Here is a 56,719-nt window from a genome sequence, read left to right as displayed (position 1 = left end):
TACGCCTTGCTGACAGCATGCCCGCAGGTTCGCCGCCCCGCAGCGCTGGGAAGAGTCACCGAGGGCCGGTCGGGCCGCCGAGATCCGGGGGTTGCGCATGCAGCGGAGCAGTGGAAGACGTACAGCGCCTGCGATGGCCGCGGTGCTGGTGGTGGCCGCACTCGCGGTGGGCTGCCGCCCGGTGCAGGTCACCGGGACCGCCTCACCGGACAGCGGGGGCATCCGCTACGCCCCCACCACTCCCGCTCCCCCGCCCCTCGGCCATCCGGCGCCACCCGCCCCGGCCAAGCACACCACCGCGCCGCGCCCCCACCGCACCGCCCACCACGCACCACCGGCCGCCCGGCCGCTCATGGCGGCCGGCTCACGCGGTGCGCAGGTCCGCGAACTCCAGGCGCGACTGGCCCAGCTGGGCCTTTTCGACCGCGCCCCGACGGGCTACTACGCCTCGATGACCGCCGCCTCGGTCCGCGCCTTCCAGAAACGACAGGGCCTGCCCCGTACGGGCGCCCTACAGCCCACGGCCTGGCGGGCGCTGAAGTCCCAGACCCGCCACCCGTCACACCAGCAGCTCTACCCGCCCACGACGAGGCCCGTCGGCGTCCCCGATCCGCGCTGTATGCGGGGCAGGGTGATCTGCATCAGCAAGCGGAGCAACACCCTCACCTGGATGGTCGACGGCGAGATCGTCTCGGCGATGGATGTCCGCTTCGGCGCGCAGTACACCCCCACCCGCGAGGGCGCCTTCGCCCTCACCTTCAAGAGCCGCCACCACGTCTCGACGATCTACCACACGGCCATGCCGTACGCGATGTTCTTCAGCGGCGGCCAGGCCGTCCACTACTCCGCGGACTTCGCCGCCCGCGGCTACAGCGGCGCCTCCCACGGCTGCGTCAACGTCCGCGACAAGAACAAGATCGCCGCCCTCTTCCACACCGTGAAGCGGGGAACCAAGGTCGTCGTCTACCACTAGCCACAGAGACCACAGAGACGACACATCAGCAGCACATCCCAAGAGCCCAACCGCATATCTCTGACCGAAGCGAAAATTGAGCAACCCCCACCCGGAGCAACCACATCCGCGAGAGCGGCGCCAGCTTAGGCGCAAAGAGTAGGGGCGCGGGCAGGGCCGGGGGAACGTGCCCCGCCCGCGCCAGTTGCGCTGAGCCGTAGGTACGGGGGGAACCCCGGCTCGTCGCGCAGCCGATGACCAGTCGGCTCACTCATTACTGCGTCACGGCTTCAAAAAACGTCACACCGGGCCGTCAGCGGTTCCACTGGGTGTGGCATCTCCGGGGTCCGGAGCGGTTGCCGAGGGGCCGGGGGCCGGGGTGGACGTGCCGGTGCCCGGGCTCGCGCCGGGTGGCCGGGGCGGGTGGCTTTCGTCGTCCTCGTCACCGCCCGAGCCGCCGCCGCTCTCGCCGGTGCCGCCGCCGAAGCCGTCATCGCCGCCCGAGCCGCCGCCGTTCTGGTACCGCGCCAGGTAGGCGCGGCAGAAGACGTGCACCTTCTCGGGTCCGCCGGCCTTGCGTTCGAGGCGCCGCAGCGTGTCGCGGTCCATGCCGTCCCGCTTGCCGGACTCGTAGCTCTGGCACAGGCCGAGCAGGAAGTTCTTCGTGTCCCCGTGGCCGGGCCCGGTCTCTTTGCCGTCGCTGCCGCCGGGCTTGTCGCTGCCGCGTCCCGTTCCGCCGCTCGGGGTGCCGCTGCCGGGCTTCTTACTGGCGCCGGGGCTGCTGCCGGGTCTGGGGCTCTCGGGGGGTTCGGAGCTCTTCGGATCGGGGGTGGCGTCGGGGGTCTGCCCCGTGGTGCCGTCGGTCTGGGCGCCGGGCTCGCCGGTGCGGAACGGTCCGGGGGTTTCGACGGCGGAGACGCTGGAGGCCGGTGCGGGGTCGCCGCCGCCCCGGAACGGGGTGGGCAGGACGCCGGTGCCGGCCGCGACGGCGACGCCGCCGATGGCGCAGGCGGCGAGGGCGACGGCGAAGCCGCGCCGGACGGGGCGGCCGAGCCGGGTGCGTTCGGCGAGGTCCGCGGTGCGCGCGCCCGTGGCCGGTGCGCCTGCGGTGCGGTTGCGGGCGCCGGAGCCGTGGCGGACGGCCTGGCGGAATGCGGCGACGGCCGCCTCTTCGCCGGGCAGCTCGACGGCTTCGGGCGTCCTGGCGGCGACCGCGGCGGCGGCTTCCAGGAGCTGTTCGAGTTCGCGTGCGCCGTCGCCGTTCCGGGCACTGACCTGTTCACCGCGCAGCAGTTGCTCCGCGGTGTCCTTGTCGAGCCAGTCGTACCGGTCGTCGGCCATCACATGTCCCTCTGCGTCCGTGCGGCCGTTTCCGTCACACCTGGTACGTACGATTCCGCCACGCCGTCGCGACGCCTTCTGCCCTGTACGGGCACCCCGCTCACCGTTCCGCCACCGCCGTGCGGGCCCTGTACGGGCGCTCCGGAGGAGGCTCCTCCACCCTGGCCGGCGCCGCCTTCGCCACCGGCCCCACTGCTGTCCTGACTCCTGTCCTGACTGCCGTCCGGCTCCTCGCCGATCAGCTCGGCGAGCCGCCGCAGCCCGCGGTGTGCGGCGGTGCGCACCGCGCCGGGCCTTTTGCCGAGCACCTGCGCGGCGTTCTTGGCGTCGAGCCCGACCACCACCCGGAGCACCACGGCCTCGGCCTGGTCCTGCGGCAGCCGGGCTATCAGCCGCATGGTGCTGCCGGTGCCCAGGGCTTCGAGTGCCTCGCCCGCGGTGTCGGACGCGCCGGGGGTGTCGGCCAGTTCGCTCTCGTCGCCGCCGATCGCCGGGCGGCGGCCGCGCATCCTGATGTGGTCGAGGGCCCGGTTGCGGGCGATACGGGCGGCCCAGCCGCGGAAGCGGTCGGCGTCGCCGCTGAAGCGCGCGAGGTCGCGGGTGATCTGGAGCCAGGCCTCGGAGGCGACATCCTCCACGTCCGGTTCGCTCACCAAGGTCCGTACATATCCCAACAGCCGGGGATGTACGGCGCGGTAGACGGTACGGAACGCCGCCTCGTCACCGTCCTGTGCCGCCTGCACGGCCACCGTCAGCCGACGGTCGTCCGGCTGAATGTCGTCCCCTCGCACGGGTCCATCCTGTCGCACGCGGAATGTCCGCCGCCCGGTCCTTGCTGCATTGCTGCTTCTCTCGGCCGCGCCTTCGGCCTCGCTTCTCCGTTCCCGGCGTCGTTGGGGCGGGCAGCGCCCCTCCGCACGGCCGGAGCCGGGCCGGCTACCGCGAGCCGCCGGCCGCGGACGGCCGGAAACCGCCGGTAACCCGGATGTTCCCGCAGACCGTATCCCGTGTGGGCAAACGATCCGAACCCGGGAGGGAGGCACCGCCCGATGCGGCGGAGCCGGAAGAAAGGGGGCGCCGAGCGGCCGGCGCTTCGGCGAGGTGCCCGCACGGATCCATCTGGAACTCCCGGGAAGGACGGCTTCTCCCGCCGCGGCAGGCGGCCTGAACAGTGCGCCGACCGGCGCGGATCCGCACGTTACGGGCCTGTCCGGGCCCCCGTCCAGAGCACGGGCCGTGCGCCCGTCCGTACCCCGTGTGACGCTTTCGCGCCGTCTGGCGCTGTACCGGGTAGGGGGCCGTCACAGGCCCTTCGCGAACGACGGCCGGGGCCTCTCCTGTGGGGGGTGGCGGCCCCGGCCGTCCTCGTTCTCTCACCCGTTTCTTACCGGGTCCGGCTCCCGGGTCCCGCTCACACCCGGTTGGCCAGCGCCTTGAAGTCCGTCCAGGACAGGGCGGGCGTCCCCGGGTCCCAGGTCTTCTGCGCCAGCGCCGCCAGCGGCAGCCGGATCCCGGCGGCCACCTGCGCCGCCGTCTGCGCCTGGGCCAGGTCGCACCAGATCGCGAAGCGCGCCCCGGGAATGCGGTCCGGGCCCGTCATGCTCGCGGGCACCGCCACCGGCTGGGTACCGCGGATCACCCGCGGGGTCCAGCTCTGGTAGATCCGCTGGCCGGTCGGATAGACGAACTGGTTGGGCTCGCCGAGCACGTAGTAGAGGAACTCGTCGTTGAAGTTCATGACGTTGCGGCCCTCGCGCAGGAATTCCGCGGGGTCGCGCTTGCCGGCCTCCTTGCCGGTCCAGTAGTCGACCATCCGGTTCTTGTCCGCGGTCACGACCCCGCCGGCGAAGAATCCGTCGTTCCAGGCCTCGACCCGGTTCTTGCCCTTGGCCTCCACGGTCTTCTGCCGGTCGTTGAGCCAGCCGGTCGTCAGGTCCTCGATGGTGGCGCCGGACCCGTACTTCTGCCGCGCGGCCTTCGCGAGCTGCGGGTACTTGGTGGCGGGAGAGGACGACATCAGCGCCTGGTACTCGTCGCCGCCCAGATGCCAGTACGCCGGGGCGCCCTTGGGGTTGGTGAACAGCTCGCTCATTTCCTTCAGCAGCGAGTCGATCAGCGGGGCGGACTTGGGGTTGGAGATGTCGATCGCCCCGGGGATCACCCGGCCCTGGACGTTGCGCAGCTGGAGAGCGGGATAGTGGTCCAGCACGGCGCCCAGGTGGCCGGGCGAGTCCAGCTCCGGGACGACGGAGATGTGCAGGGTGCGCGCGAGCGCGATGATCTGGCGGACCTGGGCCTTGGTCAGATGGTCGGCGGAGACGATCTCGGGGTGGGTGTCGCTCTGGATGCGGAAGCCCTGGTCGTCGGAGAAGTGCAGCTGGAACTGGTTGAGCTTGAGGTCGGCGATCTCCCTCAGCCGCGCCTCGATCCAGTTCTGGGTGAACGGCTTGCGGGCGTTGTCCAGCGACAATCCGCGCTGCGGGCGGTCGGGCCGGTCCTGGATGGTGCCCTCGGGGAGTCCGCCGGCGGCGCGTACGGCCTGCTTGACGGTGCGGGTGCCGTAGAAGATTCCGGCGTCGGTGGGGGCCGTGAGAGTGAGCCTGGTGCCGTCGGCCGTGAGGGTGTAGGCCTCGTCGGCGGAGCCCCGGACGGGGACGTTGTTGTCGCTGTTCTTGCCCGTCAGCTTCACCTCGATGTCGCCGGGCCGTACGGTCTGGTCGCCGTAGACGATGCCGAGGCCGAGGTCGTTGGCCATCCGCTGGGCCTCGTCGGCGACATTGCTCTTCTCGCCGGCCGGTACGACCACACGGGCCCCCTTGGACGGGCGCCAGCCGCGTCCCTCGGCCCGGCGGAAGTCGCGGACGGCGGGGATGACCTGCGGTGTTCCGGTCACCGGCGCCCACGTCGGGGTGGCGTCGGCCGAGGGGTTCATCTTGGCGCTGGTGCTCCCGGGCGGCTCGGTGTCCGCGGCGCCGGAGCAGCCGGCGAGCAGCAGGGCACCGGCGAGGGCCGCGGCCGGGAGGGCGGACCGGGCCGCCGGGCCCGGGCGCGTCCCCGGCCTCGTCGGGAGGCGCAGGGAGGCCGAGGGCCGCGGGGCGCGCGGCGGCCGCATCGGATTCGACATCGTGCAATCCTCACTTTTCGGGGCGAAGGTATTGCCAGGTGTGCGGAGCCGGTCGTCCACCGAACGCACGAAAGCTCTCTCATCCGGGTGAAATTCGCGCATCCTTCGGACAGCGGACGACAAGCGTCGTTAGCGTGGCGGTTCCATTGGTCACCCCCTTCACAGGGCTCTCCTGGAGCCGCCGGATACCACCGGGGTGGCGTGGCACACGCACCATCACACCCGCCGCCGCTTCGTACGCGGCCCGGTTCCGGTCCGCTCCCCCCAGCTTCCTTCAGCCGCCCGTCCCGCACCCGTCGAATCGACTCATTCGCATCCGTCCGAGGAGCCCACGCTGTCCGGTGACACCCCGGCCGCCCGGCCGACGACGCTGCACCCTCCGCAGCCCCCGTGGTGCGGCATATCCGCCCGGACCCTTGGCGGCGCCCTGCCCCACCCCCGTCGTGAGGGGATCGGGCTCGGCCGCTTCAACGCCCTCACCCGGGACGACACGCTGGCCGTGCTGCTGAGCTGCTGCGGCAGCCACCGCTGGGCCGAGCGGGTGGCCGCGCACCGTCCGTACCCGGATCCGGATTCGCTGCTCGCCGCCGCCGACGAGGCCTGTTACGACCTCACGCCGGGCGAGCTGGACGAGGCGCTCGCCGAGGAGTCCCTCTCGTCGCAGCCGCTGGTCGGTGCCCGCGGGCCCGGCACGCTCGCCGCCCACACCGCGCTGCGGGCCGCCCATGCCGAGTACGAGCGGCGCTTTCGCCATGTCTTCGTCATCTGCCTGGACGGTTACCGCGACGAGGAGCTGCTCGACCAGGTGCTGTCCGGCATCCGCACCCGGCTGGGCAACGAACCGGACGAGGAGCGGGCGGTCGCCGCGGAGGAACTCCGCCGGCTGGCCCGCGGCCGGCTGACGCGGCTGATGAGCTCCGGGCCGTAGCGGAGCGCCGGATCGCCGCTTATCACCGGTACTTCCGTTTCGTCCTTGTGTGATAGCCCGTTGGTGCCTGTTTGATCACACCTAAGGACCCCGGCGCAAGGAACCGACAGCACGTCGCTACGATGGCCAGGGCCGGTGGACCGTACCCGGCCGGGCCCGACCGACAGAGAAGCCGGCTGGCCCCAATCCCCGCTCCCGGAGGGTTTTTCCGTGCCGGCTGGAACGCTGTACCGCGGCCGGGAAGGCATGTGGTCCTGGGTGGCTCATCGAGTCACCGGCGTCCTCATCTTCTTCTTCCTGTTCGTACACGTCCTCGACACCGCTCTCGTACGCGTCTCCCCCGAGGCGTACGACAACGTCGTTGCGACTTACAAGACCCCGATCGTCAATGTGATGGAGTACGGCCTGGTGGCCGCCATCCTCTTCCACGCGCTCAACGGCCTGCGGGTCATCGCCGTGGACTTCTGGTCGAAGGGCCCGAAGTACCAGAAGCAGATGCTGTGGACCGTCGTCGGTGTCTGGGTCGTGCTGATGGCCGGTGCCTTCTACCCCGTGTTGCAGCACACCCTGCGCACGCTGTTCGGGAGCTGACGCGAGATGTCTGCTGAAACCACCTCCGCAGGTGCCACCGCGGCGGGCGCGTCCGACGGCGTCTCGCTCTATGACGTGGACCACCCGGCCCCGGTCATCGAGGCGCCGCGCAAGCGCACGAAGAAGACCGGGCGCGCGTCCCGGGGCAACTTCGAGCTCCAGGCCTGGCTGTTCATGCGGCTGTCCGGCATCGTGCTGGTCGTCCTGGTCCTGGGCCACCTGCTGATCCAGCTCGTCCTGGACGGCGGCGTCTCCAAGATCGGCTTCGCGTTCGTGGCCGGCCGCTGGGCCTCGCCGTTCTGGCAGGTCTGGGATCTGCTGATGCTGTGGCTCGCCATGCTGCACGGCGCCAACGGCCTGCGTACGGTCATCAACGACTACGCGCAGCGGGACAACACCCGCTTCTGGCTGAAGATGCTGCTGTACACCGCGACGGTGTTCACCGTCCTTCTGGGCACGCTGGTGATCTTCACCTTCGACCCGAACATCTCCTAAGGCCGGGGCTGACTGGAACCATGAAGATCCACAAGTACGACACCGTCATCGTCGGCGCCGGTGGCGCGGGCATGCGTGCGGCCATCGAGTCGACCAAGCGCAGCCGCACCGCGGTCCTGACGAAGCTCTACCCGACCCGCTCCCACACCGGCGCCGCCCAGGGCGGTATGGCTGCCGCCCTCGCGAACGTCGAGGAAGACAACTGGGAGTGGCACACCTTCGACACGATCAAGGGCGGCGACTACCTGGTCGACCAGGACGCCGCCGAGATCCTGGCGAAGGAGGCCATCGACTCGGTCCTGGACCTCGAGAAGATGGGCCTGCCGTTCAACCGCACGCCGGACGGCACCATCGACCAGCGCCGCTTCGGCGGTCACTCCCGTAACCACGGTGAGGCCCCGGTCCGCCGGTCCTGCTACGCCTCGGACCGCACCGGCCACATGATCCTCCAGACGCTGTACCAGAACTGCGTCAAGGAGGGCGTGGAGTTCTTCAACGAGTTCTACGTGCTCGACCTGCTGCTCCAGGACGTCGACGGCGTCAAGAAGTCCGCGGGTGTCGTCGCGTACGAGCTGGCCACCGGCGAGATCCACGTCTTCCAGGCGAAGTCGATCATCTTCGCGTCCGGCGGCACCGGCAAGTTCTTCAAGGTGACCTCCAACGCGCACACCCTGACCGGTGACGGCCAGGCCGCGGCCTACCGCCGCGGGCTGCCGCTGGAGGACATGGAGTTCTTCCAGTTCCACCCGACGGGCATCTGGCGCATGGGCATCCTGCTGACGGAGGGCGCCCGTGGTGAGGGCGGCATCCTCCGCAACAAGGACGGCGAGCGCTTCATGGAGAAGTACGCGCCCGTCATGAAGGACCTCGCCTCGCGTGACGTCGTCTCGCGCTCCATCTACACGGAGATCCGCGAGGGCCGCGGCTGCGGACCGGAGGGCGACCACGTCTTCCTGGACCTGACGCACCTGCCGCCGGAGCAGCTGGACGCCAAGCTCCCGGACATCACCGAGTTCGCGCGTACCTACCTCGGTATCGAGCCCTACACGGACCCGATCCCGATCCAGCCGACCGCGCACTACGCCATGGGCGGCATCCCGACGAACGTCGAGGGCGAGGTCCTGGCGGACAACTCCACCGTCGTGCCGGGCCTGTACGCGGCCGGCGAGGTGGCCTGTGTCTCCGTGCACGGCGCCAACCGCCTGGGCACCAACTCGCTCCTGGACATCAATGTCTTCGGGCGCCGGGCCGGTATCGCCGCCGCCGAGTACTCCGCGGACGCCGACTTCGTCGAGCTCCCCGAGAACCCGGCGCAGCTGGTCATCGACCAGGTCGAGCGGCTGCGCAACTCCACCGGCAGCGAGCGGGTCACCGAGATCCGCCGGGAGCTCCAGGAGTGCATGGACGCCAATGTGATGGTGTTCCGCACCGAGCAGACGATCAAGACCGCGGTCGAGAAGATCGGCGAGCTGCGCGAGCGCTACCTGAACGTGTCCATCCAGGACAAGGGCAAGCGGTTCAACACCGACCTGCTGGAGGCCGTCGAGCTGGGCAACCTGCTCGACCTGGCCGAGGTCATGGCGGTGTCCGCGCTGGCCCGCAAGGAGTCCCGCGGCGGTCACTACCGCGAGGACTTCCCCAACCGCGACGACGTCAACTTCATGCGGCACACCATGGCGTACCGCGAGGTCGGCGCAGACGGCACCGAGTCGATCCGCCTCGACTACAAGCCGGTCGTACAGACCCGCTACCAGCCGATGGAGCGTAAGTACTGATGAGCACCCCGACTCTCGACAAGCACTCCGCGGCGCTGGACGCGGCCGAGGACGGCGCTTCGCACCTGATCACGGTCACCTTCCGGATCCGCCGGTTCAACCCGGAGATCTCGGAGGACGCCAGCTGGGAGGACTTCCAGCTGGAGATCGACCCCAAGGAGCGCGTCCTGGACGCCCTCCACAAGATCAAGTGGGAGCTGGACGGGTCGCTGACCTTCCGTCGTTCCTGCGCCCACGGCATCTGCGGCTCGGACGCCATGCGCATCAACGGCCGCAACCGTCTCGCCTGCAAGACGCTGATCAAGGACATAAACCCGGAGAAGCCGATCACGGTCGAGGCCATCAAGGGCCTGACCGTGCTGAAGGACCTTGTCGTCGACATGGAGCCCTTCTTCCAGGCGTACCGCGATGTGATGCCGTTCCTGATCACGACCGGCAACGAGCCGACCCGTGAGCGGCGCCAGTCCGCCGAGGACCGCGAGCGCTTCGACGACACCACCAAGTGCATCCTGTGCGCCGCCTGCACGTCCTCGTGCCCGGTGTTCTGGAACGACGGCCAGTACTTCGGCCCGGCGGCGATCGTCAACGCGCACCGCTTCATCTTCGACTCGCGCGACGAGGGCGGCGAGCAGCGGCTCGAAATCCTCAACGACAAGGACGGCGTCTGGCGCTGCCGGACGACCTTCAACTGCACGGACGCCTGCCCGCGCGGTATCGAGGTCACCAAGGCCATCCAGGAAGTCAAGCGGGCACTGATCACCCGGCGCTTCTGACCGACCGCAGGCGCGTGGCTCCCCGTAGGGGAAACGTCCTAGGGGGTGTCTCTCCGATCTCCGTGGATCAGCCTGCGGCGTCTGGTGCCGTGCATCGCAAGGCGGAGGATCGTCCCCGTACTGGGCGTACGGGGACGATCCGACAACGCGGCGAGGTGCGGTGCCTGGGGGCACCTCCCAGCGTTAGCTGGGGGAGCGTCGCAGGCCCACGGAGATCGGGGAGACGCCCCCTAGCGCCTGGCGGCGGTCCGGGTTCCGGCCCGGCCGCCGAGCAGAACCGGCACGTCCCGAAGGGCCCCGCCTCCGAATTCCCGGAGGCGGGGCCCTTCGGCACGGGCGTCCGCCGTCTCCCGTGCCGCGTACACGAGCACCGGCGGCAGCGCTTCGTCCACCAGCGCCAGCGGGTGGTCACAGCAGAAGTACGAGGGGACGAAGACCAGGCCCCGCCCCTGGAGGTGCAGCTCGCGCTCCACCGGATAGTCGACCTCCAGCACCGGCGGCCGCCAGCGCATCGGCGCCCCGAACGTCCGCAGCATCGCCTCCACCCCGGACTGGACCTGCGCATGCTTGCGCAACTCCCGGTCCGCACCGACCCGTCGGGCGATCCGCGGCCAGGCCGGCGCCACCGCCAGATGGTGATACGTCCGCAGGCTGCGCGCGAGCTGCCGCAGCGCGGCCGGCTCGCCCTCGCCGATGCCGCGCGCCCATCCCGGCAGCGCCCGGTGCCCCGACAGCCGCGTCAGCTCGGTCCGCAGCCGCTGCCGCGGGGTGCTCATCACGGCCTCCAGACCGGACTCGACCCCGTACTGGGACGCGGACGGCGTGAGGAAGTCCGGGAAGTACCCGTAGGGCGGGACCAGCGCGAACAGCGTCCGCAGCGGCTCCGTCCCGTACCGCACGGCGTGCTGCCGCCAGGCCGCCAGCGCCGGATCGGTCCGGTTCTCCCGCAGGCTGTGCAGGCTCAGCACCGTCTCCCAGAGCGGGTCGGCCCCGTCGGCCACCCGCGTACGCGCCAGATCCTGCGCGGTGAAGTGCACACGTAGCACGTCGTCCCCCTGCTTCTGCGCCGCTCCCCTCACGGCGTGGACACGAGGATCTGTCCGACGGACAGGTGGTGGCAAGCGGAACCGGCGGGTAGCATCCCGCCCTCCTCGCCGCGGGCTCCCCCACCACCGTCGGGGCGACGGCGCCACCCCTCCCGCCGGCGCCTCGCTCCCGCCACGCCCCCGCCGCGCACTCTCGCGTGACCTGCGCCTTCGCGCCGAGGGCGGTCTGATGCCGCGCCAACTACGGGCTTTGGGGGTCCAGTTGTGCCGACCCGAAGCGGATCGGTGCCGCCGGACATTCCAGCGGCGGCAACAGCGCGGCAACCGCCATGGCGGCCGACCGCCGTATCCGCGCGGCCGCTCCTGCCTTGCTCCGGTCTGCTGCCCCCGACGGTCCGCCCGTCGCCCGACGGTCTGCTAGCGCTCGCCCTCCAGCACCTTGTCCAGGAAGACATCCAGGTTCCGCACGGTGCGAGCGATCCGCTCCTCCAGGGGCAGCGTCTCCTCGTGCCGGCCGGCGAGCTGGGACTGCTTGCGTCCCCGGACGTAGAGGGAGCAGGCGAGGTCGGCGCACAGATACGTCCCGACGGTGTTCCCCTGCCGTCCCGAGGGGCCGGCACGGCGTGCGGCGAGCAGGCTGACACCGGAACCCGGGTGGCCGGTCACGCAGACCGAACACACCGTCGTCTTCGTGAAACTCCGCCGCACTCCCTGCGGGACCCGCAGGGTCACGCCGATGAGCCCGTCGCCCCGGGGCGCGACCAGATAGCTCCGGTCCGGCGCCCCCGGATCGCGCCATCCCAGGAAGTCCAGGTCACCCCACGGGAGTTCGGCCAGCCCCACGGGCAGATGGGCTCTGCTCGCCTCGCCCTTCGAGCAATTGACGAAGGAGGCACGTATCGCTTTTTCACCTACGGGGTCCATGGGCTGGGAAGTTAACAGCGCGCCGGGGCCATGTCGCCTGAATTTCCCGATGGTGGGGGTGGTGGCCCGGGGCCTCCGTTACCCGCCCGGCTTCATCATCCTCGACCTGGTCGTCCTGACAGCGAGCCCCGCCCGTTCCGCCTTCGCGATGCGTTCGGCGTCGGCCTGCTCGCGTTGCGGAGCCGGCTTTCCCCCGTTCACGGGTCTCATGAAAAGCATCGCCTTGCTGCCGGGAGTCACCACGACTCCGCCGAAGCGCAGGTCGCCCGCGACCCGTGCGCCGTGGAATTCGAGAAGGTAATGGGCTCAGTACCCGCGCACACTGGGCGACACAGGTCCCATAGGACTTGTGTCGCCGCTCCCGGCGAAGACCGCAATGCGCAAGGCCAACGAGCCGCCTCCGGCATAACACGGACAGCCGCTCGTTGTGGGGTTCCTCCCCGTAGAGGGTGGGGCAGTGACGCTCAGCCCCAGGCCTGGTGACCGGAATTGTTACGACGGCGGACGGCGACCACGACGCCAATGACGATGCCTGCGACGAGGAGTACGCCGAGCCCGATACCGCCGTAGAGCATGATCGCTTGCTTGCCGCCCATGGGCGGGTTGGGGTCAAAGCCCTTGCCGGCGGCATCCTGGGAGGACGCCTTGTCGTCCGGCATCGGCAGCGGGCCCTGTGCCGAGCCTGCCGGGATGGTACGCCGCAGGGCCGGCCCGGGCTGGATGAAGCCGTAGCCGTAGTGGGCGTCGGGCAGCTTGAGGTGCTCGTCCTTTTCGGCCTTCGCCAGTCCGGCGGTCTTCACGAGACGGTTCGCGATCTGGCCTGGAGTGAGGTCAGGGAACTTCTGCTTGAGGAGGGCCGCGGCGGCGGAGACATACGCGGAGGCGGCCGAGCTGCCGTCTGCGGATGTGCGGTAATCGGAGTCGCTCTTGCCCATCGCCACGGGAACCTTTACTCCGGGCGCGAGCAGATCCATGTCCGAGTTGTAGTTGTTGTCGTCGGATGCCTCGCCGTACTCGTTGACCGAGCCGACGCCGATCGCACCCTTGCAGCCCACCGGATAGCTCTTTTGGGACCAGCCGTTGTTGCCCACGGCTGCCACGACCACGGCACCCTTCTTCAAGGCGTACTGGATGGACTCGCACATATCGCCCTCCATATCCCCGCCATAGGACATGTTGATGACGTCCGCACCGTGGTCCACGGCCCATCGGGTGCCCTGTCCGCTGTTCTTGTACTCCGGGACGGGCAGAATCTTCGCGTCCGGTGCCAGCCCCTTGACGCCCTGGGAACCTTTCGGGCCGTGTCCGTGCCCCGCGATGATTCCGGCCATGGCGGTGCCGTGGTCCCGGATGTCCTCCTGGGCGGAAAGGTGCTTGGCGCCCTCGGCTTCCGTTGCCTTCCCGAAGTCCGGCCCGGGAAGGAACTGGCCCTTCAGGTCCTGATGCGTCTCCCGGAATCCACTGTCGAGCACAGCTACCGTCATGCCCTTGCCGGTGGCTTCCTTCCAGAGCTGCTGGGCCCCGAATGCCTCCAACGGCCACAGATCCTTGCGCACTTGATCTGCGGAGGCGGTCCCGCCCGCGGCCAGCAGCAGCGCTCCGGTCAGCGCGGCACCCACCGTCACGCGCAGTGTTCGGGTGACCCTCATCCTTCGCTCCTTCTTGCTGTGCTGTCCGGGCGGCATTGTTCCGCCTGAGGAAAAGCCCCGCACACCCGGGTGCGGGGCCATGCCTCACTGGGCCGCAGGCGACGCTATCGCCGGCTCACTCGATGACGCGAGGGGCCACATTACGTTGCGGGGTCCAGGTCTCCTCGTCCTCGACGAGGTAGTCGGGACGCTGCCCGGTCGTGCGCTCCTTCTCGCCCTGGCCCTTGCCCTTGGCACCGGCCGCGCCCGCCATGCCCGCCTGGTTGCCGCCGCGACTGCGGTGCAGCCCGGCGCCGCCCTGCTTGGCACCACCCGCCGGGCCGCCCGGCCTGCCGGCCGTCCCGCCACGGGTACGTGCCTGCGGACCGCCGCGGCCGGCCGCGCCCGCGGCACCCGCCTTGCCGCCGACCCCGGCACCGGCGCCCGGCATACCGCCACCGCGCATCCCGCCGGCGCCGCCCCGGGCCCCGCCGGAACCCATGCCGCCCGGCATACCGATGACACCGACCGGGATCGCTCCGCCGGGGAAGCCGCCCGTGCCGCCGGACACCCCGTGACTGCCGCCCGTCATCCCGCCGTTGATGGCACCGCCACCCGTCGACGGGGCGAGGGTGCCGCCCTGCACGCTGTCGAGTCCGGTGGTCACCGGCAGTTCGGGCCGGGAGACCTTGGGCCCGTCGAAGCCCGGCGGGACGGCGTGGCCGCCCGCGCCGTTGGGCGTGTCCGACGACGACTCCTTCGGGTGGGTGCCGCCGACCACGGGCATCCGCACCGGAGGTGGCGGCGGGGTCGAGGACGGGGGCTTCGGCCAGTCGTCCCCGGGGCCGCCCGGCTCGATCCCGTCGTTGAGCCGCTTGCCCTGCCCCTCATAATGCGCCGCCAGCTCATCCATCACGACGACCGCCTCGACCTGGCGCTCCTTGCTCAGGGACAGGCTGTCCCGGTTGAGCTCCAGCGCCATGCGGGCATCCATCTTCGGGTTCTGCATGTCCCGCTTGAACTGACTGTCGTCGCCGCTGTCGTCCTTGGCCCGGTCCACGAGGCCCGGGTCATGGATCTTGGACATGGTCCGCTTGGCCTCGCGCAGGTTGTGTGCGACGCCGACCTCCGGCCCTGAGGAGCGCGAACCGATGAGCGTGGACTCCACGTTGCGGGAGTGCTGGTAGGTCCGGTCGATCTTCTCCAGGACCTTGCCGGCCTCCCTGCGGAAAGCCTGGGCCGCCGAGCCCTCCCAGTGCGCCGTGGCGTGATCGACAGCATCCATGAAGGCCTTGCGGATACCGCCCTGGCCGTCCTGGCCGCCGAGGCGGTCAGCGGAGGCGCGCCAGTGATAGCCGGAGGTCTCGATCGCTTCGGGGTTGGCGTTGGCGATCATTGCGCGGAGTGCGTTGATGCCGTGGTGATGGAAGTCAGACGGGGAACGGGGGGTCAGATGCTGACCCTTGAACGACTTCAGCCGCTCCTCCCGCTCGTGGTTCTTGCGCTGCTGCTCCATCGCCTTGGCGGTGTCGTACTCCTGCTTGGCGTCAACCATGCAGGCCCCCCTTCATCTCCGGCTCCGTCTCTCGTCCGTACATCCCGCAGCCTGCTCAGCCGTTCATCGACGTCTTGGTCTCGTGTTCCTGGTCCTCGTACGCGCCCCGGCTGGCTTCCGTCTTCTCGCCGAACCGGTGGATGAGGTCCTGGAGCGCATTAACGACCTGTGACATGTACTCCTGCATGCCGTCATGGGCCTTGGCGAGTTCCCCCGCCTCCAGGAAATCGATACCGAATGCCGACGTCGGAATCGTCGTGCTGTATTTCACCTTCTGGCTGGGTTCATCCATATCCGCCCGAAGATGCCTGAGCTGGCGTACGACGCTGTCCAGTTCGTCGAGATCGACCTTGAACCGCTCGCTCATGTCCTGCTCTCCCCGTTTCCCTGCACCCCGTTCGTCCCCCTCGCGCCGCCGTGTGAAGCCGGGACGGTAAGGACTCCGTAAAGTCAATAAATTCTAGGGAGTTGAGGCCTGCCGGTGCAAGATCGAAAGTCATGATCTGTCCGATTTGGCGCAGGATGGCTCCGCACTTTGTAGGGGGGTTGTTATCTACGCGGCGCAATCCCTCCGAATTCCGATCACGCGCGCAGTGAGGCGAGTTCGACCACCGTCACGTCCGGCGGTGCCCCCAGCCGTACCGGCGGCCCCCAGGCGCCCGCGCCGCGGGTGACGTAGAGCTGGGTGTCGCCGTAGCGCTCCAGGCCCGCGACGGTGGGGTTGGTGGCGGCGGCGACGTAGGTGAAGGGCCACATCTGGCCACCGTGGGTGTGGCCGGAGAGCTGGAGGTCCACGCCGAACCGGACGGTGTCGTGGATGGTGACCGGCTGATGGGCCATCAGGACGACGGCACGGGACGGGTCCCGGCCGCCCAGCGCCAGGTCGTAGTCCGGGCCCGCGTGTTCGGTCTGGCCCGTGACGTCGTTGACGCCGGCGAGGTCGAAGCCGGGGAGTTCGGTGCGGGCGTTCTCCAGCGGGTGGATGCCCAACCCTCTGATGTGGTCGACCCAGGGGGCGGCGCCCGAGTAGTACTCGTGGTTGCCGGTGACGAAGTACGCGCCGTGCCGGGAGCGCAGACCCCGCAGCGGTTCGGCGGCCGGGGCGAGGTCGGCGACGCTGCCGTCCACCAGGTCGCCGACGATGGCCACCAGGTCGGGGTCGGTGCGGTTGATGGTCTCGACGACCCGTCGGGTGTGCGCGCGGCCGAGGATCGGGCCCAGGTGGATATCGCTGACGACGGCGATCCGGAAGCCGTGGGCGGCGCGCGGCAGTTTGGCCAGGGGGACGGTGACGCGCTTCACCGCCGGTCCGCGGAGGGTGGTCGCGGTGCCGTAGCCGACGGCGGCCGTGGCGGCGAGGGAGGCGCCGGCGGCGACCGCGCGGGCGAGGAAGAGGCGGCGGGGCGGGACGGCGAGCGGCGGCAGGGCGGGGGTGCGGGGCGGGAGGAGGGTGGGGGCCGAGGAGGGGGACGGGGCGCGGGGCGGGTCAGCCGACGGGGCGGGGGACGCGGTGCGGGGCGGGTCGGGGGCCGGTGCGGGGGCCGGGGCGGCGGCCGAGGGAGCGGCCGAGGGGGCCTCGTCGGCCGGCTCGCGGTCGCGGAGCGCCCGTAGTCCCACCGCGCGGACCACCTCCCCCACCAGCAGCGCCAGTGTGAGATAGAGCACCAGGGCCAGCCAGAGATAGCCGGGCCAGGCCAGTGCCTGCTGGAGGGGGAAGGGCGCGCCGGCGCGTTCGGCCGGCAGGGCGGCGAGGGTGGTCAGGGGGAGGACGAAGGCGGCGGCGGTGCCCGTACGGCGGAGCCGGCTGCCCGGTGTGGTGGTGTCGCGGACGAGCCGGCACCACAGATAGCGGTGCACGCCCACGAACAGTCCGAGGACCGGTACCACGATCAGGGCGAAGATCACGGCGTCTCCCCGTGGCCGTGGTTCAGGAAGCGGACGAGGAGGGGGTGGTGGGCCGGTCGGGCGTGCTCTGTGCGGCCTCGCGGCGCAGGGCCCGTACGCCGCGGAACCCGATCACGCCAATCGCCGTCCCCAAGAGAAAGGAAGCCACCGCGAGCAGCAGATGGACCCAGAAGTAGGCGGTCGGGTCACCCGCAGCGTCGAAGGCGAGACCGCTCCCGTCCTTCCAGAGGTTTTTGACGAAAGTGATCCAGATGAACCAGCTCCACACCCCGAAGGCGAGCAGGAACCAGGACACGGGGCGAGAGAGCTTCATGAGGTCCAGTATGGGCAGCGGCTCCATCCGGCGGGCGGGAGGGGCACTCTTCCGTGGGGTGCTGTCGGCTTCCCGGGCAAAGGCGGGTACGTTCACCGACGTGCCGACGACCTTCCGCGCTTCCACGGCTCCCACCGATCCGACCGCCTCGGCTGCCCCGGCCGCACCCGGCAGTGCCGGGCGCGCGGCGCGCAACGGCTTCCCCCTGCGCACCGCCGCCGCGCTGGCCGCCTCCGGACTGCTCGCCTCCCCGTTGCTGGCCGGCACCGCGCATGCCGACCCCAAGGCTCCCGCGCCGCCGACGAAGATGTCGCAGATCGGCGGGGACCGGCTGGGCACGCCCGGTGTCCAGGTGGCGCCGGGGCCCGGCGCCCCCAAGCTGCCGGGTCCGGACACGCTGACGGCCCGTTCGTGGATCGTGTCCGACGCCGAGTCCGGCAAGGTGCTGGCCGCCAAGAACCCGCACTGGCGGCTCGCGCCGGCCAGCACGCTGAAGATGCTGTTCGCCGACACGGTGCTGCCGAAGTTCCCCAAGAACGAGAAGCACACGGTCAGGCCCGCCGACCTGGCGGGGATGGGCGTCGGCAGCAGCCTCGTCGGGATAAAGGAGAACCTGAGCTATACGGTCCACGACCTGTGGCTGGGCGTCTTCCTGCGGTCCGGCAACGACGCGGTGCACACCCTGTCGGCGATGAACGGCGGCACGAAGGCCACGGTCACGCAGATGCAGCAGCACGCCAAGGACCTCAACGCCCACGACACCCATGTCGTGACCCCGGACGGCTATGACGCGCCGGGCCAGGTCTCCAGCGCGTACGACCTGAGCCTGTTCGCCCGCTCCGGGCTCCAGAACCCGGACTTCCGCGAGTACTGCTCGACGGCCAGTGCGCAGTTCCCCGGCGACAAGGGCAAGGACGGCAAGCGGGGGACGTTCGGCATCCAGAACACCAACCGGCTGCTGAGCGGCGATTACGACATGAAGCCGTACCCGGGGATCGCGGGGGTGAAGAACGGCTCCACCACCAACGCGGGGTCGACCTTCACCGGCTTCGCCCACCGCGGCGACCGCAAGCTCCTCGTCACGGTCATGAACCCGGAGAAGAAGGAGCACAACGAGGCCTACCGGGAGGCCGCCCAGCTGTTCGACTGGGGTTTCGCGGCGGCCGACAAGGTGGAGCCGGTCGGCCGGCTCGTCGGCCCGAGGAGCGAGGACGACGGCATGGGCGCCGTGGGTGCCAAGGGCAAGGGCAAGGGCGCGCACGAGAGCACCCAGGCCGCGCTGAACGGCACCGGCAGCGCGGGCGGCGCCTGGACCGCGGTGGGCATCACCAGCGGTGTGCTGGCGCTGCTGGCCGTCGTGGCGTTCGCCGTGCACCGGCGCCGTCCGCTGCCGGAGCTGCTGCGGGGCCGCGGGCCCCGGAAGTGACCGGAAGCGGCCGGTGACGCTCGGGAGTGTCCGGGCGCCCGGAAGTGGCCCGGGGTGAACCGGAGTTGATACGGGGCTGAGGCGGGATGAGACGGGGCTGGGCCGAGACGGGCTGGGCCGAGACGGGCTGGGCCGACGGAGGCCGGGGCGGGCTGAGACGGAGGTCGGGCGGAGCGGCGGCCGCGACGCCCGCCGCCGGCGGAAGCCCAGGGCGGCCGACGTCACGCCGCCCGGGGCGGCCGCTCCTGTCCCTCAGGCCGCTCCGGCCCGTCCGGCACCTCGCGCCCTTCCCTCCGCTCTGTCCCCTCTGTCCCCTTCGGCCCGTCCGGCACCTTGAGCTCCTCGTCCTCCCCGCGCTGCTCCCCCTCCGTGGCCGTCCAGGAAGCGCAGTACACCAGCAGCTTCGCGGTGAAGTTGATCCACAGCAGCAGCGCGATCGGGGTGCCGAAGGCGCCGTACATGCTCCGGGAGGCGACGCCCTGGAGATAGCCGCTGAGCAGCAGCTTCAGCAGTTCAAAGCCGATCGCGCCGAGCAGGCCGGCGATCACGACGGCGCGGCGCGGCGGGTGGACACCGGGGAGCCTGGTCAGTATGTAGGCGAGCAGCAGGAAGTCCGCGAGGACGGCGATGACGAAGCCGGCGACCGAGAGCAGGACGCTGCCGATGCCGCCCTCCGGCAGGCCGGTCACCTCGGCCACCTTGCCCACCGCGGCGGACGCGAAGGTCGAGCAGGCGAGGGAGAGCACGGCGACACCGCCGACGCCGAGCAGCAGGACGCCGTCCCGGAGCTTGCCGCGGAAGAAATTGGTCCGCTCGTTGTCCTTCTCCCACACGGCACGCAGGCAGTCCCGCAGTGACTCGACCCAGCCGATGCCGGTGAGCAGCAGCGCGCCACCGGCGACCAGGCCGATGGTGGTGGCGTTGTCGACGAGTGCGGAGATGTGCAGCTGTGCCGAGATGCCGGGGAGCTGCTCGGCGATCTTGCCTTCCAGCTTGTGCAGCTGGCCGTCGCTGAGCAGCGCGGCGCCGATCGCCGCGGCGACGGTGAGCAGCGGGAAGAGCGCGACGAAGCTGGTGAAGGTGATCGCGGCGGCGAGCCTGGTCCAGTGCACCCGGAGCATCCGCTCGTAGGCGCGCCAGAGGTGAGTGGTCATCAGCCGGCCGGCGGCCGGTCCGATCACCGGCAGTGTGCGCAACCAGTCCATGGCGTTCCCCTCGTACGGTCCGAGGCGTTCGTTCGCCTCGTGCCCCTTGTGCCCGCCGGCCTGTGCAGGATGTTACGGCGGCTGCTCGGGCCGGTCGGGAACGCCGGGGCGCGTCGTCCGGATCATGGCGGGCGCGCGGCGGGGTCAGCCGTCGCGGCGGGGTGAGGGGGTGTCCTGCGCCGGGAGGGCGGCGGTCAGCAGGAGGGTGCCGACGGCCGGGAGAGATCGGCGGCCTGGCGCGGGACGCCGGCCGACTGCGGCCCGAAGGGGTACTCCCGCTCCAGGCGCCACACCTCGTCCTGGCCCTGCTCGTAGAGCGCGAAGCCGCCGATCGTCCACGTCGCGCAGAAGTCCCTGAGCCCGTTCTGGGCGCGGTCCATGGCCTCTTCGCCGATGCCGTGGGCGACGGTCACATGCGGGTGGTACGGGAACTGGAGCTCGCGTGCGCAGGGGCCGGAGGCGGCGCGAATACGGGCCTGGAGGGCGGTGCAGCCGGCCACGCCCTCGGCGACCTTGACGAAGACCACCGGGGAGAGCGGCCGGAAGGTGCCGGTGCCTTCCAGGCGCAGCGGGAAGGGGCGGAAGCCGGCCGCGACCTCGGCGAGGTGGCGCTCGATGGCGGGCAGCGCGTCGGCACGGACCTGCGTCGGCGGGAGGAGGGTGATGTGCGTGGGGATGCCGGGTGCGGCGGGATCCCCGAAGCCCTCGCGCTTCCTCTGGAGGAAGCTTCCGTATGGCTCCGGGACCGCGATCGAAACGCCCAGCGTTACGGTCCCCACTGTGTTCTCCCTCCTGACGCCTGTGCGGCGCGCTTGCGCACCCTCTTAGTGTGCCGGGTACGCGCCCTTCTCGGGGAGCGTCCTCGGTCCTCTTGTGAGCAGACAGATGAGCCCCCACGGGTGGGGGCCCTTGCTCCGTGCGGTCCGCGCGGCCGGTACCGGCCCGCCGGGCGGGCGCTCCCGACCGTGCGCGGACGGTCCCGTCAGTGCTTGGCCGGCAGCAATCCGAGCCGGTCATAGGTGGTGGCGAGGGTCTCCGCCGCCACCGCACGGGCCTTCTCCGCACCCTTGGCCAGGATCGAGTCCAGCGTCTCGGGATCGTCCAGATATTCCTGCGTACGGTCCCGGAACGGTGTGACGAAATCGACCATCACCTCGGCGAGATCCGTCTTGAGAGCGCCGTACATCTTGCCCTCGTACTTCTGCTCCAGCTCCGCGATCGTGGTGCCGGTGAGGGTGGAGTAGATGGTGAGGAGGTTGGAGACGCCGGGCTTGTTCTCGGCGTCGTAGCGGATCACGGTGTCGGTGTCCGTGACCGCGCTCTTGACCTTCTTCGCGGAGACCTTCGGCTCGTCGAGGAGGTTGATCAGGCCCTTGGGGCTGGCGGCCGACTTGCTCATCTTGGCCGACGGGTCCTGGAGGTCGTAGATCTTGGCCGTCTCCTTGAGGATGTACGGCGCCGGCATCGTGAACGTCTCGCCGTAGCGGCCGTTGAAGCGCTCGGCGAGGTCGCGGGTCAGCTCGATGTGCTGGCGCTGGTCCTCGCCGACCGGGACCTGGTGGGCCTGGTAGAGCAGGATGTCGGCGATCTGGAGGATCGGGTACGTGAACAGGCCGACGGAGGTGCGGTCGGCGCCCTGCTTGGCGGACTTGTCCTTGAACTGGGTCATCCGGGACGCCTCGCCGAAGCCGGTGAGGCAGTTCATGACCCAGCCGAGCTGGGCGTGCTCGGGCACATGGCTCTGGATGAAGAGCGTGCAGCGCTCCGGGTCGAGGCCGGCGGCCAGCAGCTGGGCGGCCGCGATCCGGGTGTTGTTGCGCAGTTCCGCCGGGTCCTGCGGCACGGTGATCGCGTGGAGGTCGACCACCATGTAGAAGGCGTCGTGGGACTCCTGGAGGGCCACCCACTGGCGCACCGCGCCGAGGTAATTGCCGAGGTGGAAGGAGCCGGCGGTGGGCTGAATGCCGGAGAGCACACGCGGACGTTCGAGAGCCATGCCATCGATTGTCTCAGGTCCGCAAGGGGCACCGGCGCACGGTGGCGGCAGACGGGGAAGGGGCCGCGTTCCGGCGGCGCGTGGGGCGCGGGTACGGACGGAGCCCGGGGCCCGGCGGCGGCCTGTTCGGGGCGGCCGGGAGCTGGAATCGTGGCCCCAGTGGCTCCGTGCGGACCAGGCGGCGGGGGCGTACGGAGCGCGCACCGGCCGTGCGGGTGCCCCGCGGGCGTGGTCCGCGCGCTGAGGGCCCGTGTACCGCACCGGATCTCTGCCCCCGATCTGTGAGGACCGCCGATGACCGACGCCCGCCGTCCCGCGCCCCCGAGCGGCACCGCCGCTCCCGCCCCCGCCGACCGGGCGCCGCGGCCGCTCGCCCCCGGCGGCGCCGGCCGGGCCGCTGCCGACGCGCTGCTGCGGGAGGCCGGGGCGGTGGTCCCCGTACTGCTGCCCGGGGAGGTGCCCGCGGTCGCCGTCACCCGCCACGAGGTGCTGCGCGAGGTCCTCGCGCACCCCGAAGTCGCCAAGAACGCCTGCCACTTCGCCGCTCTGCACGACGGCACCGTGCCACCGGGCTGGCCGCTCACCACCTTCGCCACCGTCGACGGCATGACGACCGCCGACGGGGCCGACCACCGGCGGCTGCGCGGCCTGGTGACCAAGGTGTTCACCGCGCGGCGGGTGGCGGCGCTGCGGCCCCGGGTGGTGGAGCTGACGGCCGGGCTGCTGGACGGGCTGCCGGACGCCGCGGCGGCGGACGGCACGGTGGATCTGCGGCGGCACTTCGCCTATCCCCTGCCGATGAGCGTGATCTGCGAACTGCTGGGCGTGGACGCGGCGTTGCGCGACCGGCTGCACGAGCTGTCGAACCTGATCGTGAGCACGACCGGCACGGCGGACGAGGCGGGGGCCGCCAACCGGGAGATCATCGCCGTCCTCACCCAGGTCGCCGAGGCCCGGCGGGCGGACCCGGGCGACGATCTGACCAGCGCGCTGCTCGCCGCCCAGGAGGAGGACGGCGACCGGCTGAGCGCACGGGAGCTGGTCGGCACCCTGCTGCTGATGATCATCGCGGGGCACGAGACCACGCTCAATCTGATCACCAACGCGGTCCGCGCCCTGTGCACCGACCGCGCACAGCTGGAGCTGGTGCGGAACGGGCGGGCCACCTGGGACGACGTGGTCGAGGAGACGCTGCGCTACGACAGCCCCGTCGCCCACTTCCCGTTCCGCTATCCGGTCCGGGACCTGGAGATCGGCGGCACGCTCGTCCCCCGCGGCACCGCGATGCTGGCCTCCTACTCCGCGGCCGGCCGGGACCCGGAGGCGTACGGCCCCGACGCGGACCGGTTCGACGTCACCCGGCGGCCCGCCGCCCGGCACCTCTCCTTCGGCCACGGGCCGCACTACTGCCTGGGCGCGCCGCTGGCCCGGCTGGAGGCGACCGTCGCCCTGGAGGCGCTCTTCGCCCGCTATCCGGCGCTGGATCTCGCCGTCCCGGACGCGGAGCTGCCGTCCCACCCGAGCTTCATCGGCAACAGCACCCACGTGCTACCGGTCCGGCTCACCGTCTGAGAAACGGCGGGCAAGCTCACCGGCTGAGAAACGGCCGGTCCGGCTCACCGGCTGAGAAACGGCCGGTGAGCCGGGTTCCCGGGAGCCCGGGAGCCCGGGAGCCCCGGACCTCAGTCCGTCGGCAGCCCCGGTGCCGGGTAGCCGGCCATCAGTTCCGCGACCTCGCCGCGGATCGCCGCCAGCGCCTCCTCGTCCCCCTTCGCCGCGGCCTGGACGCTGCGGTCGATCCACTCGGCGACCTGCGGCATCCGGTCCGTGCCCAGTCCGCGGGAGGTGAGGGACGGGGTGCCGATGCGGATGCCGGAGGGGTCGAAGGGCTTACGCGGGTCGAAGGGGACGGTGTTGTAGTTGACGACGATGCCGGCCCGGTCCAGCGCCTTCGCGGCGACCTTGCCCGGGACGCCCTTCGAGGTGAGGTCGATCAGCACCAGGTGGTTGTCGGTGCCGCCGGAGACCAGGTCGTAGCCGCGGGCCAGCAACGCCTCGGCGAGCGCCTTGGCATTGGCGACGACGGCGTGCGCGTAGTCGCGGAAGGACGGGGCGGCCGCCTCGTGCAGGGCGACGGCGATGGCGGCGGTGGTGTGGTTGTGCGGGCCGCCCTGGAGACCGGGGAAGACGGCCTTGTCGACGGCCTTGGCGTGGCTCGCCCGGGACATCAGCATGGCGCCGCGCGGGCCGCGCAGGGTCTTGTGGGTGGTGGTGGAGATGACGTCCGCGTGCGGCACGGGCGAGGGGTGGGCGCCACCCGCGATCAGACCGGCGATATGGGCGATGTCGGCGACGAGCACGGCGTCGACCTCGCGGGCGATCTCGCCGAAGGCGGCGAAGTCGATGGTGCGCGGGACGGCGGTACCGCCACAGAAAATGATCTTCGGGCGTTCCTTGCGGGCGAGGTCGCGCACCTCGTCGAAGTCGATCAGCGCGCTGTCCGGGCGTACGCCGTACTGCACACCGCGGAACCACGTACCGGTCGCCGAGACGCCCCAGCCGTGTGTGAGGTGGCCGCCCATCGGCAGCGCCATGCCCAGCACGGTGTCGCCGGGCTCGGCGAAGGCGAGGTAGGCGGCGAGGTTGGCGGGCGAGCCGGAGTACGGCTGGACGTTGGCGTGCTCCACGCCGAAGACGGCCTTGGCACGCTCGACCGCCAGCGTCTCGACGCGGTCGATGTTCTGCTGGCCTTCGTAGTAGCGACGGCCCGCGTACCCCTCGCTGTACTTGTTCTGGAGGACGGTGCCGGTGGCTTCCAGGACGGCGGCGGAGACGTAGTTCTCGCTGGGGATCAGTCGCAGCGTGTCGGCCTGGAGCTGCTCCTCGGCGCCGACCAGGGCGGCCAGTTCGGGGTCGGCGGCGCTCAGCGCGGGATGGGAAAGGGGCAGTGACATGGCGTTCCTCCGGGGCGGTCGATCGGTTCTTCCGGTCGGTCCCGGGGTGCCCAGGCGGGGCGGCACCTCGTGGTGGTTGCCGCACACCGCTTCCTCGAGGTTGCTTCCCCGTACGCCAGTCGCGGTGCGCACCGCAGAGTCTAGGACACCGTGCTCCCTGTCCGGCGGATCTTCGCAGGCCCGCGCCCCGGAGCGAGCGCAACAATGGAGGGGGACGCGGCACCGTCCGCGCCCCGACGGCCTACCGAACGGAGTCACCGGTGACGTCCACGGAACGCGGCATCGCCGCCGCCGAAGCCCACAGCGCGCACAACTACCACCCGCTGCCCGTCGTCGTGGCCACCGCCGAGGGTGCCTGGGTGACGGACGTGGAGGGCCGTCGCTATCTGGACATGCTCGCCGGGTACTCCGCGCTGAACTTCGGGCACGGCAACCGCCGGCTGCTCGACGCGGCCAAGGCCCAGCTGGAACGGGTCACCCTCACCTCGCGTGCCTTCCACCACGACCGGTTCGCCGACTTCTGCACCCAGCTGGCCGCGCTGTGCGGGATGGAGCTGGTGCTCCCGATGAACACCGGCGCCGAGGCGGTCGAGACGGCGGTGAAGACGGCCCGTAAATGGGGCTACAAGGTCAAGGGCGTCCCCGACGGCCGGGCGAAGATCATCGTCGCGGACAACAACTTCCACGGCCGGACGACCACGATCGTCTCCTTCTCCACCGACCCCGAGGCCCGCGCCGACTTCGGCCCGTACACCCCCGGTTTCGAGATCGTCCCGTACGGCGATCTGGCCGCGATGGAGGCCGCCGTCGACGCCGACACGGTCGCGGTGCTGCTGGAGCCGATCCAGGGCGAGGCGGGGGTGCTGGTGCCGCCGCCGGGCTATCTGGCGGGCGTGCGGGAGCTGACCCGCAGCCGGAACGTGCTGTTCATCGCCGACGAGATCCAGTCGGGGCTGGGCCGTACGGGGCGGACCTTCGCCTGCGAGCACGAGGACGTGGTGCCCGACATGTACGTGCTGGGCAAGGCATTGGGCGGCGGTGTGGTGCCGGTGTCCGCGGTGGTGTCCTCCCGTGAGGTGCTGGGCGTGTACGCGCCGGGCGAGCACGGCTCGACCTTCGGCGGGAACCCGCTCGCCTGCGCGGTGGCGCTGGAGGTGCTGGCGATGCTGCGGACCGGCGAGTTCCAGCAGCAGGCCGTGGAGCTGGGCGAGCATCTGCACAGCGAGCTGGGGCTGCTGGTGGGCGGCGGCGCGGTGGACGCGGTGCGCGGCCGCGGCCTGTGGGCGGGTGTGGACATCAACCCGTCACGCGGCACCGGGCGGGAGATCTCCGAGCAGCTGATGGCGCGCGGGGTGCTGGCCAAGGACACCCACGGCGCCACGATCCGGCTCGCGCCGCCGCTGGTGATCAGCAAGGAGGACCTGGACTGGGGGCTCGATCAACTGCGGGGCGTGCTGGAGGGGTGAGGCGGGCGGTGCGGGTGGTACGTCCGCAGGTCTGGCTCCGCACCTGATCGCCCGGACACGTCCCCGTTGCGCCCATCGATCGGCCTGCTGGTAGCGTCGCGCTCTTCGCCGGTGTCGGCCGCGCGGAGTCCCCTGGTAGGTCCCCGGCATGTCCGAGCCCCCTGCACTCCCCACGTACACGCTGTGGCGCGACGCGCTCGCCGAGGTGGACGAGGTCTTCGCCTCTCCACCTGGGCTCGACGGTCCGGTCGACGGATGCACCTACTGCACTCCGGAGTCGGAGCTGCGCGTTCTCGGCGGTGACCCTGCCGATGTACCGGACGATCTCCTTGAGCACTTCATGCGTGAGGTCGCCGGCCACTGGGACGAACACCAATACTCCGTCCTGTGGCGCCGCTTCCTCCCTCGTGCGCTGCGCCGCTGGGGACCGGACGGGGACGGCACTGACCCGTCGGAGGTGATGGGGCGCCTTGGCCGTCGCGGAGCCCAGCTCGCGGACTGGCCCGTGGCCGAGCGCGCCGCGGTCGAGCGGGCCTTCCGGGCGCTGCTGCACGTCGCCGTGACCGACGGCCGGCCGTACTGGGAGATCACCGGTCTGATGGAGGGAATCGCTCATGCAACGGGTTCCCTGGAGCCGTGGCTGGACCACATCGCCAGGCTCACCGGTCCCGAAGCGGACGCCGGCGTGGTCCGCCTCGCCTTCGGCTGGGCCACCGAACTCCTATGGGAAGAGCTGAAGTTCACCTGGTGGTACGACGGCGACCCGCAGCTCATCGCCGCCTGGCTGCCTACCCTGCGCGCCCGCATCGCGGCCTTTGCCGTGCAGCACCCGGGCTGCAAGAACGCATCCGACGCGCTGACAGCGATCGACGCGCTCGAGGCCGGCACCTGGGGCCCCTGGCTCTACCCCTACGACATGCGGACGCTCGGCGGCCCTGTACTCATCCATCAGGGCTGAGGCCGGCGTCACGCGTCGAAGCCGTACTCCAGGTCGGGCTCGGCGAGGCGAGCGTACGATCCGCCTGGGCCGTGTCCTCCTGGGCCAGGAGTGCGGCCGGGGCGACGAGCCGGGCACGTTCGTGGAGTTCCCGGGCGGCGTGGTTCTTGAGGTGGGGGCGGATGAGCTTGAACATTGTTTGCATGCGCTGATCTGCCCGCCCCGAGTGCACCAAAGGGTAATCATCCAAGGCGAGATGCCATGTCGTGCATGCTGCTTCTAGGTGGCCGATTTCCAGTTGACGTTCGGCCAAGGTGGCTCGGTGGCGTACGCGAGCGCGACGGTAGACGCTGTAACGCACCTTGTCCGATTCCTGCATGGCTTTGATGGAGCCGGGAACATCGCCAAGTTCGTACCGGACCTGGCTGATGTGGTAATTCAGGGCTGCCGGATCGTATGAGCCGAACGCTTTCCCTCTGGATTCAGCCCTCTCCATGGCCACCTCGGCCTCTCGTAGATACATCAGCGCATTGCCATGGTCCTCGATTTGCGCGGAGGCGTGCGCCTGCTGCCCGGCAAGGAAGGCTCGCATTCGCGGACCGGCTTGCGGAGAAGCGGCAGCGGCAGCGGCAGCGAGCCGCATTGCCTGCCTGCCGTGCCGCAGGTCAACAGCCTGCACACTCATCCCCCGAAGCGTTGTGCAGTACGTCAAGTGATCCTCTGCCGCTCCGGCAAGTTCCAACGCCTTGAGGTAATACTGTTGCGCAAGGCCGTGAACGCCTTCGTCCACCGCCATATACCCCGTGAGATAGCACAAATCAGCAGCAGCCGACATCATCGCTTTGCGTACCGACTCGGAGGCATCAGCCCGTAGATACGGAGCTACCGAATTCACCAAGAATGCCGCTGCCATCGGGCGAGCGTGTCGTCCACCGAATTGGTCATCCAGCTCTGACACTCGTTCGGTCATGGCAATGACCATGCCAACCTCTGCCATGCCGATGCGCTGAAGAAGGCCAGCTTGAACGGCTTCCATCCGTCCCACCACATCCGGCCAATTGGGCACGGTCAGCGCAACGGAAAAGAGACCTATACCGAGAACGCTGCGGCGTGAGGGGTCCGTGTCTCCCCTACCGAGATCGATCAGCCCATCCACCGCGCTCGGAGTGGCGTGCGCGCTACTGACAGGGGCAGGGAATCCGGCCTCGGCATGCGTGACCGGACGTCCCAGCTTCCGCGCCAGGGCCTCCACGATCAGCGGTCTGGCCTGCTCCTTCGGCAGGTGCCCCTGACACCACTGATGAGCCGACGGCTCGCGGTACTTGAGCGGGGTTCCTCGCTCGGTGCCGATGCGGTTCACGGCCTGGACGAACTGCCGCAGCGTCCAGCCGGTCTGCCGGTAGAGCCGTTCAAGGTGCCGGTTCGGTTCCCGAGTGCCCATTAGCCCTCAACTCCCCGGTGTGCACGCGCGCTTAAAGCTCTTAAAAGCCCCTTCCACTGCCACCGTACCGCTGGGCGTAGCGGACCGGTTGCCCAGAGCGAGGAAGGCCCTCCTCGCGAGAAAAAGAGGACCCCCGCGACCGTGGTGGACGGCCCGGGGGCGTGGCCCTCAACTACAAGGGAGTTGACGACATGCCCAACGCTACTGCGAGGGTCTTAGTCCGGCTGCTGCCGTGGACCAGCCCGGACGGGAATCCGTGCTTCCTGGCAGGCGACGGGACCGGATACGTCTCCCGCGTCGCCGACCGGATCGAGGAAGAGCAGCTCAGCTCAGCCGACGACCTCATCGACGAAGCCCGCCACATGCTTGCCGGACGGGCGTGGACGCCCGGGGAACTCCACCTGCTGGCCGTTGAATTGACTGCAAGCCTTGCCGATGTACGCCGGGTGGCCGAGAGCCGGGGCGGGCGCTTGACCGCCCTCGGGCCGACGTCGGTCAATACGTAGAAGTCGTCCACCGCTGAATGCACCGCGCCCCTGTTCCGGCCATGTGCCGGAGCAGGGGCGCTTTTGTCTTCACCAGCGTGGGCTACTTACCGCTCCCGCCCTGCGGCGACGGTTCACGCGGAGCCTCCGGGGGCATGGGGCCGCCATCGTGCTTGCCGCCGTCATCCTCCATCTCCGCCTCGTGCCGGAAGGGCACACCGCGCCAGCCTTCGGCATCGGGCGTGCGCGTCTCGTACGTATCGACGCTCACCACGCTCATCCACCAACCTCCTCTTTCGCGAGGAGCCATGCCGCCGTACCGTCGAGGGCATGACCCATAGGCCGCAAAGGGGTTTCCTTTGCGGTTGGTCACCCGCCCCGGCTGCTCGACTGTCCAGGTTTCCGCCGCCGGGGCGGGAGTCTTCAGGCTCCGACTGCCGCCGGTCAGATGCAGCAGGCCCACAGGCCGGCCCGTTCTTCAGTCATCGTGTGTCCGTGGCCGCAGAGCATTCACTGACGTCCCTTGGCACGACAGCTAAAGCACGGAAACCGACATGGGGGCACCTTCGATCCCTGCGGCACGAACACGGTGTTCGAGCGGCGATCCAGGGTTCCGCCGAGTGCTGCCCACCAGTCCTCGACGATCTTGATGCTCGGCCTGTCCTGCTCGGGGGTGGTCATGACGCCTCCGCGTGCCCACGGCCGTGGTCCCGGATCTCCCGGGCAGCAGCACATGCCTCAGCCTTGTCGTTTCGCTTCAACGCCGCACTCCGCTGGAGTCCCAAGGCGCCACACACTTTGCAGCCGGGGACTGGTTCACCCTCCAGTAGCCAGCCATCCGGCGGCAGTTCAACGGGCGTTTGGCTGTGGCGAATTGGGCTCGTCATGACGTCTCCGCGGGGTGAACGGCTTGTCTTCCCGACGGTATGGAGACGAAAGACTCAGCTCAATGAACTTCTGCGAACTTGCACGCCGTCACCCGAGCGTGTCGATTGCCGAGGTAATGAGCTTCCTGGCTGCCGCCCCGTAAACAGCGATGCCTGCGAGTTCGGTGAACGTCTTGGCGTACTCGGCGATTTCACTCGGTTGCTTCACGGTGAGGCTGGCAGACACGAGCTCACAGGAGGCCTGTTTCTCGTCGTACAGAGAGAAGGACTCGCACGGCCACGCATTGCCGCGCACGACCCCCATGGGGATCACGCCAAGGCTCAAGGAAGGCGCGGCCGTCATTCCGATCAGGTGGCCCAATTGGCTCACCATCGTGGCGGAATCTCCGATGACCGAGCGAAGAACCCATTCCTCGATCAGGAAGGCAAACCGGCGTCCTCCCGTGTGCAGGACACGTTGGCGCTCCATCCGTGCTGCGACAGCCTCGTCAGTGTCGCCAGGAGTGTCCCTGACGGAGGCAACCGTGTTGAGGATGGCACGTGTGTAGTCCTGGGTCTGGAGCAGTCCTGGGATGACCCAAGACTGATAGAAGCGGAACCAATAGGTTCGCTCGAAGAGTGGCAGCACGGACTCCTGGGCACGCTTCAGGCCGGCGCTTTCCAGACGCCGCCACTCCACGTACATGCCGTCAATGCCACGGGCGGTCGCGATGAGGTCCGCGGCTTGGCCCTCGGCGTCACAGATCCGGGTCCAGGTACGAATGTCCTCATCGGAGGGAGGCGTTCGACCGTTCTCAAGCCGGGAACTCTTCGATTCATGCCACCCTGCCGCCGCCGCCACAGCGCGGGCGGTCAGACCGGTATCCTTGCGGATCTCGCGGAGGCGCTTCCCGAGCGCTTCCCTGGCCTGCTGGATGCTGGACGACGGCGACGACGGGGACACGGAGAGTTCAGCCCTGTTCGTGGATCAGACCGGCCTGTAAACCTCGTGCGGGACTGCGCGTTCCCAGACCGCCTCGAAAGACGTTGAGCAGAGCTGCACGATGGCTGGTTCTGTCGTCCGCTCCTCGTCTCCCTCGGGTGACAGCTCGCCATCCCCGGTGAAGTGCAGGAACACGACCAGACTGTCATCGAACAGCCAGAAGTCATTGCCTGGGAGCGCTAGGTCCGACACCTTGCGACGTGGCAGCCAGCGCACCTGCTCGCCGGCCTCCACGTTGCTGGGCGTGAGGTGGTGCTCAAAGCGGAGGTAGTCACTCATGGGCTCGGAGAAGATCCGAGCGCGACGGACTTCCACACCGCGCGTGGTGATCTCTTGCATCAGGGCGAGCCAGGGGCGGGAGGCTGGGTCGCTCTTGGCAGGAACACTTTGCGGGTCCTGCCGCCACGAGACGAATCGCGGGTCGGATCGCATGTACCCGTCCCTCATCTCTAGATGAACGGCTGAACGCTTGGTCTGCTTGAACAGCTCGCTAAACGTCAGCTCGGCCGCCACCGCGTACCTCCGGAAAGTACTGTGTCATGTACTTGGGGATCTCCACGACCGTCTCATGGTCCGGGACATCCAACTGGGAGAGTCGTTCGTCGTCCAGCACCTTCAGGCCCTGGACCAGGTACTTGTCAGTCACGTCGTCGTAATAGACGGTGGCGGACTTACCCTCGGGGGAGTCCGGGTCCTTGCCGAGCATGTGCAAAGCCATGGTGCCCTCCTCACTCGTTGAAGACGATCTCTGAATACGAGTTTGCGCTCAATTCACCTTGCTGCGCATCGAACTTGCATGAACTTGCACGGGGTTGGGGTTCCTGCGATCGCCGCCGCCTCAATGTGTGCCGGGTGGCCGAGAGCCGGCGTGAGCGCTTGACCGCCCGCGGCCACGACGTCCCGGACGATGCCGACAGCGCAGGGCCCCGGCTGCCGGCGGAGGCGTTCGGATGACGCGGCACCTGGCCACGCCGGGTGGCGTGCCTAGCTGCGGATCACATGCGGCAAGAACCGGGCGTACTCATCGATGACCGGACCGGCCGTCCCGGATGCCGAGGCCCATAGCGCGCACAACTACCGTCCGCTGCCCGCGGCCCGTCAGGTGTTGTCGCGGGCGGTGGCGACGATCCGGTCGAGTTCTTCGCGGTTCCAGGTGAACGAACCGTCGTCCAGCGCGGCGAGGATGCCGTCCACCCATGCCAGTTCGGCCTGGGTGACCGCGCGCAGGTATTCGCTCTCGATCAGGGCGACCCGCGGGAGGGCCTGGCCCTCGGTCTCCCCGGCAGCTTCACCGTCGCGTCCGGCACCGACTCCGGCACCGAGGTCGGCATTGAGTTCGGTGAGGCGCCGGGCGAGGCGGTCGCGCCGCTGGTGCAGCAGGTCCTGGGTGGCCCGGGGGGTGAGCACCGGCAGGAAGGACAGCGCGGCGGGGAACTCCGGGTACTCGTTGCGGGGCGTCGACAGGATCTCGGCCATCCACTGGCGAGCGGCCGCCCGCCCCGTGTCGGTGAGGCGGTAGGTGGTGCGTTCGGGGTAGCGCTCGTCGCGTTCGGTGCTGCCGACGGCGATCAGCCCGGCGTCTTCCAGGCGGGCGATCGTGCGGTACAGGCCCGCGCGCTGGCCGACGTTGACGACCTGGTCCTTGCCCCACTGCTTGATCAGGCGCTGGATGCCGTAGGGGTGCAGAGGACCTGCCTCCAGCAGGCCCAGGACCGCCAGGGCCAGGGGGGAGCGGCGGAATGTCGAGGTCACGGGTTCACGATACAGCGAACTAACCGCACCACAACTAGTTGCACTGCACCTAGGCGCCATGCAACTATCCAGCCATTGGTCATTCCTCTTAGGGAAGGAACCAGAAGGCATGCACGTGATCATCATCGGCGCCGGTACCGGCGGACTCGCCCTGGCCCACGGCCTGAAGCGGGCCGGCATCAGCTGCGCCGTCTTCGAACGCGACCGCACCCGCGGCGACGGCCTCCAGGGCTACCGGGTGGGCATCGACCCCGACGGCAGTCGGGCACTCAGCCGTCTGCTGCCCCCCGAACTGTTCGCCACCTTCGTGGCCACCTGCGCACGCACCGGCGATCGCTTCACCATGTTCACCGAGAAGTACAAGGAAGTCCTCTCACTGACCGGGTTCGCCGAGCCCGGCGCGGACGGGGCGGGCGCTGAGCGGTCCGTCTCCCGCATGACCCTGCGGCAGGTCCTGCTGACCGGGCTGGATGAGCGGGTCCACTTCGGCAAGGTCTTCACCCGCTACGACAAGAACCCCGACGGCACGGTCACCGCACACTTCGAGGACGGCACCTCGGCCACCGGTGAGGTGCTGGTGGCCGCCGACGGTTCCCACTCCCGGGTCCGCCGCCAGTACCTGCCCCACGCCCCCTTGAAGGAAAGCGGCCTGATCGGGATCACCGGCAAGGTGCCCCTCACGGAAGTCACCCGCGAGCTGCTGACCCCCGAGGTCATCGACGGCGTCAACATGTTCCTCGCCCCCGGGGGTTACTCGCTGATCATCCACGTCATGCAGTTCCCGTGGGACGAGCAGGGCCGGCCACGCCAGGGCATCGGCGCGAGTGACACCGAACTGCTCCGTGCCTGGCCCGGCCTTCAGTTCGACAACACCCGCGACTACATCATGCTGGGATTCGGCGGCGCGGCACGGAACCTGCCCCCGGACATCCTCCGGATGAACGGCGAGCAGCTGCACGACCTCACGGTCGAGCTCACCCGCAACTGGGACCCCCGGCTGCGCAAGCTGGCCGAACTGGCCGACCCGTCCACCTGCTTCCCCCTGAACATCCGCACCTCGGCCCCCGTCGAGCAGTGGCCCACCAGCAACATCACCCTGGTCGGGGACGCCATCCACACCATGACGCCGGGCCGCGGGGTGGGAGCGAACACCGCTTTGCGCGACGCCGAACTGCTCTGCACCAAGCTGGTCTCGGTCCGTGACCGCGAAGCCTCGCTGATACCGGCGATCCACGACTACGAGAGCCAGATGATCCGCTACGGCTTCGAAGCGGTCGAAAAGTCCCTGGCGCAGATGCGCGGGAGCGATCCGGTCCACAAGCCGGTCATCGGCCGCGCGGTGCTGGCCGGGATACGCACCGGCATGCGGGTGGTCAACCACCTGCCCCCGCTCAAGCGCAGGATGGCCGCCGCCGCACAGCAGTACCGCGGCCACGACCGCGACGCCCAGCAGCGTCCCCGGCAACGACGTCACCGGCCGGACGGGCCGACGCACTGACGCGTCGGCCCCGGCTCAGCGGATCACATGCGGCAGAAAGCGGGCGTACTCATCGGTGACCGGCCCCGCCGACTCCCGGATGCCGAGCCCCGCCGACTCGTCCTCGACGACCCAGGCGCCGAGCACGACCCGGTTGCCGTCGAAGTCCGGCAACGGCGCCAACTCCTGGTAACAGCACGGGTCTTCGGGTTCCCGCAGCACCGGCTCGGCGCCCGGCTCGTGCAGGGTGACACCCGCGCCCTCCCGGCCGAGCAGCGGTTTGGCGACGTAACCACGGGTGTGCGCCAGCTCGCGCGGCCCGTCCAGGTAGGCGGGCAGCAGATTCGGATGGCCGGGATACAGCTCCCAAAGGACCGCCAGCAGCGCCTTGTTGGAGAGCAGCATCTTCCAGGCGGGCTCGATCCAGAGGGTGGAGCCGGTGCCGCCCCCGTTGTCGAGGGTGTCCAGGACGTACGGGCCGAAGTCGTCGTCGGCCAGCCACTCCCACGGGTAGAGCTTGAAGCAGGACCGCATGAAGCGCAGCCGCTGGTCGACGAAGCGGCCGGACAGCCGGTCCCAGCCGATGTCCTCCATCGAGATCGCGACCGTCTCCAGGCCCGCCTGCTGCGCCGTCTCCTCCAGGTAGGCGACGGTCATCAGGTCTTCGCCGAGCTCGTCACCCGACGAGTGCGCGAAGTGCAGCGGCGCACCCGGCGGCAGCAGCGGCGCCTGCCGCTTCCAGGCCGCCACCAGCCGCTCGTGCAGCGAGTTCCACTGGTCGGCGCCGGGAAAGCGCTCCTCCATCCAGAACCACTGCGGACTGGCCGCCTCCACCAGCGAGGTCGGCGTATCGGCGTTGTACTCCAGCATCTTGGCCGGGCCGCTGCCGTCGTAGTGCAGATCGAACCGCCCGTAGAGGGACGGGAGTTCCTCGCGGCGCCGCCAGGACTCGGCGACCAGGCGGGCCAGCCGCGGGTCCTCGATGCCCAGGTCGGCGAATCGGTTCTGCTCGACGATGTGCGCGGCCGCGGCCAGGCACATGCCGTGCAGTTCCTCGACGGCCTCCTCCAGGGCCTCGACCTCGGGGAGGGTGAACTCGTAGTACGCGCTCTCGTCCCAGTACGGGCGCAGCGAGTCGTCCGGGTAGCGGGTCAGCGGGTAGATCAGGCCCTGCGCCTCGACGGTCTGCTGCCAGTCGGGGCGGGGCTCGATGGTGTGGCGCTTCATGGCGGTACCGCGTCCGCTCAGCCGCCGAAGGAGCCGTGGCGGCCGCCGCCCGAGCCGGAGCAGCCGAAGCCGCCGCGGTTGACGGCCGTGGCCTTGCTGAAGGTGCCGTCGTCGGCGTACTTGCCGCCGGCGTTGTCCGGGTCGTAGTACCACTTGCCGTCGACGGGCTGCTTCGCCGTCCCGCCGCGGCCGGTCTTGCCGTATCCGCCGCTGCCGGACGTGCTGCTGCCGCTGGACGAACTGCCGCCTGCCGAGCAGTTCTTGGAGTCGACGATGCGGTAGCCCTTGAGCGTGTCGTAGCTGTTGCGGTCCACGCAGCGCTTGTCGGGCTCGGAGCCGCAGGACGTCAACGCGGCGGCCAGCGCCCCCATACCGCCCAGGATCACCGTGCTCGACCGCAGCCGCCGGCGTGCTTTCTCTGCCATTTCTTGCCTTCCCCCGTGAACATCTGTTGGAGCGCAGCCAGCGTAGACGGCACCCGGGGGGCCGGCGCAATGAGGTGGCCTCCTCCTTCCGTACCGCCGCCCCGCACGGGCAGCGGGGCACAGCACGACGCCGGGCCGCCCTCACTGGGCGGCCCGGCGCTGGTGCGCTGTACGGGAGGAAGGGATGGGTGGTTACACGACGGTCTGGGTGTCGGTGTCGCTGGAGGTGGTGAAGTTGGTGTCACCGGCGTAGGTCGCCGTGATGGTGTAGAGGCCGGTGGTCAGCGGGGTGCTGACCGCGGCGACGCCGGAGCCGTCGAGCGTTCCGGTGAGGGTGATGGTGGTCATGCCGTCGGTGACCACGAAGCTGACCGTCCCGGTCGGGACGCCGCTGCCCGGAGCCACCGCCGACACGAACGCGAGGATCGCGACCGTGTCGCCGGAGTTGGACGGGTCGGGGAACGAGGTGGCCGTGGTGGTCGTGGCTGCCTGGCTGACCGTCTGGGTGTCGGTGCCGCTGGAGGTGGTGAAGTCGGCGTCACCGCCGTAGGTCGCGGTGACGTTGTGGACGCCTGCGTCGAGCGTGCTGGTGGTGGCGGTGGCGACTCCGCCGGAGACGGTGCCGGTCAGCGTGCCGCCCCCGCCACCGTCGATGACGAAGGTGACCGTGCCGGTCACCGTGCCGGCTCCGGGTGAGACCGGCGCGACCGTGGCGGTGAAGGTCACCAACTGCCCGAACACCGACGGGTCGGGCGACGAGGTGACCGTGGTGGTCGTCGCCGACTGCGCCACCGTCTGGGTGTCGCTGCCGCTGGAGGTGATGAAGTCGGCGTCACCGCTGTAGGTCGCCGTGACGGGGAAGGTACCGGCGCCCAGCGCAGTGGTCGACGCGGTGGCCGTACCCCCGAAGAGGGTGGCGGTCAGCGTCGGGCCACCGGTGATCACGAACGTGACCATGCCGGTCGGGGTACCTGCCCCTGGCGAGACCGGTGCGACGACGGCCGTGAAGGTCACCGACTGCCCCACCACCGACGGGTCGGGCGACGAGGTGACCGTGGTGGTCGTCGCCGACTGCGCCACCGTCTGCGTGTCCGTGCCGGTGGAGGTGGCGAAGTTGGTGTCTCCGCTGTAGGTCGCGGTGACGGTGTACGCGCCGGCGGTCACCAGCCCGCTCGTGCTCACGCTGGTGGTGCCGCCGCTGAGCGTGCCTGTGAGGGTCACCGTGGTGACCCCGTCGGTGGCCACGAACGTGACGGTACCCGTGGGGGTTCCCACAGCCGGCGAGACCGGAGCGACGACGGCCGTGAAGGTCACCGACTGCCCCACCACGGACGGGTCGGGAGTCGACGAGACCGTGGTGGTCGTGGCCGCTTGGGCGACGGTGTGGGTGTCGGTGCCGCTGGAGCTGGTGAAGTCGGCGTCACCGCTGTAGGTCGCGGTGACGGTGTACGTCCCCGCCGTGACCAGCCCGCTCGTGGTCACGCTGGTGGTGCCACCGCTGAGGGTCCCGGTCAGCGTCACCGTGGTGACCCCGTCGGTGACCAGGAACGTGACCGTACCGGTCGGCGTACCCACACCCGGCGAGACCGGTGCGACCGTCGCACTGAAGGTCACCGGCTGACCGACCACCGACGGGTCAGGAGTCGACGAGACCACGGTGGTCGTCGCCGCCTGACCCACCGTCTGCGTGTCCGTGCCGGTGGAGGTGGCGAAGTTGGCGTCACCGCTGTAGGTCGCCGTGACGGAGTACGCGCCGGCCGTGACCAGCCCGCTCGTGGTCACGCTGGTCGTACCGCCACTGAGCGTCCCGGTCAGCGTCACCGTCGTCACGCCGTCGGTGGCCAGGAACGTGACCGTACCGGTCGGCGTACCGGTACCCGGCGAGACCGGAGCCACGGTGGCCGTGAAGGTCACCGGCTGACCGACCACCGACGGGTCGGGAGACGACGAAACCGTAGTGGTCGTCGACGCCTGACCCACCGCCTGGGTGTCCGTGCCGGTCGAGGTGGTGAAGTTGGCGTCACCGCTGTAGGTCGCGGTGACGGTGTACGCGCCGGCGGTCGCCAGCCCGCTCGTGGTCACGCTGGTGGAGCCACCGCTGAGGGTGCCGGTGAGGACCACCGTGGTGACCCCGTTGGTGACCAGGAATGTCACCGTGCCGGTCGGCGTCCCCGCACCCGGCGAGACCGGTGCGACGACGGCCGTGAAGGTCACCGGCTGACCGACCACCGACGGGTTGGGAGTCGACGAGACCGTGGTGGTCGTCGCCGCCGGGGCCACCGTCTGCGTGTCCGTACCGACGGAAGAGGTGAAGCTCCCGTCACCGCTGTACGTCGCCGTGACGACATACGCGCCCGCGGTCACCAGCCCGCTGGTGGTCACGCTGGTCGTCCCGCCACTGAGGGTGCCGGTCAGCGTCACCGTGGTCAGGCCGTCGGTGGCCACGAACGTGACCGTGCCGGTCGGCGTCCCCGCACCCGGCGAGACCGGAGCGACAGTGGCCGTGAAGGTCACCGGCTGACCGACCACCGACGGGTCCGGAGTCGACGAGACCGTAGTCGTGGTCGCCGCCGGGGCCACCGTCTGCGTGTCCGTGCCGACGGAGGTGGTGAAGTTGGTGTCTCCGCTGTAGGTCGCGGTGACGGTGTACGTGCCGGGGGTGACCAGCCCGCTGGTGGTCACGCTGGTGGTGCCGCCGCTGAGCGTCCCGGTCAGCGTCACCGTGGTGACCCCGTCGGTGGCCACGAACGTGACCGTACCCGTGGGGGTACCCGCTCCCGGCGAGACCGGTGCGACCGTCGCGGTGAAGGTCACCGGCTGACCCACCACTGACGGGTCGGGAGTCGACGTGACCGTGGTGGTCGTCGCCGCCTGGGTCACCGTCTGGGTGTCCGTGCCGGTCGAGGTGGTGAAGTTGGCGTCACCGCTGTAGGTCGCGGTGACGGTGTAAGTCCCCGCCGTCACCAGACCACTTGTGGTCACGCTGGTCGTACCGCCACTGAGCGTCCCGGTCAGCGTCACCGTGGTCACGCCGTCGGTGGCCAGGAACGTGACCGTCCCCGTGGGAGTACCCGCACCCGGCGAAACCGGAGCCACGGTGGCCGTGAAGGTCACCGGCTGACCGACCACCGACGGGTCCGGAGTCGACGTGACCGTGGTGGTCGTCGCCGCCTGCGCCACCGTCTGGGTGTCCGTACCGACCGAGCCGGTGAAGTTGGCGTCACCGCTGTAGGTCGCCGTGACGGTGTAAGTCCCCGCCGTCACCAGACCACTTGTGGTCACGCTGGTCGTACCGCCACTGAGCGTCCCGGTCAGCGCCACCGTGGTGACCCCGTCGGTGGCCACGAACGTGACCGTGCCGGTCGGCGTACCCGCACCCGGCGAAACCGGAGCAACGACGGCCGTGAACGTCACCGGCGCCCCCACCACCGACGGGTCCGGAGACGAAGAGACCGTCGTGGTCGTCGATGCCTGCCCCACCGTCTGCGTGTCCGTACCGACGGAACCAGTGAAGCTCCCGTCACCGCTGTACGTCGCCGTGACGATGTACGCGCCCGCGGTCACCAGCCCGCTCGTGGTCACGCTGGTGGTGCCACCGCTCAGCGTGCCGGTCAGTGTCACCGTGGTGACCCCGTTGGTGGCCACGAACGTGACCGTCCCCGTGGGAGTACCCGCACCCGGCGAAACCGGAGCGACAGTGGCCGTGAAGGTCACCGGCTGCCCCACCACCGACGGGTCCGGAGTCGACGAGACCGACGTGGTCGTCGACGCCAGGTTGACCGTCTGGGTGTCCGTGCCGCTGGAGGTGGTGAAGTTGCTGTCACCGCTGTACGTCGCCGTGACCGTGTGCGTGCCCACGCTCAACGCGCTGGTGGTGACGCTCGCGGTGCCGCCCGAGAGCGTCGCGGTCAGCGTCGGGCCACCGGTGATGACGAAGGTGACCGTGCCGGTCGGTGTACCCGCGCCCGGAGCCACCGGCGCCACTGTGGCCGTGAAGGTCACCGGCTGGCCGAAGACCGACGGGTCGGGCGACGAGGTGACCGTGGTGGTCGTCGCCGCCTGCGCCACCGTCTGCGTGTCCGTACCGACCGAGCCGGTGAAGTTGGCGTCACCGCTGTAGGTCGCGGTGACGGTGTAAGTCCCCGCCGTCACCAGACCACTTGTGGTCACGCTGGTCGTACCGCCGCTGAGCGTGCCGGTCAGCGTCACCGTGGTGACGCCATCCGTCGCCACGAACGTGACCGTCCCGGTCGGCGTACCCGCACCCGGCGAAACCGGCGCGACAGTGGCCGTGAAGGTCACCGGCTGACCGACCACCGACGGGTCAGGAGACGAGGAGACCGTCGTGGTCGTCGCCGCCTGCGCCACCGTCTGGGTGTCCGTACCGCTGGAACCGGTGAAGTTGGCGTCACCGCTGTACGTCGCCGTGACCGGGTGCGTGCCGACGCTCAACCCACTCGTCGTGACTGTGGCCGTGCCCCCGGAGAGGGTGCCGGTCAAGGTCGGGCCACCGGTGATGACGAAGGTGACCGTGCCGGTCGGTGTACCCGCTCCCGGAGCCACCGGCGCGACCGTGGCCGTGAAGGTCACCGGCTGGCCGAAGACCGACGGGTCGGGCGACGAGGTCACCGTCGTGGTGGTCGACGCCTGGTTCACGGTCTGGGTGTCCGTACCGACCGAGCCGGTGAAGTTGCCGTCACCGCTGTACGTCGCGGTGACCGTGTGGGTTCCGGCGCCCAGTGCACTGGTGGTGACGCTCACGGTGCCCCCGGAGAGGGTGCCGGTCAGCGTCGGGCCACCGCTGATGACGAAGGTGACCGTGCCGGTCGGGGTGCCTGCCCCCGGCGAGACCGGCGCGACGACGGCCGTGAAGGTCACCGGCTGTCCCGTCACGGAGGGGTCGGGCGACGAGGTGACCGTGGTGGTGGTCGCCGCCTGGCCGACCGTCTGGGTGTCGGTGTCACTGGAGCCGGTGAAGTTCGCGTCGCCGCCGTATGTCGCGGTGACGGTGTAAAGGCCCGCCGTGACCAGCCCGTTGGTGCTGACGGTGGCGACGCCGGCGACGTCGAGGGTGCCGCTGAGGGTCACGGTGGTGACCCCGTTGGTGATGACGAACGAGACGGTTCCGGTCGGCACCCCGCCACCGGGGAACACCGGGCCCACAAAGGCGGTGAAGTTGACCGTCTGTCCCACCACGGAGGGGTCGGGGAACGAGGTGACCGTCGTGGTCGAGGAGGCCTGGTTGACCGTCTGGGTGTCGGTGCCGCTGGAACCGGTGAAGTTCGCGTCACCGCCGTACGTCGCCGTGACCGTGTGCGTACCGGCGGAGAGCGCGCTCGTGCTGACGCTCGCCGTACCGCCGGAAAGGGTCGCGGTCAGCGTCGGACCACCGCTGATGACAAACGTGACCGTGCCCGTCGGCGTCCCCGCACCCGGCGAAACCGGCGCGACCGTCGCGGTGAAGGTCACCGACTGCCCGAAGACCGACGGGTCGGGCGACGAGGTGACCGTCGTGGTGGTGGACGCCTGGTTGACCGTCTGGGTGTCCGTGCCGCTGGAACCGGTGAAGTTCGCGTCACCGCCGTACGTCGCCGTGACCGTGTGCGTACCGGCGGAAAGCGCACTGGTGCTGACGCTCGCCGTACCGCCCGAAAGCGTGCCGGTCAGCGTCGGACCGCCGCTGATGACAAACGTGACCGTGCCCGTCGGCGTCCCCGCACCCGGCGAAACCGGCGCGACCGTCGCGGTGAAGGTCACCGACTGCCCGAACACCGACGGGTCGGGCGAGGAACTGACCACCGTGGTCGTCGACGCCTGCCCGACCGTGTGCGTGTCCGTGCCGGTGGAGGTGTTGAAGTTGGCGTTACCGCTGTAGGTCGCGGTGACGGTGTGGGGACCTGGAGAAAGTGTGCTGGTGGTGACGCTCGCCGTGCCCCCGGAAAGGGTGCCGGTCAGCGTCGGGCCACCGCTGATGACAAAGGTGACGGTGCCGGTCGGCGTGCCCGCGCCCGGTGCGACCGGGGCGACCGTGGCCGTGAACGTCACCGGCTGGCCGAACGCCGACGGGTCCGGCGACGAGGTCACCGTGGTGGTCGTGGAGGCCTTGTTGACGAGCTGGGTGTCCGTGCCGCTCGATGGCGCGAAGCCACCGCTGCCGCTGTAGGTCGCCGTGACAGTATGGGGGCCGACGCTGAGGCTGCTGGTGCTGACGCTCGCCGTACCGCCCGAGAGCGGTGCCGTCAGGGTGGGGCCGCCGGAGATGACGAAGGTCACCGTGCCCGTCGGGGTCCCCGAGCCGGGTGGGACGGGGGCGACGGTGGCCGTGAAGGTCACCGACTGCCCGAACACCGAGGGGTCGGGCGACGAGGTCACCGTGGTGGTCGTCGGTACCAGGCTCGGCAGCACCGTTTGCGTGTCGGTGCCGCTGGAGGCATTGAAATTGGCATTGCCGTTGTACGTCGCGGTGATGGCATGTGTACCGACGCTGAGACTGCTGGTGGTGACGGTCGCCGTACCGCCCGAGAGCGTGCCCGTCAGGGTGCCGCCTCCGCCGCCCGCGATGACGAAGGTGACCGTGCCGGTGGGGGTGCCCGCGCCCGGCGAAACCGGCGCGACGGTGGCGGTGATGGAGACCGGCTGCCCGAACGTCGACGGGTCCGGCGAGGACGTGACCGTCGTGGACGTCGACGCCTTGACCACCGTCACGGAGGCCAGGCCGCTGGACGGAGACCACAGGACGCTGCCGTTATAGGTGGCGGTGATGCTGTGAAAACCCACGCTGATGTTGCTGACGGTGGCGGTCGCGGTGCCGCCGACGAGTGGCGCCGTCACGGTGGGGCCGCCGGCGACGACGAAGGTGACGGTGCCGGTGGGTGTTCCCAGCCCGAATGGGATGACAGTGGCGGTCAACGTCACGTTCTGCCCGAAGGCCGCCGGGTTTGGCGCTGCCGACGCCAAGGTAAAGGTGGGTGCCATGGTCTGGCCCTCCGCATTTGATGATGGTGGCGGGCCGTTCAGCTCCCTCCCCGAAGATCTTGATGTGCTGCGGGAAGTGGGCATCAACCTGGCGAGGGATCTCGGTGAGGAAAGCCGACGAAGATTCGCATCTGCATACCGATGACCTCCGCCAGGTGGGCAACCCGCCGGTCGATAGCATCAGTAGGCGCGCCGACCATGCCGCCACGCCATAGCCGGTCAGCGCATTTACCCTGAATGGCGCAGCGCGCAGCGGCGTGCACGGCGCCTAGCGGCGCGCGCCACGGGGCGTAGATGTGACAGGCGTCGGCACTGGTGACGGGCGGTCAGTACGGGACACCGCCGGGAGCCCGCCCCGCACCACCCCCAAAGCCGTTGCACAACAGCGCAGTTGGCGGCGCAATGACTCCTCGGTGACAGAATCCCCGGAGCTTGCATATACTTTGCTACAGCAATGCATGTCTGGCGTTCGAAGGCGGGAGTGAAATCTCCCCTGCTTTCAACTGGCCTACTCCACAGGGGAGTTGAGAGAAACTGGGCAGGGCGGCGGAAGGGGAATTCCGCGGACTTACACCGAGCGGATTGCAAGGGTGGCGCGGCGGCGGGCCCTGGCCGTGAGGGGGACTTCCGTGACGGCCGGCCGGCCGGGGCCGCCGTCTACCCTGTCGGGCGTACCGGGGCGCAGGGCCCCGTACACCCGTCGGCCGGAGGAAACAGCCCATGACTGAGCGCGCCCGGGTACCGGGGCAGTTGCCCGGAGATCTGACGCAGCGTCGCCCCGTACCCTCGGATCACCCACGGCTCCAGGTGGCCCTGGCCGAGTGGTGGGGTGGTCTGGGTGGTGAAGCGGGCGCACTGCAACGCCAGTTGCTCGTACCGCGCCTCTTTCTCCAGCACTTCGCCGATACGAGCCTCCTCGTCGAGCGCCCCGACCGGACCCTGCACGCCTTCCTGATCGGCTTTCTGTCCCAGACCGACCCCAGGACCGCCTATATCCACTTCGTGGGCGTGTGCCCGGAAGGCCGGCGGGACGGCGTCGGCAGCGCCCTCTACGACCACTTCTTCGCCACGGCCCGCGCGGCCGGCCGTAGCCAGGTCCGCTGCATCACCAGCCCCAACAACCGCAACTCCCTCGCGTACCACGCCCGTATGGGCTTCCGTCTGGAGCCGGGCGACCGGACCGACGACGACGGCGTACCGGTGCACGAGGACTACGACGGGCCGGGACTCGACCGGGTGTCGTTCGTACGGGAGCTGTGATCCGGGAAGCCCGCAGGGCGCTGTGATGCGGGGAGCCCGCACGTCCGCCGCCTACTCCCCCGCAGGCAGTGCCCTGACCAGCGCGTCCAGGACACCGGCGAAGGAGTGGTCGGGCGGGGTGCCGTAGGCCACCACCAGGGCGTCGCGGGAGGCGGGTGGGGCGGCAGGGTCGCGGAAGCGGCTCAGGCCCTCCAGGGCGAGGCCCTGCCAGCGGGCGCCCTGGAGGATGGACTGTTCGGTGCCGGGCGGGAGTTCCAGTACGGCGTGCAGACCCGCGGCGATGCCCGAGACATGGACGTGGGGCGCGTGGTCGGCCAGGGCGGCGACCAGTTGGTCGCGGCGGCGCCGGTAGCGCAGCCGCATCCCGCGCAGATGGCGGTCGTAGGCACCCGAGGACATGAACTCGGCCAGGGTGAGCTGGTCCAGCGCCCCCGACTCCCATTCACCGGTCCCCTTGAGGGCGAGCACCGGATCGACCAGCCGGTCCGGCAGCACCATCCAGGCCAGCCGCAGCGCGGGGGCCAGGCTCTTGCTCGCGGTGCCCAGGTAGACGACGTGGTCGGGGTCCAGGCCCTGGAGGGCACCGACCGGCTGGCGGTCGTAGCGGAACTCCCCGTCGTAGTCGTCCTCCAGGATGAATCCCCCGGTGGCACGCGCCCAGTTGACGGCGGCGGCGCGGCGGTCGGGGTGCAGCGGGACGCCGGTGGGGAACTGGTGGGCGGGGGTGAGGAGGGCCGCGCGTACGTCGTCGAGGCCGGTCAGCTCCTCGGTGCGGGCGCCGCGTTCATCGACGAGAAGCGGGACGGTGCCCAGGCCCGCGCGGGTGATGACGGCGCGGTGGAAGTCGAGGCCGTAGGACTCGACGGCCAGCCGCCCGGTGCCCAGCGCGCGGCAGAGTAGGGCCAGCCCCTGCATGAATCCGGCGCAGACGACGATGCGGCCGGGGTCGGCGCGTACGCCGCGGGCGCGGGCGAGGTAGTCGGCGAGGACGGTGCGCAGTTCGGGGCGGCCGTTGGGGGTGGTGTAGCCGAAGGCCTCGCTGGGGGCGGCGGTCAGCGCGCGGCGGGCGGCGGCCAGCCAGGCGGTGCGGGGGAAGGCGGAGACGTCGGGGGTGCCCGGGGTGAGGTCGAAGCGCGGCCGGTCGGCGCGGCCGGCCGGGCCGGGGGCGCGCGGGGCGGCGGGCGTGGCGCGCGGCAGCACCCTCTCGGCGACGCGGGTGCCGGAGCCCTGGCGGGCGCTGAGCCAGCCCTCGGCGACCAGCTCGGCGTAGGCGTCGGCCACGGTGTTACGGGCGATGCCGAGGTCGGCGGCGAGCGAGCGGGAGGACGGCAGACGGGTGCCGGGGGCCAGCCGGCCGGACCGTACGGCGTCGCGCAGCGCACGCAGCAGCGCGGTGCGCAGGCCGCCGGGGCCGGTGAGATCCAGGTGCAGATCGCGTCCGAAAGTGGCCCAGGAATTCTCCATGGAAGTGGACCATACAGCTGCGCCATTGCCGCCGTAGCGTCGTAGACATGACGACACGGACAGCACAGACATCGCAGGCGGCTCAGGTGCCTCAGGCGACGGCCGCGGCTCCGGGACCGGCGGGGCACCAGCACGGCCCGCGGCTGCCCTGGGCCAAGCTCGCGCCGGAGGTCTACAAGGCCATGATCGCGCTGGACGCGGCGGCGAGGAAGGGCCTCGAACCGGCTCTGGTCGAGCTGGTGAAGATCCGGGCATCGCAGCTCAACCACTGCGCGTTCTGCATCGACATGCACATCAAGGACGCCCGCCAGGCCGGCGAGACCGAGCAGCGCATCTACCTCCTCAACGCCTGGGAAGAGGCCACCGCCTTCTACTCCGCCGAGGAGCAGGCCGCCCTCGCCCTCACCGAGGCGGTCACCCTCCTCACCGAGGGCTTCGTTCCCGACGCCGCCTACGACCGCGCCGCCGCCCACTTCGGCCAGGCCGAGCTCGCCCAGCTGATCGCGCTGATCACCACCATCAACGCCTGGAACCGCTTCGGGGTGTCCACCCGCATGGCCCCCGGACAGGCATGACCACGGCGCCCCCGCGGCCGCCCCTCGGCGCGCCCGCCCCCGATTTCCCTGCGCCCCTGAGGGCGCTGTCCCCGGCCGAAGCGGCCCGACCCCCGTTCGGAGATGCCTCATGACGACTGCCCACGCCAACGCCACTGCCACTGCCGCCGCGCTACGCGCCCTGCATCACGGGCCCGGGCTGCCCCTGGTCCTTCCCGGCCCGTGGGACGCGGCCAGCGCCCAGGTGTTCGCCGACGCCGGGTTCTCCGTGCTCGCCACGCCCAGTGCGGGCATCGCGGCCTCCCTCGGATACGAGGACGGAAAGACACCGGCCGACGAGATGTTCGCGGCCGTCGCCCGCATCGTGCGGGCCGTGGACCTCCCGGTCTCCGCGGACGTGGAGGCCGGATACGGGCTGTCCGCGAAGGAGTTGGTGGGCCGGCTCGCGGACGCCGGGGCAGTGGGCTGCAACCTGGAGGACACCGACCACGCCACCGGCTCCCTGCGGGACCCGCAGGAACAGGCGGACTGGCTGGCAGAGGTACGGGCCGAGGCGGGCGACGCGCTGGTGATCAACGCCCGCATCGACACCTATCTGTACGGCGCCCAGGACACCGAGGAGACCGTACGCCGCGGCCGACTGTACGCCGCGGCGGGCGCCGACTGCGTCTACCCGATCCTCGCCCCGCCGCCCCTGCTGGCCGAACTGGCCGCCGGTATCGGCATCCCCCTCAATGCCGTGGTGACACCGGACGGCCCTTCGCCACGCGATCTCGGCACTCTGGGCGCGGCCCGGATCACGTTCGGCCCTGGACTTCAACAGCGGGCGATGGCGGCACTGGCGGGGATGGCGGAGCAACTGCGGGAGGAGCTCGGGGCGGAGCTCTGAGGCCCGGCGCGGTCCACCGCCACCGCTCGCCCCGCCCGAGCCGCCGTCACCGCTCGCCCCGCCCGAGCCGCCGTCACCGCTCACCCGGCCCGGCCTGCCGTCACCGCTCGTCCGTCCCCGGCACCTTCCCCGTGCTGAGGGCGAGCCGGTTCCAGGTGTTGATCGTGAAGATCAGGGCCAGCAGACGGGCCAGTTCGGCATCGTCGAAGTGGGTGGCGGCACGGTCGTAGACCTCGTCCGGTACGCCGCCCCGCGCGACCAGCGTCACGGCCTCCGTGAGCGCCAGCGCCGCCCGCTCCTTCGCGGTGAAGAAGTGCGCAGCCTCCTCCCAGACGGCGACCATGTGCAGCCGCTCCTCGCTCTCCCCCGCCTTGCGGGCGTCGGAGGTGTGCATGTGGAGGCAGTACGCGCACTTGTTGAGCTGCGAGGAGCGGATCTGGACCAGTTCCACGAGGGCCGGGTCGAGTCCGTCGCGCGCGGCGGCGTCAAAACCGATCAGAGCCTTGAAGGCCTTCGGCGCGGCCTGGGCGAAATTGACCCGGGTGCTGCGGATCGCCGGCCCGTCCGCCGGGGTCGTTCCCCTCGCCGAGCTCGCCGAGTTCCCCGTGTTCCCCGTGTTCTCCGCGTTCCCCGCGCCCGCCACGTTCCCCGCGCCCGCTTCGTTGATCTGCGCTGTATTCGTCATGTCTTGAATCTAGAAGCGCAGGCGACCGACTGTAGGGTGCATTTCCATGCCGGAATCATGGGTCAATCCTGCCGGGAGTGCCGAGAGCCTGGGCGCCGATCTGCATCTGGAGCTGACCGGACCCGGCGGCCGCCGCGCCGTCCTCATCCGGGCGCTGCGGGACGCCGTACGGTCCGGGCGGCTCGCCCCCGGCACCCGCCTGCCGCCCTATCGCTCGCTCGCCGCCGACCTCGGCGTCGCCCGTAACACCGTCGCCGACGCCTACGCCGAACTGGTGGCGGAGGGCTGGCTGAGCGCCCGGCAGGGCTCCGGCACCACCGTGGCCCAGCGCGCGGAGCCGCTGACGCCCACCCGCGCCCCGGCCCACCGCGCCCCGGCGAGCCGCCCCGCGCACAACCTCCTCCAGGGCCAGCCGGACGCCGCCTCCTTCCCGCGTACCGCCTGGCTCGCCGCGGCCCGCCGCGCGCTGACCGCCGCCCCCAATGACGCCTTCGGCCCCGGCGACCCCCGTGGCCGTCCCGAGCTGCGCCGCGCCCTCGCCGACTACCTGGCGCGCACCCGTGGCGTACGCACCGGCCCCGAACGCATCGTCATCTGCTCCGGCTTCGCCCACGCCCTGCGGCTGCTCCTGCCGGCCGTCCTCCCCGGCCCCCTCGCCGTCGAGTCCTACGGCCTCCCCTTCCACCGCCATCTGCTGACCACGGCCGGCATCCCCACCCGCCCCTTGGACATCGACGAATACGGCGCCGATACGGAGGGGCTGACGACGTTCGACGACGTGGGGGCGGCCCTCCTCACCCCCGCCCACCAGTTCCCCACCGGCGTACCGCTCCACCCCGACCGGCGGGCGGCCGCCATCAACTGGGCACGCACCACCGGGGGTTACCTCCTGGAGGACGACTACGACGGCGAGTTCCGCTACGACCGCAAGCCGGTCGGCGCCCTCCAGGGCCTGGATCCGGAGCGCGTCCTCCACATCGGCTCGGTCAGCAAGAGCCTGTCCCCCGCGGTGCGGCTGGGCTGGATGGTGCTCCCCGGCCGTCTCGTCGACGCCGTGCTGGAGGCCAAGGGCGAACGCGAGGCCTGGGCGGGCGTCACCGACCAGCTCACCCTGGCGGAGTTCCTCACCCACGGCTCCTACGACCGGCACATCCGCCGTATGCGCCAGCGCTACCGCAGACGCCGCGACCAGCTCATCGACGCGGTGACCACCCACGCCCCGCACCTCACCGTCACCGGCATCTCCGCCGGCCTGCACGCCGTCCTCCAACTCCCCGACGGATCGGCCGAGTCGGACGAACGTACGGCCCTGCGCGCCGCCCGTTGGCAGGGCCTGGCGCTCGACGGCCTCTCCGGCTACCGCCACCCCGCCGCCACCATGCCGCCCCGCCACGGCCTGGTCATCGGCTACGCGACGCCCACCGACAGTGCCTTCCCGAGCGCCCTGGAGGCGCTGTGCCGCGCGCTGCCGCCACCGCCCCACTGACCGACCGTTCCGGAAGCGCACGCCCGGGGCCATCCGCTGCTACGCGGGGATGGCGGGGACGACGTCTCACTCGATGCCTCGCGGGAGCGCGCGGCGGTCCGGAGCCGCCGCGCGCCCCTGTCAGACCGCTGTCCGCTCCACGGGGATCCACAGCTCCGCGTCCGCCTGCGTCGCGTCCGGCGACAGGCGGGTGCGCAGGATCTCGGGCCCCGGCCGGCTCTGGTAGGGATTGGACGGGAACCACTGCGTGAACACGTCCCGCCACAGGTACTGGAGCGTCTGCGGGAACGGCCCGGAGCTCTCGAAGACGGCCCATGTGCCGGCCGGGACGGTGAGCGCGTCCATGTCCTCCGGCACCGCGGCGCGGGTCACCACACCGTGGTAGTAGTCGAGTTCGGTCCCCTCGGCGCGGCTGCCGTCCAGATCGTCACTCACCGAGATGATCCCCTCCGGCTCCTGATCGGACAGGCTCTCGATGCGCTGAAGCGTCTCCCGGCCCATCCCCCGGATGAAGGCGGCGATGGCCGGGTTCACCCCCTCGTGCACGAGCGGGACCCGCGCCTTCCTGCCGACCACACGGAACTCGTCCTTGTCCACGACCTTGTACTGCATGCTGCTGTTCCCTTCGACGATGAGGCGGAAGGACATCCGTGGCTGGGACTTCAGGCTCGCGCCGGTCCGTCTGGCCTCGCCGGGACCGACTCCGTGCATGACACGGAACGCCCGCGCGAACGCCTCACCCGAGGTGTAGCCGTAACGCACCGCGACCTCCAGCAGCGTCCGCTCACCGGCCAGCACTTCGGCACCCGCGACCGTCAGCCGCCTGCGCCGGATGTACTCCGAGAGCGGGATCCCCGCCAGCGCGGAGAACAGCCGCCGGAAGTGGTACTCCGACATCAGCACCTGCCGGGCCATGTCGGACACCTCGATCCGCTGATCAAGGTGGCACTCGATGTGCTCCATGGCCTGGTTCAACCGCTCCAGCACCTCGGTCTCCTTCCCTTTCGTCACTCACGTTAGGAAAGAGCCGCCCTGCTGCACCCGACATCCTGTGCCCGGTCCGGTCGGGTACGGCAGAGCCCCCAACTGCCCCTGTACGTCGTCGACATGTCCCGCTCCCGCGGACTCGACGCGGGGAATAACGCGTCACTGATCATGGCTGTTGCCGCTGCTGGAGCAACCACCACACGACCATGGAGGGGCCACCGTGAGTGAGACCCGGAGCGTTGTTGACGAGTTCTACCGCCGGCTCGGCAACGGTGCCGTCGATGACGTGGCCGACTTGTTCGCCGATCACATCGAATGGGACATCTACGGCGCGGAGGAGGTTCCCTGGACGGGCCGGCGGACCACGAGGGAGGAGGCCGCCGAGTTCTTCCGGACGCTTCCCCGGTATCTCCAGCCGGTGGAGTTCACGGTGTCGCGCATCCTTGTCGACGGCAACGACGCGGTGGCCCTCGGCCACATGGAGCACCTGGTCAAGGCCACGGGCAAAGCCTTCGTCTCGCCGTTCGCCTTCCACCTCACCGTCGAAGGCGGAAAGATCACCCGCTATGTCACGTTCGAGGACAGCCTCGCGCTGGCCCGCGCTTTCCAGGCGGCCTGACAGCCCGGGGGCCTGGGCCGGCTTCCGCGTGTACTTCCTCGTGGACATCCGCGGGGAAGTCCACGGGGGACGCGGGCTGAGGCGCATACACACCCGCGCCTCAGCCCGCGCCCCCGTCCGTCCGCGTCCGTCCGCGATCGCGCCTACCGGTTCGCGAACTTCTGGCTGATGTTGGTGAAGACCCGCTGGGCCTCCGGGCCCAGGTGCGGGCCGGCCAGCCAGGTGTGGGTGTTGGAGCTGATCGAGGTGTTGGACACCAGCGTCAGCTTGCCGCCGTGGTTGACGAACCAGCCGCCGCCGGAGGTGCCGCCGGTCATGTTGCAGCCGATGCGGTTCATGGCGGGCGTGCCCTCCTGCATGACGAGGCGGCCGGGGCGGGCGGGGCAGTTCATCATCCGCGCACCGTCGAACGGCGGCGCCGCGGGGTAGCCGAAGGCGTCCAGCGAGGCGATGCGGTCGGCGGAGGGAGTGTCGAACGCGACCCGGGCGGCGGCGCCCACGGTCTCCTGGAGCGACTTGCCGCTGCCGTTCTCCGGCTTGACGTGCAGCACCGCGAAGTCGTAGGCGGAGCCGCCGTTGCCGGTGTCCTCGCTGCCCATGTTGATCCACTCGCCGGACGTGGTGATCCAGTCGGCCCAGAACCGGCCGTAGGGGGTGACCTGCGGGGAGGGGCTGCCGCTGACCTGGTTCATCGGCACGCCGTTGTCGTTGTAGGACGGCACGAAGACGATGTTGCGCATCCAGCCGCCCTGCTTGCCGGAGTGCACGCAGTGGCCGGCCGTCCACACCAGGTTGGACTTGCCCGGGTGCGCGGGGTCCTCGACGATCGTGCCGGAGCAGACCATCGGGCCCTTGGGGCTGTCGAAGAAGATCTTCCCGACCGGGGCCATGTGCTGGTGGTACGGGCGGGCGACCTGCTCGGCGGTGACCGGCCGCGGCTCGGGGTCCGTGGCCTCGAACTCGCTGCCCGCGCCGGTGGCCTTCACCCCGATCTCCGGCGAGTTCTTCGCCTTGGCCAGCCGGTCCGTCTTCCAGTGGTCCTTGATGACCGGGTTGGCGAAATCCGACGCCTTGCGGGCCCACTTGTCCCAGTTCTGCCAGCCGCCGTCCTGCCACTCCTTCAGGTCGTCCAGGCTGGTCGGCATGCCCTTGGGGATCTGGAGACCCCCGTTGCCCTGGCCCTTCTGATCAGTGACACCCGAAGCTGCGGCCTTGTCGTCACCGGGGCCACAGGCGGTGACGGTGCCCGCGAGCAGTGCGACCAGTGCCGCGGCCGCGGCGGTGGAGCGGCGGATGGATGGCATGGAGCGAAGTCCCCCCGATACGTGGCTGCGCCGGGCGAGCAGCGCGCCGAAATTGTCATGTCCCTCGTCGGACTGCGCCCTACTATGCCGTCCCGCCAGGACCGCCGGGCAACCAGGTCCCGGGCGCTCCGGCGAACGTGAGAAAGGGACGCCCGCGATGCCACCCTCGTCGGCCCCACCCTCTACGGAGGACCTCGCCCCGCGCCGATTCACCGCGGATGACGCAGAGTTGGTGGCCACGCTGCACGGCGATGTGGTAAGCGGCGCTCCACGACGAAGGGGCGGCAGTTCACTCCGGGTACCAGACCTCTTCGATGTTCTCCTGGATGTCCTCCGGCCGGGAGACCTTGAACACCGACACCATCAGCGTCTCGTCCGCCAGCGGGATGTACAGGCCGCAGGCGATCCGGTCGAGGTACTCGCCCCAGTTCAAGGCGTCCGGATCAGCGAAGTCCAGGCCCTCCGCGCCAGGGCCTTCCGGGCCGGTCCCGCACGCCCTCAAGGCCTCCGCCGGATCTCCGCTGACGGTCATCTCGTCCCACCCGTCCGCACTCACGTCCGGCGCTCCGGGGACATGGACCAGGTACTTGCCGTAGGTGAGGGAGAAGTCCATCTCGCACGCGCCGATGATGCGGGCATCGGGGTGGGCCTTGACCTGCCCCTCGAAGACGGGGTCGAGGTTGCCGGAGGTGATGCCGTCCTCCCCGAACGCGGGGTCGGTGATCTGCACGACGCCGCCCCAGCAGCCCACGGTGACGTAGTCCAGGTCATCGAAGGTCGTCGGCGAACGGACGTCCAGCCGCGGCACCGGGGCCAGCTCTTCCACCCCGGCCACCGTGGGCAGCTCGCGCACGAGCGCGCGGGCACGGGCCGGGTCGTGGGCGGGAAGCTCGCCGATGGTGCGGTGGGTGCAGTGGGCCGGGGCCGGGGGGTGGATGCGGATGATCTGGGTGATGCTGTGGCGGCACCTGGTGGCACGGTCGAGGCTCATGCGGGGCGAGCTTAGGGCAGGGCACCGACAGGCAACGATCGGCACGGCATCGGCCAATGGGGCGGTCTCGGCGAAGAGTTGAGGAGAGTGCGACGCCGGCAGGGGAGCTTTCGCCACCAATTCAAGAAGGGCGAGGCCGGGCCGGGGACGTTACGAGGCGGCCCTGGGTCCCGTGTAGCCGGCGTCGGGCGCGGGCCAGTCCAGGCACAGAACGGTGGCGTCGTCGCGTGGGTCGTGGTCCGAGAGTTCCAGAACGGTTTCGGTGAAGAGGCGTACAGCGTCACGGGGGTGCCAGTCGCTGGTCTGCCGGAGCAGGTCGCTCAGGCCGGCTTCGGTCCCGTGGGGCTCCAGCATGCCGTCGGTCAACAGGACCAGCCGGTCGCCTTGGCGCAGGTCGAGGGTCTGGAGGCGGTAGCCCGGGTTCGGGGTGACACCGAAAGGCAGGTCGACCAGGGGAGCGATCTCCTCGACCTGCCCGTCGCGCAGGCGCAACGGCCAGACGTGGCCGGCGTTGACGAAGGTGGTCCGGCCGGTGTCGAGACTGACGCGCAGCAGCTGCCCTGTGGCCATGACCTGGCCGCCGTGCCGGATGATGGCCTGACGCACCTGCTCCGAATGGTCGGCAAACGCCTGGTGCGCCCGGTCTGCGTATTCCGCGACGGCCTGATGGGCATCATGGGCCTGGTCGAGGAGGCTGCCGCCCACCCGGCGGGCATTGCGCAGGGCTCCGACGACCATGGTCGCCATCAGTGCCGCCTGCACGTCGTGCCCCATGGCATCGGTGAGGGACAGCTGAAGGGCATGGCGGTCGAGGGTGTAGTCGAAGGTGTCCCCGCCGATGTCGGCAGCCGGTTCCATTGCTCCGGCGACGATGAACCGGCCGGTGTCGCAGGTGAAGGAGTCGGGGAGCAGCCGGTGCTGGATCTCGGCGGCCAGCGACAGGCGGGTGGTGCGCCGGCCCCATTCGTACAGATCGGTGAAGCGCCGGTTGACGATCACCACGTAGGCGAGCGCATGCGCGGCCTCCACGATGAGCTGCATCGTCCGGCGATCGGGGCGGGCGGGCACGGTCAGCTCCAGCAGGCCGATCGCATCCCCGCGGTCGGACACGGGCGCGATGACCTGGACCGGGCCCGGGCCGGTGCCTCCCGCCCGCTCGCCGCTCGTCACGTGCGCTTGCTGGGAGCGGATCACTCGGTCGTAGACCGAGTCGCGCAGCTTGATCGGCCGCGGCTGCTCCGGCCCGCCCTCCTCCGCAGCCGCCCCCGTCAGGCGTACGACGGCCTTGCCGCCGAGGTCCGTGATCAGAAAGGACACCTCGGTCGCGGCGAGCCTCCTCGCCAGCAGCTGGGCCAGCACGGAGACGGCCACCTCCGGTGGCGCCGACTCCACCGATGTCAACAACTCGCCCAGCCATGCTCGTTCATCAGCCACGTGGCGCACCTCCTCGACAGCACCAACCGACCAGCCACCCGGCCCCCGGGTCAGACCGCTCGGGACGACCTCACCCCTTGCCGATCTGATGCATTTGTCGCTATTTGTGGAGAATATCCGTACTGCGCGGTAAACGCCGTACGCCGTCCCCTGTGGGCCGTCAGCCAGGGCCGGGCAGGGGCCTAACCCTCTTCCCGCAGCACCAGGCCCAGCAGCCCCGGGAAGCGGGCGTCGAATTCCTCGCGGCGCAGGCGGTTGAGGCGCTTGGGGCCCTGGTCGCGCTGTTCCACCAGGCCGGCGGCGCGCAGTACGGCGAAGTGGTGGCTGAGCGCCGCCTTGCCGACCGGTACGCGGAAGCTGCCGCAGCTGTGCGACCAGTCGGCGGAGCCCGCCAGCTCGCGCACCAGCTGGAGCCGTACGGGGTCGGCGAGGGCGGCGAGGGCGGTCTCGACGGGGACGTCCCCGGGGTGGGCGTGCACCGGCACGGCGCGGTGACTGCTGCGGTCCGGCATCTCTCGGCCCCCTTGCTAAGTGTTCGATCCAGATCATACAGTCGGAGTGTTCGCATTCCATTGAACAGTCGTGAGGGGCGTGTGCTGTCATGCGTGCGGTGGAGTTCCAGGAGTACGGCGGCCCTGAGGTCCTGAAGGTCGTGGACAGGGACGTTCCCGAGCCGGGCCGCGGGCAGGTGAGCATCGATGTCGCCTACGCGGGTGTGAACTTCGCCGACCTCAAGGCCCGTGCCGAGGGCTACCGCGTCGACGCCCTCCCCTTCCGGCCGGGCCTGGAGGTCTCCGGGCGCATCCGCGCGGTCGGTGCGGACGTCGAGGGGCTGCGGCCGGGGCAGGAGGTCGCGGCGCTCACGGACGGCGGGGCGTATGCGGAGGTCGTCGTCACCGCCGCGGCGACCGTGTTCCCGCTTCCGCAGGGGGTGAGCCCCCGGACCGGGGCCACCCTGCCGACGGTGCTGCCCACCGCGCATGCCCTGGTGCACGAGGTGGGCCGGCTGCGGGCGGGTGAGGCCGTGCTGGTGCAGGGCGCGGCGGGCGGGATCGGCACGGTCGCGGGCCAGCTGGCGAAGGCGGCAGGGGCCGGGGCCGTCTACGGCGTGGTGTCGGACGCGGCCAAGGCCCGGCATGCGCTCAAGTACGGCTACGACGAGGTGTTCGTGGGCCCGGACTTCGCTGCGGACGCGCGGCGCGCCACGGGCGGACGGGGAGTCGACCTCGCCCTGGACCCCGTCGGCGGCGAGACCTTCCGGCGCAGCATGGACGCGCTTGCCGTCTTCGGCCGCCTGGTCTCGTTCGGCAACGCGAGTTCCGCCGAGCCCTGGCAGGTGGGCCAGCCCGAGCTGTATCCGTGGGGGCGCACGGTCGCGGGGTTCTCCATCCTGGCCTTGGCCGGAACGGCGCCGGAGACGCTGCGCGCACTGGCCGGACGCGCCTTCCGTACGGTTTCCGAAGGCTCCGTGGAACTCCCCGTGACAGCGGAGTTCCCGCTCGCCGAGGCGGGCGAGGCACACCGTCTCCTCGGCAGCCGCAGGAGCACCGGCAAGCTGCTGCTGCGGGTGGGGTGAGGGGGAGGGCGCCGGCCGGTGCCCGCGCCCCGGGCGTCACCCCCGCACGCGCCGTGCCCGCCCGTATCCGCCCGTACGCGCCCGCGCCCACCCGCACCCCGCCGCCCTACTGCCGGGCGAGCCTGGGGTCCCGGTGGGCGGCGCGGTGCGGTGCGGCTGCCGACCCGTAGCGGAACTCCTGGAGCTGTTCCGCCGTCGGGTACCACTGTTGGTCGCAACGGCAGCACCACCAGCGCCAGTTGTCCCAGTCGGTGTCGGTGTGCGTGGTGTCCTTCCACAGCCGGTCGTTGCAGTCGCGTGTGGGGCAGGTCGGCGGCAGGGGCATGACGAGCCTTTCGTCGGTGACGCTGCCAGCCTTCTGCGCCCGCCACCGCGCCGTGCGGCAGTTCACCACCGGCCACCCGAACGGGTAGGCGCCGGGCGCGCACGGGACGGCGGAAAGCCCCGCGGCACGGCGGAAGCCCCACGGGGCGGCGGAAAGACCC

At 70.5% G+C, this 56,719-nt stretch carries 51 protein-coding genes and 1 riboswitch; of the genes, 19 read left to right on the top strand and 32 right to left on the bottom strand.

Features of this window, described 5'->3' with window-relative positions; all coding sequences use genetic code 11:
* Positions 1-133 precede the first annotated feature (133 nt).
* A complete protein-coding gene (locus M8I34_RS21935) occupies positions 134-973 on the top strand; it encodes a L,D-transpeptidase family protein (RefSeq protein ID WP_250051527.1) in 840 nt (279 codons plus the stop codon).
* A gap of 279 nt (positions 974-1,252) precedes the next feature.
* Here M8I34_RS21935 and M8I34_RS21930 read toward each other — a convergent pair whose 3' ends face one another.
* From M8I34_RS21930 to M8I34_RS21920, 3 genes are all read right to left on the bottom strand, one after another.
* Positions 1,253-2,293, bottom strand: a complete 1,041-nt coding sequence (locus M8I34_RS21930) for a hypothetical protein (RefSeq protein ID WP_250051525.1) — start codon at positions 2,291-2,293, stop codon at positions 1,253-1,255.
* Positions 2,293-3,084 (bottom strand): RNA polymerase sigma factor, encoded by a 792-nt coding sequence (locus tag M8I34_RS21925; RefSeq protein WP_250051523.1) that lies wholly within the window; start codon positions 3,082-3,084, stop codon positions 2,293-2,295. Before M8I34_RS21925 ends, M8I34_RS21930 begins: the two co-directional genes overlap by 1 nt.
* A 620-nt stretch (positions 3,085-3,704) precedes the next feature.
* On the bottom strand, positions 3,705-5,417 hold the full coding sequence (locus M8I34_RS21920; RefSeq protein ID WP_250051520.1) for a glycoside hydrolase family 20 protein: 1,713 nt from the start codon (positions 5,415-5,417) through the stop codon (positions 3,705-3,707).
* A gap of 196 nt (positions 5,418-5,613) precedes the next feature.
* On the opposite strand from M8I34_RS21920, the gene M8I34_RS21915 reads away from it, so the two are divergent.
* The 5 genes from M8I34_RS21915 to M8I34_RS21895 all read left to right on the top strand — a co-directional run bounded on the left by M8I34_RS21915 (position 5,614) and on the right by M8I34_RS21895 (position 9,979).
* Positions 5,614-6,345: a 2-oxo-4-hydroxy-4-carboxy-5-ureidoimidazoline decarboxylase gene (locus tag M8I34_RS21915; RefSeq protein WP_374210961.1), complete on the top strand. Its 732-nt coding sequence runs from the start codon at positions 5,614-5,616 to the stop codon at positions 6,343-6,345.
* Positions 6,346-6,555: 210 nt separating this feature from the next.
* Positions 6,556-6,936, top strand: a complete 381-nt coding sequence (sdhC, locus tag M8I34_RS21910) for a succinate dehydrogenase, cytochrome b556 subunit (RefSeq protein WP_030066793.1) — start codon at positions 6,556-6,558, stop codon at positions 6,934-6,936.
* Between the two features lie 6 nt (positions 6,937-6,942).
* A complete protein-coding gene (locus M8I34_RS21905) occupies positions 6,943-7,431 on the top strand; it encodes a succinate dehydrogenase hydrophobic membrane anchor subunit (protein WP_030086987.1) in 489 nt (162 codons plus the stop codon).
* Positions 7,432-7,451: 20 nt separating this feature from the next.
* Positions 7,452-9,206, top strand: a complete 1,755-nt coding sequence (gene sdhA, locus M8I34_RS21900; RefSeq protein ID WP_250051518.1) for a succinate dehydrogenase flavoprotein subunit — start codon at positions 7,452-7,454, stop codon at positions 9,204-9,206.
* Complete coding sequence (locus M8I34_RS21895) at positions 9,206-9,979, top strand: succinate dehydrogenase iron-sulfur subunit (RefSeq protein ID WP_053209451.1); 774 nt, start codon at positions 9,206-9,208, stop codon at positions 9,977-9,979. The genes sdhA and M8I34_RS21895 overlap by 1 nt, the downstream gene beginning before the upstream one ends.
* A 230-nt stretch (positions 9,980-10,209) precedes the next feature.
* Here the strand turns inward: M8I34_RS21895 and M8I34_RS21890 are convergent, their stop codons facing one another.
* The 7 genes from M8I34_RS21890 to M8I34_RS21860 all read right to left on the bottom strand — a co-directional run bounded on the left by M8I34_RS21890 (position 10,210) and on the right by M8I34_RS21860 (position 17,350).
* Positions 10,210-11,025 (bottom strand): hypothetical protein, encoded by an 816-nt coding sequence (locus M8I34_RS21890; RefSeq protein WP_250051516.1) that lies wholly within the window; start codon positions 11,023-11,025, stop codon positions 10,210-10,212.
* A gap of 417 nt (positions 11,026-11,442) precedes the next feature.
* Positions 11,443-11,949, bottom strand: a complete 507-nt coding sequence (locus tag M8I34_RS21885; RefSeq protein WP_030086979.1) for an FBP domain-containing protein — start codon at positions 11,947-11,949, stop codon at positions 11,443-11,445.
* A 464-nt stretch (positions 11,950-12,413) separates the two neighbouring features.
* Positions 12,414-13,598: a S8 family serine peptidase gene (locus tag M8I34_RS21880; RefSeq protein WP_250051514.1), complete on the bottom strand. Its 1,185-nt coding sequence runs from the start codon at positions 13,596-13,598 to the stop codon at positions 12,414-12,416.
* Between the two features lie 115 nt (positions 13,599-13,713).
* Positions 13,714-15,132 (bottom strand): hypothetical protein, encoded by a 1,419-nt coding sequence (locus tag M8I34_RS21875; protein WP_250051512.1) that lies wholly within the window; start codon positions 15,130-15,132, stop codon positions 13,714-13,716.
* 55 nt (positions 15,133-15,187) lie between these two features.
* Positions 15,188-15,499, bottom strand: a complete 312-nt coding sequence (locus M8I34_RS21870; protein WP_250051510.1) for a hypothetical protein — start codon at positions 15,497-15,499, stop codon at positions 15,188-15,190.
* A 215-nt stretch (positions 15,500-15,714) separates the two neighbouring features.
* Positions 15,715-17,037 (bottom strand): metallophosphoesterase, encoded by a 1,323-nt coding sequence (locus M8I34_RS21865; RefSeq protein ID WP_250051508.1) that lies wholly within the window; start codon positions 17,035-17,037, stop codon positions 15,715-15,717.
* Positions 17,038-17,059: 22 nt separating this feature from the next.
* A complete protein-coding gene (locus M8I34_RS21860; RefSeq protein WP_244419155.1) occupies positions 17,060-17,350 on the bottom strand; it encodes an SCO4848 family membrane protein in 291 nt (96 codons plus the stop codon).
* Positions 17,351-17,360: 10 nt separating this feature from the next.
* On the opposite strand from M8I34_RS21860, the gene M8I34_RS21855 reads away from it, so the two are divergent.
* Positions 17,361-18,776: a D-alanyl-D-alanine carboxypeptidase family protein gene (locus M8I34_RS21855; protein ID WP_374210967.1), complete on the top strand. Its 1,416-nt coding sequence runs from the start codon at positions 17,361-17,363 to the stop codon at positions 18,774-18,776.
* 221 nt (positions 18,777-18,997) lie between these two features.
* On the opposite strand, the gene M8I34_RS21850 is transcribed toward M8I34_RS21855, so the two are convergent.
* The 3 genes from M8I34_RS21850 to trpS form a co-directional block, all read right to left on the bottom strand.
* Positions 18,998-19,981: a YihY/virulence factor BrkB family protein gene (locus M8I34_RS21850; RefSeq protein ID WP_250051505.1), complete on the bottom strand. Its 984-nt coding sequence runs from the start codon at positions 19,979-19,981 to the stop codon at positions 18,998-19,000.
* A 194-nt stretch (positions 19,982-20,175) separates the two neighbouring features.
* Entirely contained in the window at positions 20,176-20,760 is a 585-nt protein-coding gene (locus tag M8I34_RS21845; RefSeq protein WP_244419158.1) for a 2'-5' RNA ligase family protein, read from the bottom strand.
* Between the two features lie 203 nt (positions 20,761-20,963).
* Positions 20,964-21,977, bottom strand: a complete 1,014-nt coding sequence (gene trpS / locus M8I34_RS21840) for a tryptophan--tRNA ligase (protein ID WP_250051503.1) — start codon at positions 21,975-21,977, stop codon at positions 20,964-20,966.
* Between the two features lie 294 nt (positions 21,978-22,271).
* On the opposite strand from trpS, the gene M8I34_RS21835 reads away from it, so the two are divergent.
* Positions 22,272-23,549: a cytochrome P450 gene (locus M8I34_RS21835; RefSeq protein ID WP_250051501.1), complete on the top strand. Its 1,278-nt coding sequence runs from the start codon at positions 22,272-22,274 to the stop codon at positions 23,547-23,549.
* A gap of 110 nt (positions 23,550-23,659) precedes the next feature.
* Here M8I34_RS21835 and glyA read toward each other — a convergent pair whose 3' ends face one another.
* Complete coding sequence (gene glyA, locus M8I34_RS21830; protein WP_030981205.1) at positions 23,660-24,931, bottom strand: serine hydroxymethyltransferase; 1,272 nt, start codon at positions 24,929-24,931, stop codon at positions 23,660-23,662.
* A gap of 41 nt (positions 24,932-24,972) precedes the next feature.
* A riboswitch (ZMP/ZTP riboswitch) is annotated at positions 24,973-25,064 on the bottom strand.
* Positions 25,065-25,191: 127 nt separating this feature from the next.
* Here glyA and rocD point away from each other — a divergent pair.
* Positions 25,192-26,397 carry an ornithine--oxo-acid transaminase gene (gene rocD / locus M8I34_RS21825; RefSeq protein ID WP_250051499.1) on the top strand — a complete coding sequence of 402 codons (1,206 nt, stop codon included), beginning with the start codon at positions 25,192-25,194 and terminating at the stop codon, positions 26,395-26,397.
* A 148-nt stretch (positions 26,398-26,545) separates the two neighbouring features.
* Positions 26,546-27,355, top strand: coding sequence for a hypothetical protein (locus tag M8I34_RS21820; RefSeq protein WP_250051497.1), 810 nt, complete (start codon positions 26,546-26,548; stop codon positions 27,353-27,355).
* Here the strand turns inward: M8I34_RS21820 and M8I34_RS21815 are convergent.
* Positions 27,339-28,775, bottom strand: a complete 1,437-nt coding sequence (locus tag M8I34_RS21815) for a tetratricopeptide repeat protein (protein ID WP_250051496.1) — start codon at positions 28,773-28,775, stop codon at positions 27,339-27,341. The genes M8I34_RS21820 and M8I34_RS21815 overlap by 17 nt on opposite strands.
* Positions 28,776-28,966: 191 nt before the next feature.
* On the opposite strand from M8I34_RS21815, the gene M8I34_RS21810 reads away from it, so the two are divergent.
* The gene (locus M8I34_RS21810; RefSeq protein ID WP_250051494.1) at positions 28,967-29,281 is read left to right on the top strand and encodes a hypothetical protein; all 315 of its coding nucleotides are present in this window, start codon (positions 28,967-28,969) and stop codon (positions 29,279-29,281) included.
* Between the two features lie 82 nt (positions 29,282-29,363).
* On the opposite strand, the gene M8I34_RS21805 is transcribed toward M8I34_RS21810, so the two are convergent.
* The 6 genes from M8I34_RS21805 to M8I34_RS21780 all read right to left on the bottom strand — a co-directional run bounded on the left by M8I34_RS21805 (position 29,364) and on the right by M8I34_RS21780 (position 32,881).
* Complete coding sequence (locus tag M8I34_RS21805) at positions 29,364-29,540, bottom strand: hypothetical protein (protein WP_250051492.1); 177 nt, start codon at positions 29,538-29,540, stop codon at positions 29,364-29,366.
* Between the two features lie 230 nt (positions 29,541-29,770).
* A complete protein-coding gene (locus M8I34_RS21800; RefSeq protein ID WP_250051491.1) occupies positions 29,771-29,941 on the bottom strand; it encodes a hypothetical protein in 171 nt (56 codons plus the stop codon).
* Positions 29,942-30,235: 294 nt separating this feature from the next.
* Complete coding sequence (locus tag M8I34_RS21795) at positions 30,236-31,090, bottom strand: helix-turn-helix transcriptional regulator (protein ID WP_250051489.1); 855 nt, start codon at positions 31,088-31,090, stop codon at positions 30,236-30,238.
* A 24-nt stretch (positions 31,091-31,114) separates the two neighbouring features.
* Complete coding sequence (locus M8I34_RS21790) at positions 31,115-31,642, bottom strand: DUF6879 family protein (RefSeq protein WP_250051487.1); 528 nt, start codon at positions 31,640-31,642, stop codon at positions 31,115-31,117.
* The gene (locus M8I34_RS21785; protein ID WP_250051485.1) at positions 31,620-31,847 is read right to left on the bottom strand and encodes a hypothetical protein; all 228 of its coding nucleotides are present in this window, start codon (positions 31,845-31,847) and stop codon (positions 31,620-31,622) included. Before M8I34_RS21785 ends, M8I34_RS21790 begins: the two co-directional genes overlap by 23 nt.
* A gap of 380 nt (positions 31,848-32,227) precedes the next feature.
* Positions 32,228-32,881 carry a PadR family transcriptional regulator gene (locus tag M8I34_RS21780; protein ID WP_250051483.1) on the bottom strand — a complete coding sequence of 218 codons (654 nt, stop codon included), beginning with the start codon at positions 32,879-32,881 and terminating at the stop codon, positions 32,228-32,230.
* Between the two features lie 109 nt (positions 32,882-32,990).
* On the opposite strand from M8I34_RS21780, the gene M8I34_RS21775 reads away from it, so the two are divergent.
* The gene (locus M8I34_RS21775) at positions 32,991-34,379 is read left to right on the top strand and encodes an NAD(P)/FAD-dependent oxidoreductase (RefSeq protein WP_250051481.1); all 1,389 of its coding nucleotides are present in this window, start codon (positions 32,991-32,993) and stop codon (positions 34,377-34,379) included.
* A gap of 15 nt (positions 34,380-34,394) precedes the next feature.
* On the opposite strand, the gene M8I34_RS21770 is transcribed toward M8I34_RS21775, so the two are convergent.
* The 3 genes from M8I34_RS21770 to M8I34_RS21760 form a co-directional block, all read right to left on the bottom strand.
* On the bottom strand, positions 34,395-35,585 hold the full coding sequence (locus tag M8I34_RS21770; protein ID WP_250051479.1) for a glutathionylspermidine synthase family protein: 1,191 nt from the start codon (positions 35,583-35,585) through the stop codon (positions 34,395-34,397).
* A gap of 17 nt (positions 35,586-35,602) precedes the next feature.
* Positions 35,603-36,010 (bottom strand): hypothetical protein, encoded by a 408-nt coding sequence (locus M8I34_RS21765; protein ID WP_250051477.1) that lies wholly within the window; start codon positions 36,008-36,010, stop codon positions 35,603-35,605.
* Positions 36,011-36,202: 192 nt separating this feature from the next.
* A complete protein-coding gene (locus tag M8I34_RS21760; RefSeq protein WP_250051475.1) occupies positions 36,203-42,919 on the bottom strand; it encodes an Ig-like domain-containing protein in 6,717 nt (2,238 codons plus the stop codon).
* On the opposite strand from M8I34_RS21760, the gene M8I34_RS21755 reads away from it, so the two are divergent.
* Positions 42,909-43,130, top strand: a complete 222-nt coding sequence (locus tag M8I34_RS21755; protein WP_250051473.1) for a hypothetical protein — start codon at positions 42,909-42,911, stop codon at positions 43,128-43,130. The two genes, M8I34_RS21760 and M8I34_RS21755, sit on opposite strands and share 11 nt — an antisense overlap.
* Positions 43,131-43,705: 575 nt before the next feature.
* On the top strand, positions 43,706-44,245 hold the full coding sequence (locus M8I34_RS21750; RefSeq protein ID WP_250051471.1) for an N-acetyltransferase: 540 nt from the start codon (positions 43,706-43,708) through the stop codon (positions 44,243-44,245).
* 51 nt (positions 44,246-44,296) lie between these two features.
* On the opposite strand, the gene M8I34_RS21745 is transcribed toward M8I34_RS21750, so the two are convergent.
* Positions 44,297-45,709, bottom strand: coding sequence for a PLP-dependent aminotransferase family protein (locus tag M8I34_RS21745; RefSeq protein ID WP_250051469.1), 1,413 nt, complete (start codon positions 45,707-45,709; stop codon positions 44,297-44,299).
* Positions 45,710-45,756: 47 nt separating this feature from the next.
* Between M8I34_RS21745 and M8I34_RS21740 the strand changes: the two genes are divergently transcribed.
* On the top strand, positions 45,757-46,284 hold the full coding sequence (locus M8I34_RS21740; RefSeq protein ID WP_250051466.1) for a carboxymuconolactone decarboxylase family protein: 528 nt from the start codon (positions 45,757-45,759) through the stop codon (positions 46,282-46,284).
* Positions 46,285-46,393: 109 nt separating this feature from the next.
* On the top strand, positions 46,394-47,152 hold the full coding sequence (locus tag M8I34_RS21735) for an isocitrate lyase/phosphoenolpyruvate mutase family protein (RefSeq protein WP_250051464.1): 759 nt from the start codon (positions 46,394-46,396) through the stop codon (positions 47,150-47,152).
* 100 nt (positions 47,153-47,252) lie between these two features.
* Here M8I34_RS21735 and M8I34_RS21730 read toward each other — a convergent pair whose 3' ends face one another.
* Positions 47,253-47,837, bottom strand: a complete 585-nt coding sequence (locus tag M8I34_RS21730) for a carboxymuconolactone decarboxylase family protein (protein WP_250051456.1) — start codon at positions 47,835-47,837, stop codon at positions 47,253-47,255.
* Between the two features lie 46 nt (positions 47,838-47,883).
* Between M8I34_RS21730 and M8I34_RS21725 the strand changes: the two genes are divergently transcribed.
* Complete coding sequence (locus M8I34_RS21725) at positions 47,884-49,323, top strand: PLP-dependent aminotransferase family protein (RefSeq protein ID WP_250051455.1); 1,440 nt, start codon at positions 47,884-47,886, stop codon at positions 49,321-49,323.
* A 120-nt stretch (positions 49,324-49,443) separates the two neighbouring features.
* On the opposite strand, the gene M8I34_RS21720 is transcribed toward M8I34_RS21725, so the two are convergent.
* A complete protein-coding gene (locus tag M8I34_RS21720; RefSeq protein WP_250051633.1) occupies positions 49,444-50,310 on the bottom strand; it encodes an AraC family transcriptional regulator in 867 nt (288 codons plus the stop codon).
* Between the two features lie 220 nt (positions 50,311-50,530).
* Between M8I34_RS21720 and M8I34_RS21715 the strand changes: the two genes are divergently transcribed.
* Positions 50,531-50,929 carry a nuclear transport factor 2 family protein gene (locus M8I34_RS21715; RefSeq protein WP_250051446.1) on the top strand — a complete coding sequence of 133 codons (399 nt, stop codon included), beginning with the start codon at positions 50,531-50,533 and terminating at the stop codon, positions 50,927-50,929.
* Between the two features lie 143 nt (positions 50,930-51,072).
* Here the strand turns inward: M8I34_RS21715 and M8I34_RS21710 are convergent, their stop codons facing one another.
* The 4 genes from M8I34_RS21710 to M8I34_RS21695 form a co-directional block, all read right to left on the bottom strand.
* Complete coding sequence (locus M8I34_RS21710; protein WP_250051444.1) at positions 51,073-52,233, bottom strand: serine protease; 1,161 nt, start codon at positions 52,231-52,233, stop codon at positions 51,073-51,075.
* Between the two features lie 289 nt (positions 52,234-52,522).
* Positions 52,523-53,224, bottom strand: a complete 702-nt coding sequence (locus M8I34_RS21705) for a DUF6333 family protein (protein WP_250051442.1) — start codon at positions 53,222-53,224, stop codon at positions 52,523-52,525.
* Between the two features lie 150 nt (positions 53,225-53,374).
* Complete coding sequence (locus M8I34_RS21700; protein WP_250051439.1) at positions 53,375-54,658, bottom strand: PP2C family protein-serine/threonine phosphatase; 1,284 nt, start codon at positions 54,656-54,658, stop codon at positions 53,375-53,377.
* A gap of 182 nt (positions 54,659-54,840) precedes the next feature.
* Positions 54,841-55,170 (bottom strand): helix-turn-helix transcriptional regulator, encoded by a 330-nt coding sequence (locus M8I34_RS21695; protein ID WP_250051437.1) that lies wholly within the window; start codon positions 55,168-55,170, stop codon positions 54,841-54,843.
* A gap of 89 nt (positions 55,171-55,259) precedes the next feature.
* Between M8I34_RS21695 and M8I34_RS21690 the strand changes: the two genes are divergently transcribed.
* Complete coding sequence (locus M8I34_RS21690; protein WP_250051435.1) at positions 55,260-56,234, top strand: zinc-binding dehydrogenase; 975 nt, start codon at positions 55,260-55,262, stop codon at positions 56,232-56,234.
* 106 nt (positions 56,235-56,340) lie between these two features.
* On the opposite strand, the gene M8I34_RS21685 is transcribed toward M8I34_RS21690, so the two are convergent.
* A partial coding sequence (locus M8I34_RS21685) for a hypothetical protein (RefSeq protein ID WP_250051433.1) occupies positions 56,341-56,719 on the bottom strand: 379 nt, incomplete at its 5' end.

Origin of the sequence: Streptomyces sp. MCA2 (assembly GCF_023544705.1) — a bacterium.
In the GTDB taxonomy this organism is placed as follows: Bacteria; Actinomycetota; Actinomycetes; order Streptomycetales; family Streptomycetaceae; genus Streptomyces; species Streptomyces decoyicus.
Note: the sequence above shows the minus strand (reverse complement) of the source record. Positions and strands in the feature narration are given on the sequence as shown.

Coding starts and splice junctions, on each gene's coding strand:
- M8I34_RS21885 (WP_030086979.1), bottom strand. CDS start 11,949: ATGGACCCCGTAGGTGAAAAAGCGATACGTGCCTCCTTCGTCAATTGC.
- M8I34_RS21870 (WP_250051510.1), bottom strand. CDS start 15,499: ATGAGCGAGCGGTTCAAGGTCGATCTCGACGAACTGGACAGCGTCGTA.
- M8I34_RS21750 (WP_250051471.1), top strand. CDS start 43,706: ATGACTGAGCGCGCCCGGGTACCGGGGCAGTTGCCCGGAGATCTGACG.
- M8I34_RS21850 (WP_250051505.1), bottom strand. CDS start 19,981: ATGGACTGGTTGCGCACACTGCCGGTGATCGGACCGGCCGCCGGCCGG.
- M8I34_RS21735 (WP_250051464.1), top strand. CDS start 46,394: ATGACGACTGCCCACGCCAACGCCACTGCCACTGCCGCCGCGCTACGC.
- M8I34_RS21695 (WP_250051437.1), bottom strand. CDS start 55,170: ATGCCGGACCGCAGCAGTCACCGCGCCGTGCCGGTGCACGCCCACCCC.
- M8I34_RS21880 (WP_250051514.1), bottom strand. CDS start 13,598: ATGAGGGTCACCCGAACACTGCGCGTGACGGTGGGTGCCGCGCTGACC.
- M8I34_RS21820 (WP_250051497.1), top strand. CDS start 26,546: ATGTCCGAGCCCCCTGCACTCCCCACGTACACGCTGTGGCGCGACGCG.
- M8I34_RS21785 (WP_250051485.1), bottom strand. CDS start 31,847: ATGGCTTTGCACATGCTCGGCAAGGACCCGGACTCCCCCGAGGGTAAG.
- M8I34_RS21730 (WP_250051456.1), bottom strand. CDS start 47,837: ATGACGAATACAGCGCAGATCAACGAAGCGGGCGCGGGGAACGTGGCG.
- M8I34_RS21895 (WP_053209451.1), top strand. CDS start 9,206: ATGAGCACCCCGACTCTCGACAAGCACTCCGCGGCGCTGGACGCGGCC.
- M8I34_RS21905 (WP_030086987.1), top strand. CDS start 6,943: ATGTCTGCTGAAACCACCTCCGCAGGTGCCACCGCGGCGGGCGCGTCC.
- M8I34_RS21765 (WP_250051477.1), bottom strand. CDS start 36,010: ATGGCAGAGAAAGCACGCCGGCGGCTGCGGTCGAGCACGGTGATCCTG.
- M8I34_RS21710 (WP_250051444.1), bottom strand. CDS start 52,233: ATGCCATCCATCCGCCGCTCCACCGCCGCGGCCGCGGCACTGGTCGCA.
- M8I34_RS21930 (WP_250051525.1), bottom strand. CDS start 2,293: ATGGCCGACGACCGGTACGACTGGCTCGACAAGGACACCGCGGAGCAA.
- M8I34_RS21835 (WP_250051501.1), top strand. CDS start 22,272: ATGACCGACGCCCGCCGTCCCGCGCCCCCGAGCGGCACCGCCGCTCCC.
- M8I34_RS21855 (WP_374210967.1), top strand. CDS start 17,361: ATGGGCAGCGGCTCCATCCGGCGGGCGGGAGGGGCACTCTTCCGTGGG.
- M8I34_RS21770 (WP_250051479.1), bottom strand. CDS start 35,585: ATGAAGCGCCACACCATCGAGCCCCGCCCCGACTGGCAGCAGACCGTC.
- M8I34_RS21725 (WP_250051455.1), top strand. CDS start 47,884: ATGCCGGAATCATGGGTCAATCCTGCCGGGAGTGCCGAGAGCCTGGGC.
- trpS (WP_250051503.1), bottom strand. CDS start 21,977: ATGGCTCTCGAACGTCCGCGTGTGCTCTCCGGCATTCAGCCCACCGCC.
- M8I34_RS21775 (WP_250051481.1), top strand. CDS start 32,991: ATGCACGTGATCATCATCGGCGCCGGTACCGGCGGACTCGCCCTGGCC.
- M8I34_RS21705 (WP_250051442.1), bottom strand. CDS start 53,224: ATGAGCCTCGACCGTGCCACCAGGTGCCGCCACAGCATCACCCAGATC.
- M8I34_RS21745 (WP_250051469.1), bottom strand. CDS start 45,709: ATGGAGAATTCCTGGGCCACTTTCGGACGCGATCTGCACCTGGATCTC.
- M8I34_RS21860 (WP_244419155.1), bottom strand. CDS start 17,350: ATGAAGCTCTCTCGCCCCGTGTCCTGGTTCCTGCTCGCCTTCGGGGTG.
- M8I34_RS21810 (WP_250051494.1), top strand. CDS start 28,967: ATGCCCAACGCTACTGCGAGGGTCTTAGTCCGGCTGCTGCCGTGGACC.
- M8I34_RS21740 (WP_250051466.1), top strand. CDS start 45,757: ATGACGACACGGACAGCACAGACATCGCAGGCGGCTCAGGTGCCTCAG.
- glyA (WP_030981205.1), bottom strand. CDS start 24,931: ATGTCACTGCCCCTTTCCCATCCCGCGCTGAGCGCCGCCGACCCCGAA.
- M8I34_RS21690 (WP_250051435.1), top strand. CDS start 55,260: ATGCGTGCGGTGGAGTTCCAGGAGTACGGCGGCCCTGAGGTCCTGAAG.
- M8I34_RS21935 (WP_250051527.1), top strand. CDS start 134: ATGGCCGCGGTGCTGGTGGTGGCCGCACTCGCGGTGGGCTGCCGCCCG.
- M8I34_RS21920 (WP_250051520.1), bottom strand. CDS start 5,417: ATGTCGAATCCGATGCGGCCGCCGCGCGCCCCGCGGCCCTCGGCCTCC.
- M8I34_RS21805 (WP_250051492.1), bottom strand. CDS start 29,540: ATGAGCGTGGTGAGCGTCGATACGTACGAGACGCGCACGCCCGATGCC.
- M8I34_RS21875 (WP_250051512.1), bottom strand. CDS start 15,132: ATGGTTGACGCCAAGCAGGAGTACGACACCGCCAAGGCGATGGAGCAG.
- sdhA (WP_250051518.1), top strand. CDS start 7,452: ATGAAGATCCACAAGTACGACACCGTCATCGTCGGCGCCGGTGGCGCG.
- M8I34_RS21800 (WP_250051491.1), bottom strand. CDS start 29,941: ATGACCACCCCCGAGCAGGACAGGCCGAGCATCAAGATCGTCGAGGAC.
- M8I34_RS21815 (WP_250051496.1), bottom strand. CDS start 28,775: ATGGGCACTCGGGAACCGAACCGGCACCTTGAACGGCTCTACCGGCAG.